Below are 55,717 nucleotides of genomic sequence, written 5' to 3'. Positions count from 1 at the left end.
CGCCAGCTTGCTGCGGATGGCGTTGTGCAGGATGCGCTCTTCCTCGGACGAGTGCGTGTCGATCAGCGACAGGTCCTTCTCGCAGCGCTGGCCCAGGTGCATCAGCAGCGTGGCGTCGCCGCCGTCGTCCAGGATCATGTTGGGGCCTTCGCCCTCGCTGCCCTTGGCGCCGAAGTCGAAGATGCGGTGCGTGTAGTCCCAGTACTCCTCCAGCGACTCGCCCTTCTTGGCGAACACCGGCGTGCCGCCGGCGGCGATGGCGGCGGCCGCGTGGTCCTGGGTGGAGAAGATGTTGCACGAGGCCCAGCGCACCTGGGCGCCCAGCGCCTGCAGCGTCTCGATCAGCACCGCCGTCTGGATCGTCATGTGCAGCGAGCCGGTGATGCGCGCGCCCTTCAGGGGCTGGGCCTTGGCGAATTCCTGGCGGATCGCCATCAGGCCGGGCATCTCGGTCTCGGCGATGCGGATTTCCTTGCGGCCCCAGCCGGCGAGCGAGATGTCGGTGATCGCGCAGTCGGCGGGCGCGGCGGTCTTGAGAACGGCGTTCATGGTGGCTCCGGAACGTGATGGTGGAGAGCCCACCTTCCGGAGGACTCACCGCACGGAAAGGTGGGTGAGCGTCGTTGCATGGAATCCGAGCCTCGCGTCCATGGCGGACGCTGCAACGCTCCTCGGTTGGGCCGGATTTTACCGGAAGGGCTGGCAGGCGCGCGTCGCCCCCCACGGATCGGCTGCAAAGGGTTAAATACGCCCCATGTCCGCCACCGGCCTGCCCTCCCCGCCCATCGAGCCGATGCTGGCCAAGATCGCCGAAGTGCTGCCCGACGGGCCGGGCTTCCTGTTCGAGCCCAAGTGGGACGGCTTCCGCGCGCTGGTGTTCCGCGGCGCCGAGCAGACCTACCTGCAGAGCCGCGACCTGCGCCCCCTGAACCGCTACTTCCCCGAGCTGGAGAAGGCGCTGCACGAGGAGTTGCCCAAGGGCTGCGTGCTGGACGGCGAGATCGTGGTGGCCACGCCCGGCGGCCTGGACTTCGACGCGCTGCAGATGCGCCTGCATCCGGCCGCCTCGCGTGTGGCCCGGCTGGCGAAGGAGACGCCCGCCAGCTTCGTCGCCTTCGACCTGCTGGCCGCCGGCGGCAAATCCACCATGGAGTTGCCGCAGTCCGAGCGACGGGCCCGGCTGGAGCGCCTGCTGGGCAAGGCCAGGCCGCCGCTGCACCTGACGCCGGTCACCCGCGACCGGGCGCAGGCCGAGGAATGGCTGGAGAAGTTCGAAGGGGCCGGCCTCGACGGCGTGATCGCCAAGCTGGAGTCGGCGAGCTACCAGCCGGGCAAGCGGGCGATGCTGAAGATCAAGCACGTGCGCAGCGCCGATTGCGTGGTGGCCGGCTTCCGCTGGTACAAGGACCGCGACGACGCGATCGGCTCGCTGCTGCTGGGGCTGTACGACGAGCACGGCGTGCTGCAGCACGTGGGCGTGACTTCGTCCTTCACCATGGGGATGCGCCAGGAACTGCTGGAGGCGCTGGCGCCGCTGCGCAAGGACGCGCTGGAGGACCACCCCTGGCGCGAGTGGGCCGGCGCGGGGGTCGGCGACGCGCAGCGCATGCCCGGCGCGCAGAGCCGCTGGAGCGGCGGCAAGGACCTGAGCTGGGAGCCGCTGCGGCCGCAGCGCGTGTGCGAGGTCAAGTACGACCACCTGCAGGGCAACCGCTTCCGGCATGCCGCGGTGTTCCTGCGCTGGCGCGACGACAAGCCGGCGCAGGAGTGCCGCTTCGACCAGCTGGAGGTGACGACGCCGTTCGAGCTGGCGAAGGTGTTCCGGGCCAGGGAGGCGGCGCAGCACTGAATGGCGCCGTGGAGGTCAGGCCCTGGGCTTGGCCTCCTTCGGCACCTTGGGCTTGCCGTCCTGCGGCGGGCCGTCGTCCTCGGGCCGCAGGCGCGCCGGCACGTGCTCCAGGTTGATCCGCACCCGGTACCACAGCGAGGAACTTCCGCGCATGCGGTCCACAAGCACGTCGGCGGGCTCCAGGTGCTGCGCCACCTTCGGGTGCTTCGCCTTCCAGTCCTCCGCCGCCGCGATCGCCTCGGTCTCGCGGTCCGCCCGCGCGACCTCGATCAGCGGCTTCCTCGAGGGCGGCGCCCGTCGCGGCTCGCCGGCCGCCTTGCGGTAGTGCGGCGGCCAGGGGGCGTCGCCCTGCCCGTCGGCCTCCTGCCGGCGCGACAGCTCCAGCAGCGGCTCCAGCGAGCAGGGCCAGCGGTCGATCTCCGCGTGCGGATCGCCGATCTTCCGCAGGCGCTGCGGCATGGTGCGCAGCGTGAAGTCGGCCGGATCGCAGTCGTCCAGTTCCTGCCAGCTCACCGGCGCGGACACGCGGCCATCCGGCTTCGGCCGTACCGAGTACGCCGAGGTCACGGTGCGGTCCTTGGCGTTCTGGTTGTAGTCGACGAACACGCCGCGGCGCTCCTCCTTCCACCACCGGCTCGAGGCGAGGGTCGGGGCGCGGCGTTCGACCTCGCGCGCCAGCGCCAGCGCGGCGCGCCGCACCTCGTCGAAGCCCCACTCCGGCGGGATGCGCACCAGCACGTGGATGCCGCGCGAGCCCGAGGTCTTGGGCCAGCCCTTCAGCCCCAGGTCCGTCAGCACCGCGTGCACCACGCGCGCGACCTCCCGGATCTGCGGCCAGCCGACGCCGGGCACCGGATCGAGGTCGACGCGAAGCTCATCGGGGTGGTCCAGGTCGCCGGCGCGGACGGGATGCGGGTGCAGTTCCAGGCACGCCAGGTTGGCCATCCAGGCCAGGTCGGCGGGATGGCGCGGCACGATCTCCTCGGCACTGCGGCCGGACGGGAAACGGATCTCCGCCACCTCCAGCCAGTCCGGCCGCTTCGCCGGGGCCCGCTTCTGGAAGAAGAACTCGCCGTGGATGCCGTTCGGATAGCGCACGAGGATGCAGGGCCGGCCGCCGGCGCCGCGCAAGGCGCCCTCGGCCACGGCAAGGTAGTACTGGACGAGGTCCAGCTTGCTGATTCCCGCCTCGGGGATCAGCAGCTTGCCGCTGTTGGTGATCACGAGCTCGCGGCCGTCGATCTCCAGCGGGGTTTCCATGCGGGCCCCGGCCATGCAGCCACCGTACCCCCGCGCCGCGGCGGGCCGCGTCGGACGCCACCTTATGGCGCCACCGGCGGCGGGATGCGGGGGGCGAACGCAGCCCCGTGCCGGCGTGGCATCGGCCGGGCAGGCAAAATACGGGGTTTGCCGGGCCGGCACCACCGCCCTGCCCGGCCGTCCCGGAGTTTCCCCCTGTGTCCGCCTCGCCCCTCAGCGCCGAAGTCCGGCGCCGCCGCACCTTCGCCATCATTTCGCACCCCGACGCGGGCAAGACCACGCTGACGGAAAAGCTGCTGCTGTTCTCCGGCGCGATCCAGATCGCCGGTGCGGTGAAGGGCCGCAAGGCCTCGCGCCACGCGACCTCCGACTGGATGGAGATCGAGAAGCAGCGCGGCATCTCGGTGGCCTCGTCGGTGATGCAGATGCTGTACCGCGACCACGTGGTCAACCTGCTCGACACGCCCGGCCACAAGGACTTCTCCGAGGACACCTACCGGGTGCTGACCGCCGTGGACGCGGCCCTGATGGTGATCGACGCGGCCAACGGCGTGGAAGCCCAGACCAGGCGCCTGATCGAGGTCTGCCGCCAGCGCGACACGCCCATCATCACCTTCGTCAACAAGATGGACCGCGAGGTGCGCGAGCCGCTCGACATCCTCGACGAGGTCGAGCGCGAGCTGGGCATGCCCTGCGTGCCCATGACCTGGCCGGTCGGCAAGGGCAAGACCTTCGGCGGCATCATGAACCTGCGCAGGCAGGCCATGACCGTGTTCGAGTCCGGCAGCGAGCGCCGCCCGCAGGATTTCGACACCATCCCGCTGGCCGACGCCGGCGAGTTGCAGCGCCGTTTCGGCGCCGAATACGACCAGGCCGCCGAGAGCATGGAGCTGGCCGCGGGCGCCTCGCCCGAGTGGGACCACGCGGCCTTCCTGGCCGCGAAGCAGACGCCGGTGTTCTTCGGCTCCGCCGTCAACAACTTCGGCGTGATGGAAGTGCTGGACGCGCTGGTGGACCTGGCTCCCGCGCCGCAACCGCGCACCAGCAACGCGGTCGTCAACCGGCAGCCGGTGGAACGCATCGTGGCGCCGGACGACGCCGCCTTCTCCGGTGTGGTGTTCAAGGTGCAGGCCAACATGGACCCCTCGCACCGCGACCGCATCGCCTTCGTGCGCATGGCCTCGGGCAAGTACACGCCCGGCATGAAGCTGAAGGTGCAGCGCACCGCCAAGGAGCTGCGGCCGACCTCGGTGGTCACCTTCCTCTCGCAGCGGCGCGAGGCGGTCGACGAAGCCTATGCGGGCGACATCATCGGCTTCACGACCCACGGCGGCGTGCAGCTGGGCGACACCATCACCGACGGCTCGGTGAACCTGCAGTACACCGGCCTGCCCTTCTTCGCACCGGAACTGTTCCAGGTCGTGGTGCTGAAGAACCCCCTGCGCACCAAGCAGCTGCAGCAGGGGCTGGCGCAGCTCGGGGAGGAAGGCGCGATCCAGGTGTTCCGGCCGCAGATCGGCGGGCCGATGCTGCTGGGCGCCGTCGGCCAGCTGCAGTTCGAGGTCGTGCAGCACCGGCTCGCGACCGAATACGACTGCGACGTGCGGCTGGAAGGCTGCCCGTACACGGGCGCGCGCTGGATCACCGCGGACACGCCCGCCGAGCTCAAGGCTTTTACCGATGCTTACCCGCAGCGGCTCGCGCTGGACGCGGCCGATGCCCTGGCCTTCCTGTGCACCTCGCCCTATGACGTCCGGCTGGCGCAGGAGCGCTTCCCGAAGATCCATTTCCACCTCCTGCGGGAGCACGCGGGGTTGGCTTTACAGAAGGCGGACTGAGGCGGCGCAACAATTTACGGCCGGGCCGTGGCAATAATCGTCCGTCGAACGCGATCCGCACACACACCATGAAAAAGCTGCTCCCGTTCCGTTCGCTCGCCGCGGTTGCCGCGTGCGCGCTGGTGCTTGCCGCCTGCGGCGGCGGAGGCGGCGGCGGCAGTGCCGCGGACCCGGGGCCGGCGCCCGGCCCCGGCACCGGCATCCCGTCGACCACGCCGCTCGGAGCCTCGGTGCAGTACGAGGAGATCCCGGGCGTGCCGGCGAGCTGCACGCTCGAGCGGCAGAAGAAGTTCACGCGCGCCTACCTCGACGAGGTCTACCTCTGGTACAACGAGATCGTCGACGTGGACCCCGACCGGTTCACCGGGCCCACCGTGCGGGCGGCCGTCGCCGCGTACTTCGACGCGCTGCGGGTCCGCACGCCGGACCTCAACGGCCAGCCCAAGGACCGCTTCAGCGCCGTGCTGCCGGCCTCGCAGGTGCTCGACGTGCGGTCCGCTGCCGACGCGTCGCTGTCGCTGGCCCCCGACGTGCGCGCCAATCACACCGACTTCGTGCCGGTGGTCAAGGTGGTGACCAGCCCGGGCGGGCGTCGCGCCGGCTACATCCAGTTCAACGACCATGACTTCGGCGCCCAGGACGACCTGATCGCCGCCTTCCGCCAGGTCCGGGCGGGCGACGTGCAGGACCTGGTGCTGGACCTGCGCTTCAACTCGGGCGGCTTCCTGTACATCGCGCAGACCGCCGCGTCGATGGTCACCGGCCCCTCCGCCGAGGGCAAGGTGTTCGAGCGGCTGCAGTACAACGACAAGCGCGCCCAGGAAAGCGCCGACAGCACCCTGGTGTTCTCCAGCCGGCTGCAGACAGCGGAGACCCAGAACCCGGTCGGCACGCCGCTGCCGCAGCTGAACCTGCCGCGCGTCTTCATCCTGACCTCGGGCAGCACCTGCTCGGCCAGCGAGTCCATCATCAACAGCCTGCGCGGGATCGACGTGCAGGTGATCCGAGTCGGCGATACGACCTGCGGCAAGCCCTATGGCTTCCGCCAGAAGAACAACTGCGGCCTCGCCTACTTTCCGATCGAGTTCAAGGGCACCAACGCCAAGGGCTTCGGCGACTACACCACGGGCATCGAAGCGACCTGCCAGGTGCGCGACGACGTGACCGTCGCCGCCGGCGACAGCGGCGACCCGCTGCTCCAGGGCGCGCTGGCCTTCATGGACACTGGCGCCTGCCCGGCCGGCACCGCCACGGGCGTGCAGAGCAGCGCACGGCCCATCGTGGCCGGCAGCGCGCAGCCGACGCGGCCTTCCTGGGCCGGGCGCCTGCTGCTGCCGCGGGCGCCGCGTTGACGCCACGCGCTTGCATGCAGCCCCTGCGCGCGTGGCCGGCGGCCGCGCGCCGCGGCATCCTCGGGCTGCTCACCGACATCGACGACACCCTGACCACCGACGGCGCGATCACGGCGGACGCGCTGGAGGCCCTGTACGCGCTGGCGGCCGCGGGCGTGCACGTGATCGCCATCACCGGCCGGCCGGTGGGCTGGAGCGAGCCTTTCGCGCTGGGGTGGCCCCTGGCCGGCATCGTGGCGGAGAACGGGTCGGTGGCGCTGACGCGCGGCGGCGACGGCCGCCTGCACAAGCGCTACGTGCAGGACGAGGTGGTGCGGCGCGCCAACCACGCCCGCATGCAGCAGGTGGCGCAGCGCATCGTGCGGGAGGTCCCCGGCGCGACCGTGTCGCGCGACAGCGGAGGCCGCGAAACCGACATCGCGATCGACCACAGCGAGTTCATGCAGCTTCCGCCGGAGCGGATCGCCGAGGTGGTGCGGATCATGCGCGCCGAAGGCATGAACGCCACGGTGAGCTCGATCCACGTCAACGGCTGGTACGGCAGCCACCACAAGCTCTCCGGCGCGCGCTGGGCCGTGCGGGAACTGCTGGGGCGCGAGCTGGATGCGGAAGCGCACCGCTGGGTGTACGTGGGCGACTCGACCAACGACGTCCTGATGTTCGAGCACTTCCCGCACAGCGTGGGGGTGGCGAACATCCGCCGCTTCGAGGCGGAGCTGGCCTTCAAGCCCGCGTACGTCACCGAGGGCGAGCGCGGCGCGGGCTTCGCCGAGGTCGCCCGCGCGATTCTCGAAGCGCGCTAGCTGACGCGCGCGGAGGAAGCGCACCCCTTCCCCCGCGCCGCGTCGCCGCGTCAGCTCACTTGAACACGATGTCGATGGCGACCGTGCCGCCCAGCGAGGGCAGCGTCGAGAAGGCGCGGATGTGCGTCGGCGGGACCTGCCAGACGGTGGCGCCGGCCTTCGGGTTGAGGTTGCCGGCCACGCCGACCTTGTCGAGCCCCCAGGCGCCCAGGCCGTCCACCGGCGAAGTGCCGATCACGCAGTTCGGATTCGTCGCGGTGCCGTTGCACGGCGCGGACGCGCCGACCAGCAGGCCGTTCTCGTAGACGACCGTGATGGTCTGGCCCTGGATCACGTTGTCGGTGCCGTCGACGGTCCACCGGTTCTTGTTCTGCACGAACTGGTGCTTGCCGAAGGTGATGACCTCGTTCGCCGCCACCGTCACGATGCCCGTCGCCGTGTTGGCCGAGAGCGCGCCGGCCGCGTCCTTCACCTGGAAGGTGAAGGAGAAGCCGCCCGTGGCCACCGGCGTGTAGCCGATGACGCCATTGAGGGGCGTCGGGCGCGAGCCGAGCTGCGGAGGCCAGGTGACGATCACCGCGTCCCGCACGTCGAGGTTGCCGTCGGGGTCGGTGGCGTTGGCGATCAGGTTCGCCAGGTTCAACTTGCTCGCCACGGCGCCCACGATCACGTTGCCGGCGACGGGCGCATCGTTCACCGGCGTGACCGTGATCGAGACCTGCGACTGGTTCGAAACCTTGCCGTTGACGCTCACCGTGTAGGCGATGCTGTCGGTGCCGTTGGCGTTCGCGTTCGGCGTGTAGCTCAGGATCCCCGTGGGGCTGACCGTGGCCGTACCCAGGCGGGCCGGCTGCGCCGTCACGACCACGCTGGCCAGGTTGTTCGTCACCACGTTGCGCAGCGTCGTGACCTGGCCATTCAGCAGGATCGTGTCGTTGGCCAGCAGGTCCACGGTCACCCCCTGGCCCGCGGGGCAGGCGCCGGCCGCGGTGGCCGTGCAGTCCTCGTTCAGCGTGATGGAATCGGCGCTGGCCGTGGGCACGCCCAGCAGCACCGTCGTGCCCGCGCCGGTGTCGGTGTCGCGCCGCCCCGTGCCGCCCTTGGTCGAGACGACCTGCACGACGCTCGGCGGGGCCTGCAGGCCCGTGACCGTCGCGGCGTTGCCGGCCAGATCCAGCCCGGTGCCCGCCCCGACGCCGGCGGACGTGCCGGGCGTGCCCGTCGCCGGGCCGTAGCCGGCCAGCGAGAGGGCCGCGGTCGGGTCGCTGGAAGCCGCGGTGACGCTCAGGGTCCCGTTGTTCACCCCATTGAAGGCGGCCGTGGCCACGGTGACTTCGTCCGTCAGCCTGCGCAGGTAGTAGACGGGCTGGACCTGGCCGGCCGCGTTCTTGGCGGTGGTGTCCACGATGCAGACGTGGCTGGGCGGCTGCCCGCCCGGCTGGCTCTGGCCCCAGTAGTCGTTGCCGGTCACGAGCATGTCGTGCGCGGGAACGGCCGGGGCCGTGAACGGGCCGTCGTTGATCGTGACGGCGCCGCTCACGGGGTCGACGGTGATCGCGCCGCCGCAGGGCTGGTCGTAGAACGCCAGGATCGGCTTCACCGGCGGGCTCTGCGGCTGGGTGGGGACGCGGGCCTGGACGGTCGCCGACGCGGTGGTGAAGACATCCAGCGCGGTGACCGCGCCGTTGGAATCGGCCTTGTAGACGGCGCGTCCGGCGCCCACGTTGCCTTCGAGCGAGCCATCCTTCAGGCGCCCGCCCAGGCTGAAGTTGGTCTCGCCATCGAGCGTGTAGAACACCTGGTTCGTGTCCAGGGTGCTCACCTCCACGCGGAAGGTATTGTGGTTGCGCACGCTCGTCGTGCCGTCCGTGTTGCGGGCGATGAAGTCCGGCAGCGGGCTGCCGGTGACCGCGCCGACACGCCCCGGGTCGGCGAGGTATTTCTTGCCCGTCCCCGGGTCGACGGTGGGCGCGGCGCCCTGGGCCACCGCGAGGTCGAAGAAGGGGTCCGTGCCCGCGGGCGCGAATTTCAGGTCGGGCATGGCCGGCACTTCGGCGCCGCCGGCCTGCGCGGAAGGCAGCAGGTAGGGGCCGAGGTTGGCGGCCAGCGCGCACTCGAAATTGCCCTGGCAGCCGGCCCCGACGTCCAGCGTCTCGAAGATGCGGTCGCCGGCGACCTGGTTTTCGTAGGTGGTGTCCGAGAAGGGCGTGACCACGCGGTAGTGGCCGTCGAACGGCAGGTTCGAGGTCTGGACGCGCAGGCGCCCGAAGGTGATCTGGTCACCCGGGATCGCGGGCCCGTTGGCGAACGCCGCTTCCACCGCCACGCGCAGGCGGGCCCGGAAGCCGTTGCCGGCATCGACCATCGTGTTGTCGGCCACGTAATAGAAGTGCTCGTCGAAGAAGTTGCCCGGGAACGCCTCCGGGATGACCGCGTCGCCGGGCAGCAGCACGCACCATCCGCCATCGAGTTCGGCCTGCGTCTGCGGATCGCAGAACTCGAAGGTGATGCCCGTCCTGTCCTGGTACCAGGAGGCAAAGCCACCGACGGTGGGGGCGTTGTTGACGGGGCCGACACGTTCGAGGGCAGCGTGAAGGGGTGCAGTGATGGTGGCCAACAGGGCCGCAGCGGCGATCAGGTGACGCCTTTGCTTCATGGTGGAGACTCCTCGGTGAAGATGAAACTTCTGGTCTCGCCGCACGGCGTTTCGCCACACGACTTACCACCATTTGCATATTTCAAGCCAGCACTAACTTAAGCCGCTCCAAGACTGTCACCATGGTCACAAAAAGCTTCCATTCTGGCTTGGGACAAAGAGTCGCCACGGATGGGTTAGGGCGACCATCCTCCCGCCTCTGCATGGGGCGTGCAGGGGAAATTTGCCCGTCGCCGGGGAAAAACCACACCCTCGAATACCCACTTACGGTGGAAGCAAAAGATGGAGGTCTTCCCGCGTGGAATCGCCGAGATAACGCTATAGGGGAAGTTTGATGCGTCCGCACGGCGCGAGCACGTTGCGAGCCGCGGTCAGGAGAAGGAAAAAGAAAAGCCCGTATGGCGGCGGGCTTCAAGCACGGGAACTGCATCTCCAGGAGCCTGACCAGGAACCCAGAGGAGAGATGCGGTTCGATCCCATGTCCTGTCGAATCGGGGTTGCAGTCACTCCTTTTCCGGCGCGGCCGGCGAGCAACCGCTTGGGTTCCACTCTAGGGGTCTTGGTGTTAAGAGCGCGTTAAGGCACGATGCACTCCTGCACGGAGGAGCGTTCCATGCGCGTTCTCGTCATCGAAGACAACCCGGACATCGTGGCGAACCTGCACCAGTACCTGGAGCCGCTCGGGTACGAACTGGACTCCGCGCGCACGGGCAAGGCGGGCCTGGGATTCCTTCGGGATTACCCGTACGACGTCATCGTGCTGGACCTGATGCTGCCCGGCATGGACGGACTGCAGGTGTGCCAGGAACTGCGCACGTCCCTGCGCCTCAGGACCCCGCTGCTGATGCTCACGGCGCGCGACACCATTCCCGACAAGGTCGCGGGATTCGAAGCCGGCGCCGACGACTACCTCGTCAAGCCCTTCTCCCTGGTGGAACTCGACGTGCGCCTGAAGGCGCTGGCCCGCCGGGGCCCGTCCCTCGCCGCCGACGCCGTGCTGCGGTTCGGCGAACTGGAGCTCGATCCGGGCACGCACGAGGCGCGCCGCGCGGGGCAGTTGCTGCGCCTGACGCCCACGGGCTACCTGCTTCTCTTCGCCTTGCTGCGCTCGGCGCCCGAAGTCGTGACCCGCGAACAGCTCGAACACGAAGTCTGGCGGGACGACCGCCCCGACAGCGATGCGCTGCGGACGCACATCCACGCGTTGCGGCAGGTCCTGGACAAGCCCTTCGCTTCCCCCATGCTGCGCACCCTTCCCGGCGTGGGCTTCCGGCTGGTGGCCACGCATGAAGCGTAGGTGGTCGCTGCGGCGCCGCATCGTAGGCGCCTATGTGCTGCTGGCCCTGTTCCTGGGGACCTGCTTCAGCGCGATCGCCCTCGAGGCGCTGGAGATCATCGAGGACAAGTTCATGTACCAGCGACTGCAGGATGCGGCCGACAAGCTGATCGAGGACCACCTGAAGGGCCGGGAACACGCCATCCCCGGCTACCCGGTGGTCCTGGAAGGAGCGCAGTTGGCACCGGTTTTCCGCAACCTGGCGCCGGGGGTGCACGAAGTGCGGGTCGGCGGGCGGGACGTGCACGTGCTCATCCGGGACCGCGAAGGCCATCGATTCGCGGTCCTGGACGACCAGAGCCAGTTCGAACTCATCGAAAACCACGTGTCGATCGCGCTCGCTCTCGCGTTCCTCCTGTGCCTCACGCTGGCCGCCCTGTCCGGCCTGAGCACCGCGAGCCGCGTCATCGCGCCCGTCACGCGACTCGCGAACGCGGTGGAACGCGAGTCCCTGCGGGCGGATTCACCGCTCCTGGCGGCGGACGATGAAGTGGGCCTGCTGGCGCGGGCCTTCTTCGAGCACGAACAGAGGCTGAAGCTCTTTCTCGAACGCGAACAACTCTTCACGGGCGACGTCAGCCACGAGCTGCGTACCCCGCTGATGGTGATGCTCGGCGCCGCCGAGGTGCTGGAGGCGCGCCTTGCTTCGCAGCCGGAGCTGTTGGAGATCGCGGAGCGGATCCGGCGCACCGCCGCCGAGACTTCCGCGCGCGTCGCCGCCCTGCTGCTGCTCGCCCGGGCGCCGGACCAGATGGACGCACCGCTCACCGACGTCGCGCAGATCGTGCAGGCCGAAGCGGAACGCTGCCGCCCCCTCCTCAGCGGCAAGCCCGTCACGCTGGCCGTTTCGGGGGAGCACGCGGGCGTGCTCGTGCGGGCGCGTCCCGAACTCGTCGCCACCGCGGTGGGCAACCTGATCCGCAACGCGTGCCAGTTCACCGAGCGGGGCGACGTGCGGGTGCAGGTGCACCCCTCGGCGCTGGTCGTCGAGGACACGGGCCCCGGGCTGCCGCGGGAGATCGCGACCCGGATCTTCGAACGGCACGAGCACGGGCCGGTGGGTTCGATCCAGGGCACGGGGCTCGGGCTGGCCATCGTCAGGCGGGTCGCCGAACACCTCGGATGGACGGTGGAGCTCCTGAGCAGCGCGGAGGGCGGCAGCCGCTTCGTCCTGCACCTGCCGGTGGCGAACGCCTGAAGGGGCGGATCCAGCCCACGGTCGGCTGCGGCGGCGTCCGCGTCTCCCCCCCGCAGCGCGCCAGCGCCCCCCTCAGGCTTCCTCCCGCACCTCCATGTGCTCGCGGCAGGCGCTGGCGAAGGCGTGCAGCGTGCGTTCGTAGAAGGGGTGCTTCTCGTGGCGCCACTCGGGGTGCCACTGCACGCCGTAGGCGAAGGCCGGCGCGCCGGTGACGCGCACGCCCTCGACCAGGCCGTCGGGTGCGCGCGCCTCGGCCACCACGCCTTCGCCCAGCCGCTTGATGCCCTGCCCGTGCAGCGAGTTGACGCACGCCCGCGTCCCGCCCGCCCAATGCGCGAACCGGCTGCCCGGTTCCAGCAGCACGTCGTGGCGCTCGGCGAACTGCACTTCCAGCGGCGCGTCCGGCGGTTCGCGGTGGTCCAGCAGGCCGGGCTGTTCGTGCACGGCCTGGTGCAGGCTGCCGCCGAGGGCCACGTTCATTTCCTGCAGCCCCCGGCAGACGCCGAACAGCGGCACGCCGCGCTCCAGCGCCTCGCGCACCAGGCGCATCGTCAGCTTGTCGCGGCGCGGGTCGAGGAGGTCGGTGGCCAGGGCGGTCGCGCCGAAGTGCGTGGCCTCCACGTTGGAGGGCGAGCCGGTCAGCAGCACGCCGTGGACGAAGTCCAGCAGGCAGGGCACGTCCTCGGCCTCGGCCATCGGGAACAGGACCGGCTGCAGGCCGAGCGCCGTCACGGCGAGCGCGTAGCGGTCCGCGAGCACGCTGTAGCCGCCCGGATCGTTGAGGTCCAGGTGGCGATGGCACGCGGGCAGCCAGATCAGGGGTTTGTGCGGCGACTTGGGCATGGCGGGCGTTCGCTCGCCGCCATGGTGCCAAGGCGCGGCAAGGCGGCGAGCGCCGCGCCGCCGACAACGCGCGTCGGACTGAGCCGACGCCCGTGCCACCGGGTCACTGCGGCTTCGCCAGCCCCAGTTTTTCGATCAGCTGCTTCTCGCGCGCGAAGGTCTCCTGCGCGAAGCGGGTGTACTGCGCGGCATCCATGTAGATCGGCAGCATGTCGTAGCGGCCCAGGGCCTGCACGTAGCTGGGATCCTCCATGGCCTTGCGGAAGGCGTCGTGCAGCTTCTTCACCACCTCGGGCGGCGTGCCGCGCGGCGCGCCGATGCCGAAGGGCGAGTTCTGCACGATGTCGAGGCCCAGCTCCTTCAGCGTCGGCGCATCGGGGAACTTCTCGAGGCGCTTCTCGCCCCAGGTGTTCAGCACGCGCAGCTTGCCGGCCTGCACCAGCGGCGCAAAGCCGGTCGAATCGGCCGCGGCCATGAGGTGCCCGCCGGTGATGGCCTGGGTCAGCTCGGCGCTGCCCTTGTAGGGCACGTGATTGAGCTGGATGCCCAGCTTCTGCGCGATCAGTTCGGTGGTGAGGTGCGGGCTGGTCAGCGTGCCGGTCGAGCCGTAGCTCAGCTTGCCCGGATTGGCCTTGGCGTACGCGACGAAGTCGTTCCAGTTCTTGATCGGGCTGTCGACCGGCACCACGATGCCGAACGCATAGCCGGTCAGGTTGATGATGTAGCTGATGTCCTTGACCGGGTCCCAGCTGATCTTCGTGGTGTACGGCAGGCGGAACACGCCGAGCGGAATCTGCGCGAGCGTGTAGCCGTCGGCCGCGGCCGACTGCAGCTGCTGCGCGGGCAGGGTGCCGCCGGCGCCGGGCTTGTTCTCGATGATGACGGGCTGGCCCAGCACCTTGCCCGCGTTCTCGGCGAGCTGGCGCATGGTGATGTCGGTGGGCCCGCCCGCGGGGAAGGCGACCAGCAACTTGATCGGCCGGGCCGGAAAGCCGGCCTGGGCGTGGGCGCCCAGGCTGGCCGCGGCGAGGCTGGCGGCGGCGAGTTGGACGAGATGACGACGGCGCATCGGGTCTCCTGAAGCTGAGGAAAAGGCAGACGCGTATTGGAACCGACGCGGACGGAAGTTCGCGGCCGCTCGCGGCGCGCGAGTAACCTTCGTGACATTCAGCTACGTCCTCCTTGCTGCCAGCCTGGGGTACCGCTTCCAGGCCGGCCCTGCGCGACGCTCAGCAACCCGCCGGCTTGGACTCGTTCTGCATCGGGACCGAGCCGGTGATGGTGAGCGTCTGCGTCGTTCCCTGCGTCGAGTTCAACACCGCGTGGTCGAAGACGATCGCGTTGCCGGCGCGGTCCAGCGTCGCCTTGCCGTTGACCCGGAACTCCCGGAAGTCGATCACGACGAAGCTCGCGTGGACGGTGTCCGTGCCCGGCAGGTACAGGATCTCGCCCGCCATGGACGCGTTCGTCCGGGGCTCGGTGAGCCCTTCGAACTGGAAGCGGCAGGTCTCCGGGAACTCGCCCAGCGGAAAGAACCGGAACACGTGCGTGGCGCGCACGTTGCTGCTCGCATAAGTACCGACCAGCCGCGCGTCGCTGGCCGCGTTCACCGTCACCGATCCCGCGCGGCCGCTGGGGAAGGGACGGTCGTCCACGAACTCCTCGTCGCCGCCGCCGTCGTCGACGAACGTGACGCCGATGCCGCCTCCACAGGCGGACAGGCAGGCAGTCAACAAGGTGGGAAGAAGCGGACGGACCAGGCCCTTCATGGCACTACCTCCTGGAAGCCAGTGAAGAAGACGCGGCCCGCGCGCATGCGGATTGCTTGATCGGGACAAGCTTGCGCGCGCAGGCCCGCGCTTCACACACTTGAGCTTACAACCGAGTGCAGTGGCGCGTCGCGCGCAGGAGACGTCTTTACCCACTTTCCATTGACGCGCGCAACGGTCGAGTTGGACACTGGAGGGACTCGGGAATACCCGAGTGCCTTACACAAGAGTCATCCAAGGGAAACAATGAAACGCATCGCTATCGCGGCCGCCGCCGCTCTGCTCGTGCTCGGCACCGCCCAGGCGCAAACCCGCGCCACCTCTCCGCTGTACGGGGAACTGGGGTACTCGTTCATGACGGTGAAGGGCTTTGGCTTCAGCGCCGACCCGCAGGCCCTGCGCGGCATCATCGGCTACAACTTCCACCCGTATCTCGCCGCGGAAGGCATGCTGGCCTTCAACACGTCTTCCGACAACGACCAGAAGGTGAAGAACTCCTTCGGCGTGTTCCTGAAGCCCAAGTACGACTTCGGCAATCTCGAAGCCTACGGCCGCCTGGGCTGGGCCCGCACCGAACTGAGCGGCCCCATCGACGGCCAGGACAACGACTTCGCCTACGGCGTGGGCCTGAACTACAGCTTCAACCCGCGCACCTACGTGGGCCTGGACTGGATGCGCCTCGCCGACAAGGACGGCGTCAAGGTCGACGGCGTGACGATCAGCATCGGCTACCGCTTCTGATCGAAGGGTCGTCCCCAAGGAAAGGGCCCGCCGCACGGCGGGCCCTTTTTTTTCACTCTAGGCCCGCGCCAGCACCGGCGCCAGCACCTTGCCGGTGTGCGTGCCCCGGGCCACCACTTCCTCCGGCGGCGCCGCCGCCACCACCTTGCCGCCGGCCGAACCGCCGTCCGGCCCGAGGTCGATGATCCAGTCGGCCTCCGCGATCACGTCGAGGTCGTGCTCGATCACGACGACGCTGTGGCCGCCGTCCACCAGCCGGTGCAGCACGCGGATCAGCTTCTCCACGTCGGCCATGTGCAGGCCGACCGTGGGTTCGTCGAGCACGTAGAGCGTGTGCGGCGCCTTCTGCCCGCGCCGCGTGACGTCGTCGCGCACCTTGGACAGCTCCGTCACCAGCTTGATGCGCTGCGCCTCGCCGCCGGACAAGGTGGGTGAAGGCTGGCCCAGCGTGAGGTAGCCGAGGCCCACGTCGCGCAGCAACTGCAGCGGATGGCTGATGTTGGGCATGGCGGCGAAGAACTCCACCGCCTCGTCCACCTCCATCTGCAGCACCTCGCCGATGTTCTTGCCGCGCCACGTGACGGCGAGCGTCTCCGGATTGAAGCGCGCCCCGCGGCAGGCTTCGCAGGGGACCTTCACGTCCGGCAGGAAGCTCATGCCGATGGTGCGCAGGCCCTGGCCTTCGCACAGCGGGCAGCGGCCCTCGCCGGTGTTGAAGGAGAATCGGCCCGGGCCGTAGCCGCGGGCGCGCGCCTCCAGCGTGTCGGCGAACAGCTTGCGGATCGTGTCCCAGAAGCCGATGTAGGTCGCGGGGCAGGAACGCGGCGTCTTGCCGATCGGGGTCTGGTCCACCTCCAGCACGCGGTCGACGGACTGGTAGCCGTCCAGCGACTTGCAACCGATCCACTTCGGGCGCTTGCCGGCATCGTCGGCGTCGCGGCCCGCCTTGGTGGAACGCTGCTGCACGGCGGCCTGCACGTTCTGCAGCAGCACGTCGCGCGCGAGGGTGGACTTGCCGGAGCCGGAGACGCCGGTGACGACCACGAGCCGCTTGAGCGGCACGTCGACGTCGACATCGTCGAGGTTGTGGAGGTCGGCGCCTTTCAGCTTGAGATAGGACGTAGGTGCGGAGGCGCCCCCAGCCCCGCCCTCGCCCAAAGGGGGAGGCAGCACCGATGCCATCTGCGCGAGCAGGGAGCGGGGCTTCTTGCCCTTGATCTTCACGGCGGGCGATTCGGCCACCGGGATCGCGCCGCCGCCCGAGTCCTCGCCGTTCACCAGCCGCCGCGGCTTCAGCGGGTGCTTCATCGCGTGCAGCAGGTAGCGGCCGGTGAGCGAGTCCGCGGACTGCGTGACTTCCTCCGTCGTGCCCTGCGCGATCACGCGGCCGCCGCGCTTGCCGGCGCCGGGGCCGATGTCGATGATGTGGTCGGCGCGCCGGATCGTGTCCTCGTCGTGCTCCACGACCACCAGCGTGTTGCCCTTGTCGCCCAGCTTGTGCAGGGCGTCCAGCAGGATCTGGTTGTCGCGCGCGTGCAGGCCGATGGTCGGCTCGTCGAGCACGTAGCACACGCCCTGCAGGTTGGAGCCGAGTTGCGCCGCGAGCCGGATGCGTTGCGCCTCGCCGCCGGAGAGGGTCGGCGCGCCGCGGTCCAGCGTGAGGTAGTTGAGGCCCACCTCCTCCAGGAACTCCAGGCGCGACCGGATCTCCGGGATCAGGTCGCGCGCGATGCCCTGCTCGCGCGCGCTCAGCACGTCGCGCACCTGCAGGCTCTGGACCCACTGGCGCACCTCGCGCACCGACAGCGCGGCGATGCCGGAGATGGCGGTGCCGTCGAAGCGGACCGCGCGGGCCTGCGCGTTGAGGCGCGAGCCTTGGCAAGCGGGGCAGGCTTCGTCGGAGACGTCCTCCACTTCCGCCTCGGCGAAGGTCTGCTCGCGCCCCTTGTCGCCTTCGGCGGTGAGCAGCGTGTCGTCGAAGGCCTTGCGCTGCTCGCGCGTGAGCTTCACGCCGGTGCCGACGCAGTCGGGGCACCAGCCGTGCTTGCTGTTGTAGGAGAACAGGCGCGGGTCCAGTTCCGGGTAGCTGGTGTTGCACACCGGGCAGGCGCGCAGCGTCGAGAACACCTCCACCTTGCCGATGCCCGCGTGCGTGGCCATGCCCTGGCTGAAGGCGGTGCGCAGGCCGTCGAGCGGTGCCAGCAGGTGCACGACGCCCTTGCCGTGTTCGAGCGCCAGCGCGAGCTTCTCGCGCAGCAGGTCCTCGTTGGCGGGCGTGACGTCGAAGTCGCACACCGGCAACTCGATGGTGTGTTCCTTGAAGCGGTCGATGCGCGGGAAGCCCGTGGTCGGCAGGAAGTTGCCGTCGACGCGCAGATGCGTGTAGCCGCGCGGCCGCGCCCAGTCGGCCAGCTCGGTGTAGACGCCCTTGCGGTTGATCACCAGCGGCGCCAGCAGGCCCACGTGCTGGCCGCGGTAGCGCTTCAGGATCTGCGCCACGATGCTGTCCGGCGTCTGCGGGCGCACCTCGGCGCCGTCGTGCACGCAGTGCTGCACGCCCAGCTTCACGTACAGCAGGCGCAGGAAGTGCCACACCTCCGTCGTCGTGCCGACGGTGGACTTGCGGCCCCCGCGCGACAGCCGCTGCTCGATCGCCACCGTCGGCGGAATCCCGTACACCGCATCCACCTCGGGCCGCCCCGCCGGCTGCACGATGGAGCGCGCATACGCATTGAGCGACTCGAGGTAACGCCGCTGGCCCTCGTTGAACAGGATGTCGAACGCGAGCGTCGACTTGCCCGAGCCCGACACGCCCGTGATCACGCTGAACTTGTTGTGCGGGATGTCGACGCTGAGGTTCTGGAGGTTGTGCTCCTTGGCGTTGACGATCTGGATCGCGTCGCTTCGGCGTTCCACGAAATTGGGGTCAGATTCCAATTTGCCGGCAACATCATGGGCCTTGCCAGCAGCGCGCGGGGAAATTGGAATCTGACCCCAATTTCGCTGCGCCGGCTCCTCGACGCCGAGGGTGCCGTCGTACTCGCGCAAGGCCTTGGCCGTGTGCGAGCTCGGGTGCTGCTTCACTTCTTCCGGCGGGCCTTCCGCCACGAGCAGGCCGCCGCCGTCCCCGCCCTCGGGGCCGAGGTCGACCAACCAGTCGGCCGCGCGGATCACGTCGAGGTTGTGCTCGATCACGATCAGCGAGTTGCCGCCTTCGAGCAGCTTGCGCAGGGCGCGCATCAGCTTCGCGATGTCGTCGAAATGCAGGCCCGTGGTGGGCTCGTCGAAGAGGAACAGCGTGCCCTTGGTGGCGATGCCCTGGCGCGACTGCGTCGACGAGCGCGCCGCCTGGGCCAGGAAGCCCGCGAGCTTGAGGCGCTGCGATTCGCCGCCCGACAGCGTGGGCACCGGCTGCCCCAGCTTCACGTACTCCAGGCCAACGTCCACGATCGGCTGCAGCGCGCGGATCACCTCGCGGTCGCCGGAGAACAGCGCGGCCGCTTCGCTCACGGTCAGTTCCAGCACGTCGGCGACGTTCAGCACGCGCGGATCCTTCGCACCCGCGGCCTGCCGCTCGATCGCCACCTCCAGGATCTCGGGCCGGTAGCGCTTGCCGTCGCAATCGGGGCAGCGCAGGTACACGTCCGACAGGAACTGCATCTCGACGTGCTCGTAGCCGGAGCCGCCGCAGGTGGGGCAGCGCCCGTCGCCCGAGTTGAAGCTGAATTTCGCCGCGGTGTAGCCCCGCTGCTTCGCCAGGGGCGAGGTCGCGAAGATCTCGCGGACCGCATCCCAGGCGCCGACGTAGCTCACCGGGTTGGAACGCGCCGTCTTGCCGATGGGCGACTGGTCCACGAACACCACGTCCCCCAGGTGATCGGCCCCCAGCACGCGATCGTGCAGGCCGGGCGTCTCGGTCGCGCGGCCGAAGTGCCGCAGCAACGCCGGCGCCAGGATGTCCTGCACCAGCGTCGACTTGCCGGAACCCGACACGCCGGTCACCACGACCAGTCTCTGCAGCGGGAACTCCACCGCCAGGTTCTTCAGGTTGTGCTGGCGCGCGCCTTCCAGCACGAGGCGCGGCGTCGCATCGGTCACCGCGCGCTTGAAGCCCATGCCGACGTGCTTGCGCGCGCCGAGATAGGCGCCGGTCAGCGTGTCGGCCTTGCGCAGCGCCTGCACGGAACCGTCGAACACGATGTAGCCGCCCTTCTCGCCGGGTCCGGGCCCCATGTCGATGATGCGGTCGGCCGCGAGCATCACGGCCGGATCGTGCTCCACCACCACCAGCGTGTTGCCGGCGTCGCGCAGCCGCTGCATGGCCTGCGTGATGCGGCTCATGTCGCGCGGATGCAGGCCGATGCTGGGCTCGTCGAGCACGAACAGCGTGTTGACCAGCGAGGTGCCCAGCGCCGTGGTCAGGTTGATGCGCTGCACCTCGCCGCCCGACAGCGTGCGACTCTGGCGATCGAGCGTGAGGTAGCCGATGCCCACGTCCACCAGGTAGCGCAGGCGGGTGTTGATCTCCTCGAACAGCAGCTTGAGCGCCTGCAGTTCGCCGGCGCCCGCGTGGGCCTCGGCCTCGGGCTCGACGCGGTCGAAGAAGCGCCGCAGGCGCTCGATCGGCATCAGCATCAGGTCGTGCACCGAGAGGCCGGGCAGCGCCTCGAGCTGCTCGCGCGTCCAGTCCACGCCCACCGGCAGGAAGCGCCGGGAGGGCTCCAGCACGGCGTCCGCGTCGGCCTTGCTGCCCAGGCGCCACAGCAGCGGCTCGGTCTTCAGGCGCGCGCCGCCGCAGGCGTCGCAGGGCGTGTAGCTGCGGTACTTCGACAAGAGCACGCGGATGTGCATCTTGTAGGCCTTGCTCTCGAGGTACTCGAAGAAGCGCTTCACCCCGTACCACTGCTTGTTCCAGTTGCCCTCGCGGTAGTTGGGCGCGCCGTGCACCACCCAGTGCTTCTGCTCCGGCGTGAGCTTGTACCAGGGCGTGTCGCGCGGGACGCCGGCGGATTCGGCGTGGCGCAGCATGTCGTCCTGGCACTCGGACCAGGCGGGGGTCTGGAAGGTCTTGACGGCGCCCGCGCGCAGGGTGAGCTTGTCGTTGGGGATCACCAGGCCGTAGTCGACGCCGATCACGCGGCCGAAGCCGCGGCAGGTCTCGCACGCCCCCACCGGCGAGTTGAACGAGAACATCGACGGCACCGGGTCGGTGTAGCGGATGTCGGAGTCCGGGCAGTGCAGGCCGGTGGAGAACTTCCAGACCTCCTTCTCCTCCGCGTCGCCGGCGTACACCCACACCCGCCCGCTACCGCGCTTCAGCGCGACCTCGATCGCCTCGATCGCGCGCACCTTCTCCACCCCCTGGATGCGGAAGCGGTCGGCCACCACGTCGAGGATCTTGCGCGGGCCGGTGGGGGTGGCCACCTCGCGCTCCGCCTGCACGCGGGTGAAGCCGCTGGCGGCGAGCCACTGCGCCACTTCCTCGGCGCTGGTGCCGCCGGGCAGTTCCACCGGGAAGGTCACGACCAGGCGCGGATCCGAGGTCCGCGTGCGCTCCATCAGCTGCTCGTAGATGGTCTCGGGCGTGTCGTGCCGCACCTGCAGGGCCGTCTTGCGGTCGAACAGCTGCGCGGCGCGCGCGAACAGCAGCTTCAAGTGGTCGTTCAGCTCCGTCATCGTGCCCACGGTGGAGCGCGAGGAGCGCACGGGATTGGTCTGGTCGATCGCGATCGCGGGCGGCACGCCCTCCACCCGGTCGACCGCGGGCTTGTCCATGCGCTCGAGGAACTGGCGCGCGTAGGCCGAGAAGGTCTCGACGTAGCGCCGCTGCCCCTCGGCGTAGAGGGTGTCGAACACGAGGCTGGACTTGCCGGATCCGCTGGGCCCGGTGACGACGGTCAGTTCACCGGTGCGGAGGTCGAGGTCGAGGTTCTTCAGGTTGTGTTGTCTGGCGCCGCGGATGCGGATCGATCCCTGGGACATGGAGGCCTTCTGGCAAGCAAGGCGGAAGATTGTAGGGACCCGCTACGGTCGGGTTGGGGGAAGGGTCTTGCCGTTTTGTCCTACTTTCGTTGTCAGCAAATTCCTATTGCGCACTTCGGCTTCTACGCTATGGTGCGCCGTCTCCCTAATCCTTCCCACACCATGGATGCGTGGAAGCAGTGGTCCCCGAGCTGCCCGGTCGACTGGCAGATGCGCCCGCCCGAAGCCGGGGTGGAGGCCGTCCGGCGTGAGTTGCTGGCGGCGCTCGACGATTGCCACGGCACGGATTGCGACCGCCTGCGTTGGCGCCTGCACACGGCGGAACGCGCGCAGGAGCTATGGCTGTTGCGCGACCAGATCCTGGAGGCGGTCGCGCACCAGCATTGCCTGGCGCTGGCGCGGGAACGCATAGACGGCCTGCTCGCCGCGTTCGGCACGGCAGCAACAGGCGGCCTGGGCGAACGGGTGCAGGCACCCGGTTCCTTTTCCTGACTGACTTTCCTCAAGTCCCTGTAAACCCTACGGTTTACACTTGGTCACAGCTGGCGCTCCAAGCGCGAGCGGGAGAAGGAAAGTGAAGCGGTTCATCGTTGCGGCCGTTGCCGCCCTGGCCCCCGTGTGGGCCCTGTCCCAGATCCTCGTCGGCCAGACGGCCGGCTTCAGCGGCACCTCCGCCGCCGGCGTGAAGGAGATCACGGAAGGGGCCAGGCTCTGGATCGACGCCGTCAACGCCAAGGGGGGCGTGCACGGCCAGAAGATCGAACTGATCTCCATGGACGACAAGTTCGACCCGGCCCTGGCGGCCACCAACGCCCGCGCGCTGGTCGTCGACAAGAACGTCGTCGCGTTGTTCCTGAACCGGGGCACGCCGCACACCGAGGCCATCCTGCCGCTGCTGGAGCAGAGCGGCGTCCCGCTGATCGCGCCCTCGACCGGGGCGATGGTGTTGCACCAGCCCGTGAAGAAGCAGGTCTTCAACGTCCGCGCGCCGTACCACCGCGAGGCGGAAAAGGCCGTGACGCACCTGCGCGCGCTGGGCATCGACCGCATCGCGGTCGTGTATGCCGACGACTCGTTCGGGCAGGACGGGCTGGAAGGCGCGAGCAAGGGCTTCTACCGTGCCGGCATCTCCCCGACGGTGGCGATCAAGGCGGACCGCCTCAAGCCGGACTGCAAGGCGATCGTGCAGGAGGTCGGCAAGTCGGGCGCGCAGGCCGTGGTGTGGATCGCCTCCGGCACCGCGGTCGTCGAGGGCATCAAGACGCTGCGCACCTCGCTGCCGGGGATCCAGGTGGTGACGCTGTCGAACAATGCGTCCGCGGGCTTCATCAAGGGCCTGGGCGAAGCCGGCCCGGGCGTGATGGTCACGCAGGTGTTCCCGTCCGAGCGCGCGGTCGCCTACGCCATGGTGCGCGACGTGACGGCGCTGGCGAAGGAAAAGAAGCTGGAACTGAGCCCCGCCATGCTGGAGGGCTACGCCGGTGCCAAGGTGCTGGTGGAAGCCCTGCGCCGCGCCGGCCCGAACCCGACGCGCGCGAAGGTGCTGACCGCCCTGGAAGGCCTGCAGAAGTTCGACCTCGGCGGCCTGGAGATCAGCTTCGGCCCGGACGACCACACCGGAATGGAATATTCCGAGCTGTCGATCATCGGGTCGGACGGGAAGTTCAAGCGCTAGCGGGCGCCGAACGCGAAAGGAACGCGACGCGATCCTTTCGCGTTGTCCCGATCAGTTCTTTTCCGCCGGCTTGTCCCCCGCCGGCGCCGGCGCGTGCACTTCCACGCCGTGCTTCTCGCCGCCCATGTCGACGTTGCCGCCCGCCTTGAAGATGACGAACAGGGCGAGGGCGGCGAAGGCGACGAAACCGATGGCCAGCTTGATCATGGCGAGCTCCTGAAGGGGTGGTTGCAGTTGGCTTGGCAAAAGGCCCTCGCCCGGGCGAGGACCTTTCACGCAGCAGGCTGCGCGCTCAGTCGTGGGCGTAGATGTCCACGTCCTTGGTTTCCTTCACGAACAGCGTGCCGATGACGCAGGTCACCGCGGCGATCACGATGGGGTACCAGAGGCCGTTGTACATGTTGCCGGTCTGCGCCACGATGGCGAAGGCGGTCGTGGGCAGCAGGCCGCCGAACCAGCCGTTGCCGATGTGGTACGGCAGGCTCATCGAGGTGTAGCGGATGCGGGTCGGGAACAGTTCCACCAGCATCGCGGCGATCGGGCCGTACACCATCGTCACCAGGATCACCAGGTACACGAGGATGGCGATCACCATGGGCGTGTTGACCTTGGCCGGATCGGCCTTGCCCGGGTAGCCCGCCGCCTTCAGGGCCTCGTTCACCTCCTTCTTGAAGGCAGCGATCCTCTTCGTGCTGTCGTCGTCGAACTTCCCGTTCGCCACCACCCCGGTGGGCGCGACGATCGACTTCTCACCGATCGTGATGGTGGCCGGCTTGCCCGCCTCGCCACTGGCGTTGTCGTAGCTCACCGACTGCTGCGCCAGGAAGCGCTTGGCGATGTCGCAGGAGCTGTAGAAGTCGATTTCGCGGGCGATCGGGCTGCCCTGGAACGAGCAGTGGCGCGAGTCCGCATGCACCACCACCTTGGCGCTGGCCTGGGCCGCGGCGAGGTCGGGGTTGGCCGCCTTGGTCAGCGCGCCGAACACGGGGAAGTAGGTCAGCGCGGCCAGCAGGCAGCCCGCCATGATGATCGGCTTGCGGCCGATCCTGTCGGACAGCGCGCCGAACACGATGAAGAACGGCGTGCCGATCACGAGCGCCGCGGCGATCATGAGGTTCGCGGTGGCGTTGTCCACCTTCAGCGCCTGCGTCAGGAAGAACAGCGCGTAGAACTGGCCCGAGTACCACACCACGGCCTGGCCGGCGGTCAGGCCGATCAGCGCCAGGATCACGATCTTCAGGTTGCGCCACTGGCCGAAGGATTCCTTCAGCGGCGCCTTGGAGGTCTTGCCCTCGGCCTTCATGCGCCGGAAGGCAGGCGATTCGTTCATCGACAGGCGGATCCACACCGAGATGCCGAGCAGCAGCACGGACAGCACGAAGGGGATGCGCCAGCCCCACTCGGCAAAGGCGGCTTCGCCGATCACGGTGCGGGTGCCCAGGATCACGATCAGCGACAGGAACAGGCCCAGCGTGGCGGTGGTCTGGATCCACGCGGTGTAGGCGCCGCGCTTGCCGTGCGGCGCATGCTCGGCGACGTAGGTCGCCGCGCCGCCGTACTCGCCGCCGAGCGCGAGGCCCTGCAGCATGCGCAGTGCGATCAGGATCACGGGGGCCGCGACGCCTACGGTGGCGTACGAAGGCAGCAGGCCGACGATGAAGGTCGACATGCCCATGATCAGGATCGTGACCAGGAAGGTGTACTTGCGCCCGATCATGTCGCCGAGGCGGCCGAACACGATCGCGCCGAAGGGCCGCACCAGGAAGCCGGCGGCGAAGGCCAGCAGCGCGAAGATGAACGCCGCGCTCGGGTCGAGGCCGGAGAAGAACTGCTTCGCGATGATCGCGGCGAGCGACCCGTACAGGTAGAAGTCGTACCACTCGAACACGGTGCCGAGGGAAGAGGCGAAGATCACCTTCTTCTCTTCCGCCGTCATCGGGCGGGCGGCGGTGGCGGGAAGCACTGCGGCCATCGCGTTGTCTCCAGGGTCGTTGTATGACGCGACGGATTCTTCCCGCGCGCTCTGACCCTGTTCTGACGCGAAACTTATGCGGCTCTGACCAATTAGGGGCAAACCCGCAGCGCTGCTTTCATGATGCGAAGATGCTCCGGGTTAACGCCTAGGGCGTTTCCCACGCAGCCGCTACGAGCGCGTCTTGCCCGTCGGCAGCGCGGCCGCCTGCTCCCACGCGCCGCCCGTGAACCACGCATTGCCCTCGAGGTATTGGCGCAGCACGGGCAGCGCATCGAAGCCCCAAAACAGGCGCCCGTCGACCTCGAAGCTCGGCACGCCGAACACGCCGCGCGCGATCGCCGCGTCGGTGTTGGCCTTGAGCTCGGCCTTCACGTCCGCGCCGGCGGGATCGCGCTGCGGCTGCAGCGTCGCGCGCAGCGCCTCTTGCCGCTGCGCATCCGCCGCGTCGGCGCCGCCGCGCCACACGTGGCGGAACACGCTCTGCGCGATGTAGCGGTTCACGAGCCCTTCCTGCCCGCAGGCGAGCGCGAGCCGCAGCAGGCCGAGCGGATTGAAGGGATGCGCCGCCGGCAGCTCCAGCGGGATGCCGTGCGAATGCGCCAGCCACTGCACCTGGCGGTAGGTCCAGTCGCGCTTGGGCGCGATCTCCGCGGGACCGAGCTGCCCATGGTGCTTCAGCAGGCCGGCGAACAGCACCGGCCGGTAGTCGAGCCGGTAGCTCAGGCCCTTCAGTGCCTCCGGCAGCTGCTCGAAGGCGAGGTAGGCATATGGCGAGATGAAGTCGAAGTGGCAGGTGATGTGCTTCATGGTTCCGTCCCGGCCCGCTGCAGCAGGTCGTTCCAGATCGCGAACTTCTCCTCCTCGGAGGCGCTGCTCCAGCGCGCGATCTCGTCCAGCGTGCGATAGCAGCCTTCGCACGTGCCGGTGGCCGCGTCCATGCGGCACACCGAGATGCAGGGCGAAGGCACGAAGTCGGCCAGTGCGATGCCCGCCGCCTTCTCCAGCAGGAACTGCTTCGGCCCGCTGCTCATCCCGCCGGCGCCTGCACCACGTCCGCCACGGGCGCGCCGGTCAGCTTCTCCAGGTCCTGCGGCCGCAGCCTGAAGACGCCGTGCGGATGCCCCGCCGCGGCCCAGATCTCCTCGAAGCGGAACAGCTCGCGGTCGATCAGCGTCACGGGCGGCTGCGCGTGCGCGATGGGCGACACGCCGCCGATGGAGAAGCCGGTCTTCGCCTTGACGAACTCGGCGTCGGCGCGGCCGGTCCTGCCGACGATCGCATCCACCTTCTTCTCGTCCACGCGGCGGTCGCCGGAGGCGATCACCAGCACCGCCGCGTCGTCGGACTTGCGCCGGAAGATGATGCTCTTGGCGATCTGCCCGACGTGGATGCCGAGCGCATCGGCCGCCTGCTGCGCCGTGCGCGCGGCGTCGTCCAGCATGACCGGCGAATGGGGATGGCCCGCGTCCTGCAGGGCGCGGGCCACGCGCTGCACGCCTTCGGGGAGGGATTGAAGTTCAGCTCCGCACATGCGTCACCCGCTCCGCTTGTTCAGCACCGCCGTCGCCACCCGCGAATTCGGCTTGCGGCCCAGGAAGTCGCTGATGAACTTGCCGGCGTCCACCAGCTTGTCGAGGTCGATGCCGGTCTCGATCCCGAGCCCGTGCAGCATGAACACCACGTCCTCCGTGGCCACGTTGCCGGTCGCACCCTTCGCGTAAGGACAGCCGCCGAGGCCGGCGACCGAGGCGTCGTACTGCCAGATCCCCATCTGCAGGCAGGCCAGCGTGTTCGCCAGCGCCTGCCCGTAGGTGTCGTGGAAGTGGCCCGAGACCGCATCGAGCTCGAAGTGCTTCAGCGCCGCCTCCATGGCGCGCTGCACCTTGCGCGGCGTGCCGACGCCGATCGTGTCGGCCACGCCCAGGTGCTGCGCCCCGATCTGCCGGGCCAGGCGCGCGAACATCTCGACGCGCTCCGGCGCGATCTCGCCTTCGTAGGGGCAGCCGACGGCCGTCGACATCACCGCGCGCACGTGGATGCCCTTCGCGCGCGCCGCCTCCACCACCGGGGCGAAGCGCTCGATGCTCTCCGCGATCGAGCAGTTGATGTTGCGCTGGCTGAAGGCCTCGCTGGCGGCGCCGAAGATCACCACCTCGTCGGGCTTGCCCTGCAGCGCCGCCTCGAAGCCCTTCATGTTGGGCGTCAGCACCGAATAGCGCACGCCGGGCTGGCGCGCGAGGCCCGCCATCACCTCGGCGGCGTCGGCCATCTGCGGCACCCACTTGGGCGACACGTGGCTGGTCACCTCGATGTCGCGCAGGCCCGCGTCCTGCAGCCGGTGCACCAGCGCGATCTTGACCGCGGCGGGCACCGGTTCCTTCTCGTTCTGCAGGCCGTCGCGCGGGCCGACGTCGACGAGCTTCACCTTGCTCGGGAGTTGCATGCTCTCAGTATCCTCTCTGGAGTTCGACCACGCCGGCGATGGGTTCTCCCCGTTCGAAGGCGGCGATCTTGCGCGCGATCTGCGCGATGCTCTCGTCGCGCAGCGTGCGCGCCGAAGTGTGCGGCGTGACCGTGACTTTCGGATGGCGCCAGAACGGATGCTCCGCCGGCAGCGGCTCGGTGCGGAACACGTCGAGCGCGGCGCCGGCCAGGTGGCCGTTGTCCAGCAAGGCGAGCAGGTCCTCGTCGACCAGGTGCGCCCCGCGCGCCACGTTGATCACGTAGCCTCCCGGCAGCAAGCGGCCGAGCGTCGCGCGGTCCATGATGTTTTCCGTGTCCGGGGTGAGCGGCAGCAGGTTCACCAGCACGCGCGTCCCGGCGAGGAATTCGTCGAACTCGCCCGCGCCCGCGAAACACCGGACGCCCTCCACCTGCTTGCGCCCGCGGCTCCAGCCGCGCACCGGGAATTCGAATCCGGCGACCGCCTGCGCGACCCGCTGCCCCAGCACCCCGAGCCCCATCACGCCGACCGGGAAGTCGGCCCGGGCGCGGGGGCGGCGGAAACTCCAGCGGGCCTGCGCTGCGTCCTGGTCGTAACCGTCGAGTTCGCGGAAATGGCGGACCAGGGCATGGCAGACGAATTCGGCCATCTGCACCGACATGCCGGCGTCGTCCAGCCGCACCAGCACGGCTTCGGGCGGCAGGCGCAGCTTCAGCAGGGCGTCGACGCCGGCCCCGGTGTTGAAGATGCCCTTCAGGCGCGGCTGCTCGTCGAACAGCTGCTGCGGCGGCGCCCAGACGACCGCATGGTCGGCCTGCGGCGCGCCGGGCCGCCACTCTTCCACGACGGCGCCAGGCAGGGCGGCGGCGAGCCCCGCGATCCAGGGGGCGGACTTCATCTCGGTACAGCAGAGGGCGATGCGCATCTTTCCTATTGTGCGGGACGTCCCCGTTGACGCTTGCGCGCGGGCGGTGCCAAGCTGCGCCGGCTGTTCACGAACAAGGAGACACCATGGTCCTGCGTTCCCTCCTGCGCGCCGCCTGCCTCGGCGCCGCGCTGCTCGGCGCCGCCTGCCAGGCCGTCGCCGCCGACTTCCCCGCGCCGAAGCAGGGCACCTGGGTGGTCCGCGACTTCCGCTTCCACACCGGCGAGGTCCTGCCCGAGCTGAAGCTGCACTACCAGACCGTCGGCGACCCGGGCGGCGAGCCGGTGCTGGTGCTGCACGGCACGACCGGTTCCTCGGCCAGCATGCTCACGCCCGCCTTCGGCGGCGAGCTGTACGGGCCCGGGCAGCCGCTCGACGCCACGAAGTACTTCATCATCCTGCCGGACGCGATCGGCACCGGCGGCTCCAGCAAGCCCTCCGACGGGCTGCGCATGAAGTTCCCCAGGTACAACTACGACGACATGGTGGACGCCCAGTACCGGCTGCTGCGCGAGCACCTGCGCGTGCCGCACCTGCGGCTGGTGATCGGCAACTCCATGGGCGGCATGCAGACCTGGATGTGGGCGCAGAAGTACCCCGGCATGATGGACGTGGCGGTGCCGATGGCCTCGCTGCCCACGCCGATGTCGGGCCGCAACTGGACGCTGCGCCGGCTGCTCACGGAGTCGATCCGCCGCGACCCCGCCTGGAACAACGGCAACTACACGACGCAGCCGCCCGGCTTCCAGCTCGCCTCGATCTTCTTCGCCACCGCCACCAACGGCGGCAACCATTCCTACATGAAGGCCGGCCCGACGCGCGAGAAGGCCGACGATGCGCTGGAGGCGCGGCTGAAAGCGTTCAAGGGCGATGCCAACGACCACCTGCTGCAGTGGGAGTCGTCCGCCGACTACAACCCCTCGGTGGGACTGGAGAAGATCACCGCCACGCTGCTGGCGATCAATTCGGCCGACGACGAGCGCAACCCGGTCGAACTGGGCATCCTGGAACGCGAGCTCAAGCGGGTGAAGAACGGCCGGGGGTACGTCATTCCGGCGAGCGAGCAGACGCTGGGGCATGGGACGACCGGGAATGCGAGGTTCTGGAAGCAGGAGCTGGAGGGCGTGTTGAGGACGGCGCCGCGGATCGCCTCGCCGCAGTAGCTTCGTCATCCCCGCGCAGGCGGGGATGACGTGTTTCGCGGGGAGCCGGCGGCGAGGGCTACTGCGCCGCCAGCTTCAGCAGTTCCGCGCCCTCCTTCACCTGGTCCCCTGGCGCGTACAGCAGTTCCGCCACCACGCCGTCCACCGGCGCCGCGATGGTGTGCTCCATCTTCATCGCCTCCAGCACCGCCAGCGCCTGGCCCTTGCGCACCGTGTCGCCCGCCTTGACCGCGAACGAGATCACCTTGCCCGGCATCGGCGCGGTGAGGCGCCCGCCTTCCGCCGCGGCGTCGCCGGCGTGCGCCAGCAGGTCCAGCGACACGATCTGTGCCGCGCCGGCCTCGGTGAAGACGTGGTCGGTCTCGCCCTGCGTGTAGGTCCACGCGCGCATCGGGCGCCCGCCGTACTCCACGTCGATCGCCTCGCCGCCGGCGCGGAACGCCAGGGACTCGGACGGTCCGCCGGCGATGGCCAGCCGCTGCGCGCCGTCGTGCAGCGTGGTCAGCACCGCGTTGCGGCGCTCGCCCGCGAACTCGAAGGCGAAGCGCCGCGTGCCCACGCCATGCGAGCGCCAGCCGTCGCGCTTGCTGAACGGATCGTCCCCGGCCAGCGCCTGCTCGTCGAGCAAGGTGCGGGCGACGGCCGCCGCCGCGGCCAGTTCCAGGCCGAGCGGCTGCTGCCCGAACAGCACCCCCGCCTCGCGCTGGATCAGCGCCGTGTCCAGGTCCGCCTGGGCGAACGAGCGGCTCCGCACCACGTACCGCAGGAACTGCACGTTGGTGCTCAGGCCCACGATGTGCGTTCCGGCCAGCGCCTCGTCCAGCCGCGCCAGCGCTTCCTCGCGGGTGGCGCCGTGCACGATCAGCTTGGCGATCATCGAATCGTAGAAGGGCGGGATCGCATCGCCCTCGCGCACGCCGTCGTCGATGCGCACCGGCCCCCTCTCGAAGGCCGCGGCCTGCGGCTTGCGGTACACGTGCAGCGTGCCGGTGGCCGGCAGGAAGTTGTTGTCCGGGTTCTCGGCGCAGATCCGCGCCTCGATCGCGTGGCCGTGGATGCGCAGGTCTTCCTGCTTCAGGGGCAGCGGCTCGCCGGCGGCCACGCGCAGCTGCCACTCCACGAGGTCCAGCCCCGTGATGGCTTCGGTGACCGGATGCTCCACCTGCAGCCGCGTGTTCATCTCCATGAAGAAGAAGTTCATTTCGGCGTTGCGCTGCTCCACGATGAACTCCACCGTGCCCGCGCCGACGTACTTCACCGCGCGCGCCGCGGCCACCGCTGCCTCGCCCATGCGGCGGCGCAGGGCCTCCGTCATCCCCGGGGCCGGCGCTTCCTCCAGCACCTTCTGGTGGCGCCGCTGCACCGAGCAGTCGCGCTCGAACAGCCAGACGTAGTTGCCCTGCGTGTCGCCGAAGACCTGGATCTCGATGTGGCGCGGCCGGGTCACGTACTTCTCGACCAGCACCGCCTCGTCGCCGAAGCTGTTGCGCGCCTCGCGCTGGCAGGAAGCGAGCGCCGCGGCGAAGTCTTCCCCTTTCTCCACCGCCCGCATGCCCTTGCCGCCGCCGCCGGCGCTGGCCTTGATCAGCACCGGGTAGCCGATGCGGTCGGCCTCGCGCTGCAGGAGCTCCGGGTCCTGGTCGGACCCGTGGTAGCCAGGCACCAGCGGCACGCCGGCCCTTTCCATCAGCTGCTTCGATTCCGCCTTGAGGCCCATGGCCTGGATCGCCGACGCCGGCGGCCCGATGAAGACCAGGCCGGCTTCGGCGCAGGCGGCGGCGAAACCTTCGTTCTCGCTGAGGAAGCCGTAGCCCGGATGGACCGCCTGGGCACCGGTCGCCTTCGCGGCCTCGATGATGCGTTCCCAGCGCAGGTAGCTGTCCTTGGGCGCGTCGCCGCCGATGTGCACTGCCTCGTCGCAGGCCCGGACGTGCTTGGCATCGGCATCCGCGTCGGAGTACACGGCCACCGTGCGGATGGCCATGCGGCGCGCGGTCGCCGCCACCCGGCAGGCGATCTCGCCGCGGTTCGCAATCAGGATCTTCTTGAACATTCCTAAGCCAACTCCCGCGGCAATGGCCGCCCCTTGAACAAATCACGCAGCCCGCGCCCCGCCCTGTGCAGGAACTTCACCACCACCACCAGCAGGATCACCGCCAGCACGATGCTGACCAACAGCACGACGGCGAAGATCACCGGGTGCGTGGCCGACAGCCACAGCATGAACACCACCAACCCGTCCTCCATGAAGGACGCGGCGATGTTCGAGAAGGGCTCGGGCGAGGTGTTGATCGCCGCGCGCGTGGTCATCTTGGTCGCGTGGCTGGTGGCCGCGAGGCTGCCGCCCAGGAGGGCCGCGATCCAGCCCATGGCCTGGCTGTCCGCGCCGAGGGCGCCGGCCGCCAGCGCCGCGCCCGCCGGGATCCGGATGACCGTGTGCACCGCATCCCAGACCGAGTCCACGTACGGGATCTTGTCGGCGAAGAACTCGGCGAACAGCATGAAGCCGCTCGCGATCAGCACGCCCGGATGCTGCAGCACGAGCAGTCCGGAAGGCAGGTGGATCCACCCCATCCAGCCGGCGAAGCCGGCGAGGAACACCGTGGCGTAGAGGCGAAAGCCGCTCGCCCACCCCAGCGCTGCCGCCAGGGCGAGCAGTTGCGTCGTGTCCGGCGCGAGTTGACCGAGCCAGTCCATCATGGCCTCAGGGCAGCCAGTTCGGCTTGCGCTTGCCGAGGAAGGACTGGATGCCCTCGCGGCCCTCTTCGCTGGCGCGGATGTCGGCGATGCCCTCCACCGTGCGCCGGACCAGGCCGGCCGTGATCTCGTGGCCGGCCACGTCGTGCAGCAGCTTCTTGCAGGCCTTCACCGCCTGCGGCCCGGCCTGCACCAGCGCCTGCGCGATCTCCGCCACCCGGGCGTCGAGCGCGTCGGCCTTCACCACCTCGTGCACGAAGCCGATGCGCAGGGCCTCGGCGGCGCCGAAGCGTTCCGCGGTCAGGAAGTAGCGGTGCGCCGCGCGCGGGCCCATGGCCCGGATCACGTAGGGGCTGATGGTGGCCGGGATCAGGCCCAGCTTCACCTCGCTGAGGCAGAAGTTCGCCGTGTCCACCGCCACCGCCATGTCGCACGCGGCCACGAGCCCGGTGCCGCCCGCGTAGGTGTCGCCGTGGACCCGAGCGATCGTCGGCTTGGGGCAGCGCCAGATCACCTCCAGCAGTCGCGCGAGCGCCGACGCATCCTCGATGTTCTCCTCGCGCGTGTAGTCGGCCATGCGCTTCATCCAGTTCAGGTCCGCGCCGGCGCAGAACGCCGGCCCGTTGCCGGCCAGCACCACGCAGCGCACCTCGTCGCGCTTGCCGATCTCGAGGAAGACCGCGGTGAGTTCGGCGATCACTTCGTCGTTGAACGCGTTGCGCACCTCCGGCCGGTTGATCGTGACGGTGGAGATGCCGCGTTCGTAGCCCAGTTGCAGGTGGTTCATGGTGCTTGCCTCACATGCGGAACAGCCCGAACTTCGGCTCCCCGATCGGCGCGTTCAGCGCCGCCGACAGGCCCAGCGCAAGCACGCGGCGGGTGTCGGCCGGGTCGATCACGCCGTCGTCCCACAGGCGGGCGCTGGCGTAGTAGGGGTGGGACTGGCGGTTGAACTGGTCGAGGATGGGCTGGCGGAAGGCCGCTTCCTCCTCCGCGCTCCAGGCGCCGCCGCGCGACTCGATGCCGTCGCGCCGCACCGTGGCCAGCACGCTGGCGGCCTGCTCCGCGCCCATCACGCAGGTGCGCGCGGTCGGCCAGGTCCACAGGAAGCGCGGCGAGTAGGCGCGGCCGCACATGCCGTAGTTGCCGGCCCCGTAGCTGCCGCCGATGATCACCGTGAACTTGGGTACGGAGGCGGTGGCCACCGCCGTCACCATCTTGGCGCCGTGGCGCGCGATGCCCTCGTTCTCGTAGCGGCGCCCCACCATGAAGCCGGTGATGTTCTGCAGGAACAGGATCGGCGTGCGCCGGTGGCAGCACAGCTCGATGAAGTGCGCTCCCTTCTGCGCCGACTCCGAGAACATGATGCCGTTGTTGGCCAGGATGCCGATCGGCATGCCCTCGATGGACGCGAAGCCGCACACCAGCGTGGTGCCGAAGCGCGACTTGAACTCGTGGAACTCCGAGCCGTCGACGAGCCGGGCGATGATCTCGCGCACGTCGAAGGGCTTGCGGTTGTCCGTGGGGATGATCCCGTACAGCTCGCTGGCGTCGTAGCGCGGCGGCTCGGGCCGGCGCAGCGGCACCGGCCACTCCTTGGGCCGGTTCAGCGTCGCCACGGCGCGGCGCGCCAGCGCCAGCGCGTGCTCGTCGTTCTGCGCCAGGTGGTCGGCCACGCCGGACAGGCGCGTGTGCACGTCGCCGCCGCCGAGGTCCTCGGCGCTCACCACCTCGCCGGTGGCCGCCTTCACCAGCGGCGGGCCGCCCAGGAAGATCGTGCCCTGCTCCTTCACGATGATGGTCTCGTCGCTCATGGCGGGCACGTAGGCGCCGCCGGCGGTGCAGGAGCCCATCACCACCGCGATCTGCGGGATGCCCTGCGCGCTCAGGTTGGCCTGGTTGTAGAAGATGCGGCCGAAGTGCTCGCGGTCGGGGAACACGTCGTCCTGGTTCGGCAGGTTGGCGCCGCCGGAGTCCACCAGGTAGATGCAGGGCAGGCGGTTCTGGCCGGCGATCTCCTGCGCGCGCAGGTGCTTCTTCACCGTCAGCGGGTAGTAGGTGCCGCCCTTGACCGTGGCGTCGTTGCAGACGATCACGCAGTCGACCCCGCTCACGCGGCCGATGCCCGTGATGATGCCGGCGCTGGGCGCGTCCATGGTGCCGTCCTTGGCCAGGTACATGCCGTGGGCGGCGATGGGGCCGATCTCGAGGAAGGGCGTGCCGGGGTCCAGCAGCGCCTGCACGCGCTCCCGCGGCGGCAGCTTGCCGCGGGCGGAATGCTTCTGGCGCGCGATCTCGCCGCCGCCGGCAGCATGCAGCGCGACCTGCGCGTTCAGGTCGTCCACCAGGGCCTGCATCGCGGCCGCATTGGCCTGGAAGTCGGCGGATCTCGGGTTCAGCTGGGATTCGATGACGGGCATGTGGAAGTGCGGGGGTGGAACGCTCCGGCGCACGATAGCGCCAACCGGCGGAGCTTAGGCAATCGCCCCTTCCCCGCGTTGCCGCGCAGGTTGCAAATCCTGCCAGCGCACTACACTCCAGCCATGCCGTCCCCCAGCCTGCGCCGAGCTCCCGCCGCCGCCACCCCCATCGCGTTCGCCCAGGCGATCGCGGCGGCCTGCCGGCTGCGCGGCGGCAGCCCCGACCGGGCCCTGAAGCTGGCACAGATCACGCCAGCCCAGCTGCACAAGGCCGAAAGCCGGATGACCGCCCGCCAGATGGAGACGCTGTCCGCCGCCGCCATGGAGGAGCTCGACGACGAGGGCCTGGCCGCCTTCGAGCGGCCCCTGCCCTGGGGCAGCTACGGCATGCTGGCGCGCGCCTCGCTCAGCGCGCCCGACCTCGGCGTCGCGCTCAAGCGCTGGTGCCGCCACCACGGCCTGCTCACCGGTGACGTGCGCCTTTCGCTCGCGGTCCACGGCGCCACGGCGTCCATCGCGATCGAGGAGCGCCGGGCGATCCCGCGCGAAGTGCGCGAGCTCAGCCTCGCCTTCCTGCTGCGCAACGTGCACGGCCTCGCCTGCTGGTACATCGACTCGCGTATCCCGCTGCTGGAGGCGCGCTTCCCTTTCGCGCAGCCGCCGCATGCGGACGCCTATCCGCACATGTTCCCGGCGCGCCTGGCGTTCGGCGCCGCGCAGGCGGAGATCCGCTTCGACGCCCGGTACCTGAAGCTGCCGCTGCGGCGCGACGAGAAGGCACTGGCGCAGATGCTGCAGCGGGCGCTGTCGATCACGGTGCTGCAGTACCGGCGCGACCGCCTGCTGGTGCCGCAGGTCCGGCAGGCGCTCGCCGCGCACCCGGAGCGCTCGCACAGCGCCGAAGCGCTGGCGGAGCTGCTGCACGTCTCCGCCCGCACGCTGCACCGGCAACTGAAGGAGGAAGGCGCGAGCCTGCAGCAGCTGAAGGACGAAGTCCGGCTGGAGCGGGCCAAGGACCTTCTCTACCGCACCACGAGGCCGGTCAAGCAGGTGGCCGCCGCAGTGGGTTTCCGCAACGAGAAGAGCTTCGCCCGCGCCTTCCGGCAATGGGCCGGCGTGTCGCCGGGCGAGTTTCGCGATTCGCCAACGGCCTGACCACCGGCCGTCGTCGCCGGACGACCGTTCACCCTCGGTCTAGGGACATCCCTAGCGCGCGCCGGCGCGTGCTGCCGATACGGTCGCTGCAAGCCGAGTGTCAAGACCGGCGCTTCAAGGGAGACCTCCACATGACTGCATTCGTGCCGGCGCGCATGCGCCGCGCCCTGGCCGTGCTCGCCGCACTGGCCCCGTGCCTCTGCTCCGCGGACATCGTGCTCGGACATTCCGGGGACCTGTCCGGGACTTCGGCGGCGCTGACGCGTGACTACCTGCGCGGGATGAACGCCTACTTCGACGAGCTGAACCGCAAGGGGGGCATCCGCGGCGAAAAGATCCGGCTGGTGAGCCTGGACGACGGCTTCAACCCCGAGAAGACCGCGGAGAACACCCGGGCCCTGATCGAGCAGGACGCGCTCGCGCTGGTCGGCTACCGCGGCACGGCCAACGTGCAGAAGATCGTGCCGATCCTCCAGGCGGCCGGCATCGCGGAAATCGGCAACACCAGCGGCGCGAAGTCCCTGCGCGATCCCTATGTGGACGGCCTGTTCCACCTGCGTGCCAGCACGACCGACGAGATCGAGGCGGCGATCAACCACGCCTGGACCACCGGCATCACGCGCATCGCCGCCGCCTACCAGGACGACGCCTTCGGCAAGGAAGGCCTGGACGCGCTGCACGCGGCCCTGAAGAAGCGCGGCGCCGAGCCGGTGGCGCTGGCACCCGTGCCGCGCGGCACGGTCGACGTGGCCAAGGCCGTCGAAGCCGTCGCCGCCGCCGCGCCGCAGGCCGTCCTGTATATCGGCCAGTCCAAGCCCGCCGCCGCACTGGTCAAGGGGCTGTACGCCAAGGGCCTGCATCCGCAGGTCTTCGTGCTGAGCGTGGCTTCGGGACTGCACGCCGACCTCGGCGCCGAAGCCTCCGGCGTGGTGGTGAGCCAGGTCGTGCCCTACCCCTTCACGGAGCTGGGCAACCCGATCGTGCGCGAGTACCAGAAGACCGTCGGCGCGCTGCCGGACGGCCGGTTCAGCTACAACAGCATGGAGGGCTTCCTCAACGCCAAGCTGGTGGCGACCGCCCTGCAGAAGACCGCCCCGCCGCTCACGCGCGCGCGCCTGATCGCGACGCTGAAGGGCTTCGCCAACGAGGACCTCGGCGGATTCGCGGTCAGCTACGGCCGCCAGAGCAACCTGGGATCGCGCTACGTGGCGCTCACGATGATCCGCAAGGACGGGACCTTCGCGCGCTGAGGGAACTCACGCCGCCCTGAATTCGAACGATTCGAAGCGCTGCGCGAACAGCGCCAGGTCGCCGCGCCAGGGGGCGGGGTGCGGCAGCGTGCCGCCGCGGCACTGCTGCAGGCACCAGCGCTTCACGCCCAGGGTGGACAGCTCCTCGGTCAGCGTGTGCAGTTCCTCCAGGGGAAACAGCTCCGGCGACCACGTCGTGCGGCACTCGTGGGCCACGCGGCTCACGAGCACCTGCAGCAGCGAATCGAGCACGCGCGAGGCGCTGTCGCGCGACGCGGTCAGCGCGTCCAGCCGGTGCCAGGGCGCCTTGACGTCCAGGCCGATCCAGTCCACCAGCGGCAGCACCTCGCGCAGCCGCTGCGGGTACATGCCGCTGGTATGGAGGGCGACCTCGAAGCCGAGCGCGCGCACTTCCGCCATCGCGGCCGGCAGCGCGGCCTGCAGCAAAGGCTCGCCGCCGGAGAAGACGACGCCATCGAGGAGCCCGCGGCGGCCGCGCAGGAAGGCGATCACTTCCTCCCACGCCAGTTGCGGCTCGACCCGCGCATCGAGCAGCTCGGGGTTCTGGCAATAGCTGCAGCGCCAGGGGCAGCCCTGGCAGAACACCACGGCCGCGAGGCGGCCGGGGAAGTCGATGCTGGTCCAGCGCTGCAGCCCGCCCACGCGCAGCCGGGCGGCCTCGGTCCGCTCAGGCACGCTCGACGAAGAAGCGCCGTTCCTGGTGCTCGCCCTTCTTGCCGGTGTTGAAGCTCGCCACCGGCCGGTGGTAGCCCATGACGCGGGTCCAGACCTCGCAGGGCTGGCGTTCCTCGTCGGAGAGGGTGACGTCGTCGCAGGCCACGAAGTCCTGCTGGCTGGTGGGGGGAACGCTCATGCTCACTCCTTTCCGGGATGACAAGGGAATCAGGCCGCCATCGCGAGGACGGCGCGCTTGCGCGCCAGCCGCTCCTCGTCGCACTTCGGGCAGAACGGGTGCTCGCCGGCCAGGTAGCCGTGCGTGGGGCAGATCGAGAAGGTCGGCGTGACCGTGATGTAGGGCAGCCGGAAGCGCGTCAGGGCGCGCTGCACCAGCATGCGGCAGGCCTCGGCGCTCGAAAGCCGCTCGCCCATGTACAGGTGCAGCACGGTCCCGCCGGTGTACTTGGACTGCAGGGTCTCCTGCCGCTGCATCGCCTCGAAGGGATCGTCGGTAAAGCCCACCGGCAGCTGCGAGGAGTTGGTGTAGTAGGGCTGCGTATCGGTGCCGGCCTGCAGGATGTCGGGCCAGCGCTTGCGGTCCTCGCGCGCGAAGCGGTAGGTCGTGCCCTCGGCCGGCGTGGCTTCCAGGTTGTAGAGATGCCCGGTCTCCTCCTGGAAGGCGACGATGCGCGCACGCACGTGATCGAGCAGGCGCAGCGCGAAGGACTCGCCCCATCCGCTCGTGATGTCGTGTTCGCCGCCGCTGAAGTTGCGGATCATCTCGTTGATGCCGTTCACGCCCAGCGTCGAGAAGTGGTTGCGCAGCGTGCCGAGGTAGCGCTTGGTGTAGGGGAACAGGCCCTGGTCCATCAACCGCTGGATCAGCTTGCGCTTGGTTTCCAGGCTCTGCTTGCCCAGTTCCAGCAGGCGGTCCAGCGCCTGCAGCAGCCCGGCTTCGTCGCCGCGGTGCAGGTGGCCGAGGCGGGCGCAATTGACCGTCACCACCCCCAGGCTGCCGGTCTGCTCCGCGCTGCCGAACAGGCCGTTGCCCCGCTTCAGCAGCTCGCGCACGTCCAGCTGCAGGCGGCAGCACATGGAGCGCACCATGTTCGGCTCGAGCTCGGAGTTGAGGAAGTTCTGGAAGTAGGGCAGCCCGTAGCGCGCCGTCATCTCGAACAGGCGCGTCGCGTTCTCCGACTCCCAGGGGAAGTCCTTCGTGATGTTGTAGGTGGGGATCGGGAAGGTGAACACCCGGCCCTTGGCGTCGCCTTCCGTCATCACCTCGATGAAGGCGCGGTTGATCATGTCCATCTCGGCGCCGAGCTCGCCGTAGGTGAAGGGCATCTCCCTGCCGCCGATCACCGGCACCTGCTCGCGCAGGTCTTCCGGGCAGGTCCAGTCGAAGGTGAGGTTGGTGAACGGCGTCTGCGTGCCCCAGCGCGAGGGCACGTTGAGGTTGTGCACCAGTTCCTGGATGCACTGCCGCACCTGCGCGTAGCTCATGCCGTCCTTGCGGACGAAGGGCGCCATGTAGGTGTCGAAGGAGGAGAAGGCCTGCGCGCCCGCCCACTCGTTCTGCAGCGTGCCGAGGAAGTTGACCACCTGGCCGACCGCGGAGGACATGTGCTGCGGCGGCGCCGCCTCGACCTTGCCCGGCACGCCGTTGAGGCCTTCGTGCAGCAGGGTGCGCAGCGACCAGCCGGCGCAGTAGCCGGACAGCATGTCGAGGTCGTGGATGTGGATGTCGCCGCTGCGGTGCGCCTCGCCGATCTCCGGCGTGTAGACGTGCGACAGCCAGTAGTTGGCCGTGACCTTGCCGGCCACGTTGAGGATCAGCCCGCCGAGGGAGTAGCCCTGGTTGGCGTTGGCGTTGACGCGCCAGTCGCTGCGCGAGAGGTACTCGCTCATGGAGGCGTGCACGTCCACCAGGGTCTGGCGGCCCTTGCGCATGGCCGCGTGCTGTTCGCGGTAGACGATGTAGGCGCGGGCGGTCTTCAGGTGGTTGGCGGCGATCAGCGTCTGTTCCACCACGTCCTGGATCTGTTCGATGTGCGGGGCCTGGCCGTGGAAGCGGAACATCAGGACCTTGCGCACCTGCGCGGACAGCAGCGCCGCCTCGTCGGCGTCGAACTCGCCGGTGGCGCCGCCGGCCCGCGCCAGCGCGTTCTCGATCTTCCTGGCGTCGAAGGGCGCGCGTTCGCCGCTGCGCTTGACGACTTCCCGCGGCGCGGGCTGCAGGGGTGCGTTCATTGGACCTCCTCCGTATGGGACACTAGATATAGGGTGCGCATCATGGTCGGGACACTACATCTGGTGTTTGACCTGGAGCAAAACTTGCGCGCCGCGGGGTCCGTCGGGGGTTTCCACCTGCAGGCAGGGCTGTCGCCGGCCGACGCCGAACAGCCACGACCACGGCAGCGTCTCCCCATGCGGGCGCGGGGTGACGCAGCGCTCCTACACCCGCCGCGTTGCTCGGAAGCGATGCTCTGGCTGAGTCTGAAAAAGGGAGAACACACCATGAACATCTCCAGGAAACCCCTGTTCGCAGCCCTGCTCGCCGCCGTGGCCTTCGGCCCGGCGCTGGCCGACGGCGGCCATGGCCATGGGCGCGGCCACGATGGCGACCGGCACGGCCGCGGCCACGACGAAGTGCGCGTGATCGAGCAGCGCGTGGTAATCGCCGAGCCGCGCCACGTGGTGCGCCACGCCTGCCCGCCGGGGCTGGTCCGCAGCCACGAGCACTGCATCCCGCGCGGCCACGCGCGGCACGTCGTGGTCGGCCAGGCGCTGCCGCCCGGCGCCGTCTTCGTCGTGCCCCAGCGGGTGCGCTCCACGCTGCCGCCTCCGCCCGCGGGCTATCGTTACGCGGTGGTCGACAACCAGGTCGTCCTGGTCTCGAACCACAACCTGGTGGTCGACATTCTCCGCACCCTCGTAGGCTAGTGTCCTGTCCCACAAATATCTAGGCTCGCATTGCACGGCCCGTGCGCGTGCGGCATAGTCGCGCGCATGGGCGAGCCCGATCCCCACCCGCATCCGCACGAGCACAGCGAGCTCGACGCGACCGAGCTGCGCGTGCGCGCGCTGCAGACCATCCTGCTGGAAAAGGGCTACGTCGAAGCCGGCGCCCTGGACGCGATCGTCGAGAGCTACCAGACCCGCATCGGGCCGCGCAACGGCGCCCGGGTGGTGGCGAAGGCCTGGTCCGACCCGGACTATTTCGACTGGCTGCTGCGCGATGCCACCGCCGCGGTCGCCTCGCTCGGCTACACCGGCCGGCAGGGCGAACACCTGGTGGCGCTTGCCAGCACGGACCAGGTGCACCACATCGTCGTGTGCACCCTGTGCAGCTGCTATCCGTGGCCGGTGCTGGGCCTGCCGCCGGTCTGGTACAAGAGCGCGCCCTATCGCTCGCGCGCCGTGCGCGACCCGCGCGGCGTGCTGGCGGAGTTCGGCGTGGCCCTGCCGCCCGAGCGGGAGATCCGCGTGTGGGACTCCACGGCCGAAGTGCGCTACCTGGTGATTCCGCAGCGGCCGCCGGGCACCGAAGGCATGAGCGAGGAGCAGCTCGCGGCGCTGGTCACGCGCGATTCGATGATAGGCACGGGGCTGCCGAACGCGCCTTAGCAGCCTGGGCGGCAGAGAAACGGGCCTGCGCCGGGACTCCCAAATCAATTGCCGACGGTGATGCCGCCGGGCGTGGTGCCCGACGTGCCGGTCGTCGGGGTCAAGGGCGTGCCGGTGGTCGTCGTCGTGGTGGTGGGCGTGCTGGGCGACACGGACCCGGTGACGGGCGTGGGGGTCCCGAAATTCGGGTTGTCGCCTTCCAGGCACACCTCCGGGCTGCCGAAGCACGTGCCCGGATTCCCGCCCCCGCCGCCGCAGGCCGAAAGGGCGGTGACAACGGCCACGGCGGCCGCGCGCAGCATCTGACGCTTCTTCATCTGCAGACCTCCCGCGTCTCGCCGCACTTTATCCCCGCCGGACGGCGGCGCGCAAGGGCCGCTGGCGCGGGAACGCCACGGCGTGCCATCATGGCCGCATGACCGCATCCGTCCCCTACGCCTCCCAGGCCGACCTGGGCGGCCGCGCCGGCTTCGGCCCCGTGCAGCCGGAAGACGAAGAGACGCGCTTCCACGCCGGCTGGGAGCCCGAGGCGCTGGCCCTCGTGCTCGCGATGGGCGCCACCGGCAGCTGGAACCTCGACATGACCCGCGCGGCGCGGGAGACCCTGCCCGACTACCTGCGCCTCTCGTACTACCAGGTCTGGCTGGCGGCGCTGGAAAAGCTGATGCTCGAGCGGCGGCAGCTGCACCCGGACGAACTCGCGGCCGGCCGCATGCTGCACCCGCCGGTGCCGCTCGCGCGCGTGCTGCACGCCGGCGAGGTCGCGGCCGCGCTGGCCGCCGGCTCGCCCACCGCGCGCCCCGGTGCGCGCAACCCGCGCTTCGCGCTCGGGGAGCGTGTGCGCACGCGGCTCCATCCCGTGCCCCACCACACCCGCCTGCCCGGCTACGCGCGCGGCAAGGTCGGCACCATCGCCAAGGTGCACGGAGCGCACGTGTTCGCGGATGCGCATGCGCAGGGCCGCGGGGAGGATCCGCAGCCGCTCTACACGGTGGTGTTCGAGGGCGCGGAATTGTGGGGCGCCGGCGCCGCGCCGGGATTGCGGGTCTCCATCGACGCCTGGGAGCCCTATCTCGAGCCTGCCTGAAGGCCGGCCTGCCCTGCTCTGCCGGGCAGAAGTAACAACGATGTCCGGCCACGCTCCCCGCCGGCCGCCGCCGCGGGCGGCACCGCGAGCGCTCACTTGGCGCTATAAACGTCTGTCGCCCGAGCCCCCGAGGACGCATGGACACTGTGCATACCGAGCTGCGCGGCAACCGCCTGCTGGCCCTGCTGGACGACGCGGCCCTGCGCGCCATCGCCCCGCTGCTGCAGCCGGTTGCGCTCGCACTGCGCGAGGACCTGTACCAGGAACAGGCCCCGATGAGGCATGCCTGGTTCCCCACCGACGGGGTGCTGTCGATGCTCGGCTCGGCCGCCGCCGAGACCGACGTGGAGGTGGCCACCATCGGCAGCGAAGGCATGCTGGGCGCCGGCCTGCTGCTCGGGGCCGAGCTCAGCTTCGGCCGCGCCTTCGTGCAGGTCGAAGGCACCGGCTGGCGCATGGAAGCGGCCGACCTGCGCTCGACCGTCGTCGCGCAGCCCCCCTTCGGCCGCGTGCTGCACCGCTATGCCAACGCGTTGCTGGTGCAGATCGCGCAGGGCGCGGCCTGCAACCGGGCCCATGCGGTGGAACAGCGCTGCGCGCGCTGGCTGCTGCAGACGCACGACCGGGTCCGGGGCGACGAATTCGAGCTCACGCAGGAATTCCTGGCACAGATGCTGGGCGAGCGCCTGGCCACCGTCAACCAGGTGGCTGCCTCGCTGCAGAAGCGCGGCCTGATCCAGTACACGCGCGGCCGCATCCAGGTGACCGACCGCGAGGGGCTGGAAGCCGCGGCCTGCCGCTGCTATGGTTTCGTGCGTACCGAGTACGGACGCATGCTCTCCCCACCCGCATGAGCCTTTCCAGCCTCCCCGGCCTGCCGCGCGACCACGGCGGCCCCGTGTTCCGCGCCCCCTGGCAGGCGCAGGCCTTCGCCATGACGCTGGCCCTGTACGAGCGGGACCTGTTCTCCTGGACCGAATGGGCGAAGGCGCTCGCGCTGCGCATCGAGGCCGCGCCGGCGCAGCCCGGCGAAGACGCCACCGATGCCTACTACCGCCAGTGGCTGGAGGCGCTGGAGCAATTGGTGGCCGAGAAGGGCGCGTCCTCGCTGGCCGAACTGCTTCGCTACCAGCAGGCCTGGGACCACGCGGCCGACCGCACGCCGCACGGGCAGCCCATCGAGCTGCGGCCGTCCGACTTTCCGCCTGCCTAGGACCCGCCCGAGGGGCGCCCCAGCGGGATCGCCGGATCGATGCGCCGCTTGTAGTGCGCGTAGTCCTTGGGCGCATCGGCCACGCCGGCCGGCCCGACCGCCTGCGGCAGCTCGGACTGGATCGCCACGTGGCTGATCGCCTCGCCGGCCTTGCGCCGCGCGCGCAGTTCCTCGGCGAAGCGCAGCGCCTCGCCCAGGGCGTCGGAGGCGAAGCTGCGTGCGCGGGCCTCGCCCGCGCCCTGCGGGTATTCCATCCAGAAGACGACGATCAAGCAAGGCTCCCCGGTTGGCGACCACCCGTCTGCACGGCCGTCGCGCGTGCAGTGTAGGCGCTTGCGGATCGCGCGCGCAGGCGCGGCGGGAAAGATCCGTTGACGCGGTGCCGGCCCGGAACTAGTGTCCCTGTCCCCACAGGAGGGCCCCATGACCGTCACGCTCCATGTCAATGGCGAGCGGCACTCCAGCCCCGCCGAGCCGGACACGCCCCTGCTCTACGTGCTGCGCAACGACCTCGGCCTCAACAGCATGAAATACGGCTGCGGCTCGGGCCACTGCGGTTCCTGCACGGTGCTCATCGACGGCCAGCCCATGCGGTCCTGCTCGGTCCCCGCCAGCGCCGCGGCGCAGCGCCGCATCGTCACGCTGGAAGCGCTCGGCACGCCGGAGCAGCCGCACCCGCTGCAGCGCGCCTTCATCGAGGAGCAGGCCGCGCAGTGCGGCTACTGCAGCGCGGGGATGATCCTCACCGCCAAGGCCCTGCTGGACCGCACGCCCGCTCCCAGCGAGGACCAGATCCGCAGCGCGATGGCCGACAACCTCTGCCGCTGCGGCACCCACACCCGCATCCTCAAGGCGATCCGGCGCGCCGCCGCCGACAAGTCGCTGTGATGGACGCCGCCGTCTCGCGCCGCGCCCTGCTGCAGGGCGGCTCGCTGCTCGTGCTGTTCGCGCTCGGCGGCCTGCACGCGCAGGCGCCGGCGCCCCTGCCCGGCAGCCTCAACACCAACCGACGCCTCGACGCCTGGCTGCGCATCCGCCCGAACGGCACCGTCACCATGTTCACGGGCAAGGTGGAACTGGGCCAGGGCATCCTCACGGCGCTGACGCAGATCGTGGCCGACGAACTCGACGTCGCCCCCGAGCGGCTGGAGGTGGTTTCGGGCGACACCGCCCGCACGCCCAACGAAGGCATGACGGCCGGCAGCCTGTCGCTGCAGGACAGCGGCACGGCCTTGCGCCTGGCCTGCGCCGAAGCGCGCGAGCTGCTGCTGCAGTCCGCCGCCGCGCGCCTCGGCGTGCCGGCCGCCGAACTGGTGGTCGCCGATGGCGCGATCACGAAGCCCGGGTCCGCCCTGCGCACGAGCTATTGGGAAGTGGCCGGCGACACGCTGCAGCGCGAGGCCACGGCCAGGGTCGCGCCGAAGCCGGCGCGGCAGCACCGCCTGATCGGCCAGAGCGTCCGGCGCCGCGACATCCCGGCCAAGGTCAGCGGCGCGCCGGCCTACGTGCAGGACCTGCGCCTGCCCGGCATGGTGCACGCGCGGGTGGTGCGGCCGGCGATGCCGCGTGCCAGGCTGCTGGAAGCCGACGTCGCCACGGCGCGGGCCATGCCGGGCGTGGTGGCGGTGGTGCGCGAAGGCAGCTTCCTCGCCGTCGCGGCGGAGCGCGAGGAGCAGGCGGTCGCCGCCTGGCGCGCGCTGCATGCCAACGCCCGCTGGGAAGCGGCCGGCCCCCTGCCGCCGCGCGGCCCGGCGTTGTTCGCCTACCTGAAGACCGCGCGGGCCCAGACGGGCGTCGTCAGCGAAAAGACCGCGGCCGCCGCGCTGCCCGCCGCCGCCACGACGGTCAACGCCGAATACACGCGCCCCTACCAGGCCCATGCGTCGATCGGCCCCTCCTGCGCCGTCGCGCAGTGGGAAGAAGGCAGGCTGCAGGTCTGGACCCACTCGCAGGGCGTGTTCCCGCTGCGCGGCGATCTCGCCAAGACGCTGCGCATTGCGCCGGCGAACATCACGGTGATGCACCGCGAAGGCTCGGGCTGCTACGGCCACAACGGCGCCGACGACGTGGCGCTCGACGCCGCGCTGGTGGCGCGCGCCCTGCCCGGCATCCCGGTGCGGCTGCAGTGGATGCGCGAGGACGAATTCGCCTTCGAGCCCCTGGGCTCGCCGATGGTGATGCAGCTGAGGGCCGCCCTCGACGGCGGCCGCATCGTCGACTGGCAGCACGAGCTGTGGAGCTACACGCACAGCACGCGGCCCGGCGATCCGGAAGGCAGCAACCTGCTGGCCGCCTGGCAGCTGCCCGACCCGCTGCTGCCGGGGCCCTCGCGCAACCTGCCGCAGCCGTCCGGCGGCGGCGACCGCAATGCGGTGCCCCTGTACGCCTTCCCGCGCCAGCGCATCACCAACCACCTGCTGCTGGACCAGCCGATCCGCACTTCGGCGCTGCGCACGCTGGGCGCCTACGCCAACGTGTTCGCGGCCGAATCCTTCATGGACGAACTGGCCGGCGCGGCGGGCGCCGATCCCCTCGCCTTCCGCCTCGCGCACCTGGAAGATCCCCGCGCGCGCGCCGTGATCGAGCAGGTCGCCGCGCTGGCCGGCTGGCAGCCGGGGCCGGCGCTGGACACGCGCGACGCGCGCCGGCCGGTCGCCGCCGGGCCGCTGCGCGGACGCGGCATCGGCTTCTCGCGCTACAAGAACCTCGCGGTCTACTGCGCCGTGGTCGCCGAGGTGCTGGTCGACCCGCGCAGCGGCGAAGTGCGGGTGACGCAGGCCTGGGCCGCGGCCGATGCCGGGCTGGTGGTCAACCCCGACGGCTTCCGCAACCAGATCGAGGGCGGCATGGTGCAATCCACGAGCTGGACGCTGCACGAAGCCTATCCCTACGACGAGCGCCAACTGGGCGCGCGCAACTGGCCCGACTACCCGATCCTGCGCTTCCCCGAGGTGCCGCGGGTCGAGGTGAAGCTGGTCGACCGGCCCGAGGAGCGGCCGCTGGGCGTCGGCGAAGGCTCGCAGGGGCCGATGGTGGCGGCGATCGCGAATGCCTTCGCGCAGGCGACCGGGCGCCGCCTGCGCGACCTGCCCTTCACGCCGGAGCGCGTGAAGGCGCGGCTGGCCTGATCCGCGCACTTCCGAGGAAGAACCATGACAACGATCCGCGCCTGCGCGGCCCTCGCGGCCGCGACCTGCTGCGCCGGCGCCGTGCAGGCGCAGCACGGCGCCGAGTCGCGCAACCTGGAGCTGGTGGGCCAGCACGCGCTGCAGGCCCGCAGCGCCTACCAGCCCACGATCCAGAACCAGGACGGCCGCTGGATCCTCTACGTCGGCCACCACGGCGGCAGCGCGCAGGACCCGAAGCCGATGAACCCGCTCGCCGGCCGCGCGGAGTTCAACGGCACCTCGATCCTCGACGTCACCGATCCGGCGAACCCGCGCCTGCTGGCCCACGTCCCCGGCGAGGAAGGCCTCGACGAGGCCGGCGGCGCGCAGATGGTGCGCGTGTGCCCGGGGCGCGGCCTGCCCAAGGCCGATCCCGCGAAGTTCTACATGCTGCGCACCTTCGGCAACTCGGCCCACGAGGTGTGGGACGTGACGAATCCCTCCGCGCCGGTGCGCCTGGCGCAGCTCGGCGGCCTGAAGGGCACGCACAAGAACTTCTGGGAATGCGACGGCGGCATCGCCTACCTCGTCTCGGGGCTCGAAGGCTGGCGCACGCGCCGCATGACCCAGGTGTACGACCTGTCCGATCCGGCGCGGCCCACGTTCGTGCGCAACTTCGGCCTGCCGGGGCAGCAGCCCGGTTCCACCGGCGAGCCGCCGCAGGAACTGCACGGCGCGATCTCCACCGGGCCCGGCGGCAACCGGGTCTATTTCGGCTACGGCACCAACAAGAATGGCATCGTGCAGATCGTGGACCGCCTGAAGCTGCTGCGCGGCGCGAAGGAGCCCACGGCGGAGAACCTGCTCTCGCCGCAGGTCGCGCGCCTCGACATGGCGCCCATGACCGGCGCCCACACCGCCTTTCCCATCCTCGGCCTCCAGGTGGCCGAGTTCGCGCACGACCGTGAAGCCCGGCGCGACGTGCTGCTGGTGGTGAACGAGGCGATCGCCAACGAGTGCGCCGAGCCGCGCCAGATGGCCTGGCTGGTCGACATCAGCGTGGAGACGCGGCCGCAGTTCATCTCGAACTTCACCGTGCCGGAGGCGAGCGGCGGCTTCTGCAGCCGGGGCGGCCGATTCGGCACGCACTCGTCGAACGAGAGCTTCGCGCCGGTCTACTACCGCAAGCTGGTGTTCCTCGCCCACTTCAACGCGGGCGTGCGCGCGCTGGACATCCGCAATCCCTTCCAGCCGCGCGAGATCGGCTTCTACATCCCGGCGACCACGGCGAACACGGCGCCGCGCTGCGTGAAGGTCGACGGGCAGGACCGCTGCCGCACGGCGATCCAGACGAACAACGTGGAGGTGGACGAACGCGGCTTCGTCTACGCGGTGGACCGCGCGAACACCGGCCTGCACATCCTGCGGCTCACGCCGGAAGGGCGCTCGCTCGCGGGGATTCCCTAGGCCCTTGGGCCCGGGCTCAGGCGCCGACCCGCTCGCCCTTGGCGACGTACTCGAGGCACTTGCGCCGCACTTCCTCGATCAGCACCTTGTGCCTGGCGTGGAAGGCGACCACCTTGCCGTTCATGCGGCTCGGCGAACTCAGGCTCCACAGGGCGTGCGTGAGGTCCACCCGCGTGATCAGCAGCTCCGTCCAGGACACGCCCAGCTTGGGCAGCAGCGTGGCCTGCATCTGCATCTCGTCGAAGCGGTCGGAGAGCTCGCGGTAGAGCTCCGGGTCCCAACGGCGCTGAAGCAGTTCGCGCAGTCCGTCCTCGTAGGCGGTGAGCCGGCGCGCCAGGTCCGAAGCGATTGCTGCCTGTTCGGGAGAGTGGGAGATCATGGGCGGGCCGCGGAATGGATGGGCCAATCACTTTACAAGCCTGCCCTGCGGGACTGCAAGCCGCGTGCACCCTCCTACGGTTGAGAAGATTCCCTATAGAGGAACGGTACGGTACCGAACCGTTCCCTGTCCCGAGGCTGCGCGAAGAGGCCGGCGAGTTCCTCCATCGCCTGCCGCGCATCGCGGTAGTGCACGAAGACGCCGCCCGCGTCTTCCCACAGGTGCCGGTACATCAGCATGTCGTCCACCAGCACGTCGCCGGCGCAGCAATGGTCGCGCTTGTCGGCCGCGAGGCAGGTGATGATCCGCGTGCCGGGGAAGTGGTGCGCCGCCCAGCGCACCTTCTGCGCCGCGGCCCAGTCGCCGCGGGGCAGCCCGGTCAGGATGGCGGGATGCAGGTGCCGCACGGCGGCGAACAGCTGCTTCGCGCCGGGCATGAGGGGCAGGTGGTAGAAGAAGTCCGGCGCCTGCGCGAGCTGCGCCCACAAGCGCTCCCGGCCGTGGTGCGCCTCGAACACGCGGTGCGGCACGCCCAGCACCTGTTCCGCGCCGCGGTCGAAGTCCGCCAGCACGCCATCGCAATCCAGGTAAAGCTGTCGCTCGAGCATGGGACCGCATTTTGCCCAACCGTGGCGGCACCGCCCGGGGCCCGGCGTCCAGCGGTCGTCGCGGCTGCCCCGGCGGCGGGCCGGTTTCAGGCCGCGGCCGCCGCGCGGACGCGCCGCACCCACGCGCTCGAACGCAGCAGCGCCGTCGCCACCCAGGCCAGCAGCGCCAGGCCGAAGAACACGCTGCCCAGCGGGGCCAGCAGGTGCAGCTGCAGCGCCGCGTCCATGTTGTGGGTGGCGGCCGAATACATGCCCAGCGGGAACACCATGCTCCAGTCCAGCGCATCCGCGCGCAGGGGATCGCGCCGCAGCAGGTAGCGCCAGGCGGTGAGCGCCACCAGCAGCGGGAGCCACCACGTTCCGGTGGCCCAGTAGAGGATCGTGAAGCCCTTGAGGAAGGGCAGCAGCGCCTCCAGCAACGGGGCCTGCGCGGCGTTGGCCACCAGTTGCGCGCCGGCCAGGGTGGAAATCGCCATCGCGCCCATGTTGATCCAGTACGGTGGCGCGAGGTCGGCCGGCGCGAAGCGGAAGAACAGCGTGCGCTGGAAGATCAGCGCGATGATCCACGTGTACAGCATGCCGCCGAACAGCCACAGGCCCAGCGCGAGGAAATTCAGCTGCAGCCGCCAGGGCTGCCCGACGTGCGACGAGAGCAGCGCTGCCGTCACCGCCACCGACTGGCACGCCACCACGGCGAGCAGCCAAGCGCCGCCGATGCCGCGCTCCAGCGGCTGCTTGTCCTCGCTGGTGATCACCGCGGCGAACACGCCGTAGGTCAGCACGGTCCACAGCACCAGCGCCAGCAGCGCGAGCACCGCCGCCCACGCGAATCCCCCGTCGAGCACCAGCAGGCCGCTCGCGAGCACGCCGGTCCCCGCGACCGCCGTGAAGAAGGCGGGGGCGCGCTGCAGGCTCGCCAGGTCCTGCGCCACGTCGCCGCGATGGCGCGCGAGCCGCCACAGCGACAGCAGCGAGAGCAGGACCCACGCGAGCACGGCGCACTCGAACAGCAGCATCGCCAGGGTGTCCAGTCCCTGCTGGCGCGCGGCCACCGCCAGGATGCCGGTGGCCATGACGAGCGCGAAGGAGGGCGACGGATTCCCCTGCGCGGGACGGAAGACGAAACTCATCGACACAAATCTAACGGCGTTCGTGTGAAGGGCACCATCGTGCCTCCATTTTGCGAAAGAGGTAGCCCGTCGCAGCCACCACCGGACCTCGCGACGACCGGGGGTCGTTCCTAGCATCGGGGCCCATGGGACATCGCGACACCGTAGCCGACATGAGCCGCCTCCGCCTGCCGGTGGCCTGGGACGAGGCCGCACCGGCCGCAGCAGCGCAGGTCCCCACCGGAGACGACGGCGCGCCGGCGCGTCCGCTGTGGAAGCGCTTCGGCTGGCTGGGCGCGCTGGCGCTGGCCGGCGCGGGGGCGGCCGCCTGGCAGTTCGCCGGCGGCGAGCCACCCGCGCGCTTCACCACCGCGGTCGCCGAGATCGCCACCATCGAGGACATCGTGTCGGCCACCGGCACGGTGCAGCCGCTCGAATACGTGGACGTGGGCACGCAGGTGACCGGGCAGCTGCGCACCTTGCGCGTCGCCGTCGGCGACGTGGTGAAGAAGGGCGACCTGGTGGCCGAGATCGATCCCACCGTGTTCGAGTCCAAGGTGGCCACCGGCCGCGCCCAGCTGCAGAACCTGCACGCGCAGCTGCGCGAACGCGAGGCGCAGGCGCAGCTGGCGGACCTGCTGCGCGACCGCAACCGCAAGCTGCGCGCCGCCGACGCCGTGAGCGAGGAGCTCACGCAGCAGACCGACGCCGCCGCCGTCCAGGCGCGGGCGCAGGTCGACGCGGTGCGGGCGCAGATCCAGCAGGCGCTGTCCTCGCTCTCCGGCGACGAGGCCAACCTGCGCTACACGCGCATCTACGCGCCCATGAGCGGCACCATCGTCTCGCTCAACGCGCGCCAGGGCCAGACCCTGGTGTCCAACCAGCAGGCGCCGGTCATCCTGCGCATCGCGGACCTCAGCACCATGACCGTCTGGGCGCAGGTCTCGGAAGCCGACGTGCCGCGCGTGAACGTCGGCATGCCCGTGTACTTCAACACCCTGGGCCTGCCGGACCGCCGCTGGAAGGGCCAGGTGCGCCAGGTGATGCCCACGCCGGAGACGGTCAACAACGTGGTCCTCTACAACGTGCTGTTCGACGTGACCAACCCCGATGGCGCATTGAAGCCGCAAATGAGCACGCAGGTGTTCTTCCGTGTGGCAAGCGCCGAGAACGCCGTCGCGATCCCCGTGGCCGCGCTGCAGACGGCCGTCAAGCCGCTGAAGGAGCGCCCGCGCGGCAAGCAGGACAGGCAGGACGGACAGGAGACGGCCGCGGCGAAGGAGCCGCGGCCCGACAAGGCCTACCTCGTGCGCGTCGTCAACGACGGCGGCCAGGTCGAGGAGCGCACGGTCACCGTGGGCCTGCAGACCCGCCTGCAGGCGCAGGTGACCAGCGGCCTGGTGGTGGGCGAGGAAGTCGTCGTCGACAACGCAGCGGCCAGGGCGAAGGCCGGCAAGGCGAAGAAGGCGGCGGACTGAGGCATGGCCCCAGCCCTGATCGAGCTGCGCGACATCGTCAAGTCGTATCCCTCCGGCGGCACGCCGGTGCGGGTGCTGCACGGCATCACGCTGGCCATCCGCGAAGGCGAGTTCGTCGCCATCGTGGGCCAGTCCGGCTCCGGCAAGAGCACGCTGATGAACATCCTCGGCTGCCTCGACAAGCCGAGTTCGGGCGAGTACCTGTTCGCCGGCCGCGACGTGGCGCGGCTGGACGCCGACGCGCTGGCGGCCCTGCGCCGCGGCACCTTCGGCTTCATCTTCCAGCGCTACAACCTGATCGGCAACGAGACCGCGGCGGAGAACGTGGAGATCCCGGCCGTGTACGCCGGCATGGCCCGCCGCGAGCGCAGCGCGCGCGCCCGCGCGCTGCTGGAGCGGCTGGGCCTGCGCGACCGCGTGGACTACCGGCCGACCCAGCTCTCCGGCGGCCAGCAGCAGCGGGTGTCGATCGCGCGGGCGCTCATGAACGGCGGCCGCGTGATCCTGGCCGACGAGCCCACCGGTGCGCTCGACACGAAGAGCGGCCGCGAGGTGATGGCGCAGCTGCACGAGCTGCACCGGGCCGGCCACACGATCATCCTCATCACGCACGACCACACGGTGGCCTCGGAGGCGGAGCGCGTCATCCAGCTAAGGGACGGCGAGGTGGTGGACGACCGCCGCACCGCCCCCGCGCGGGCCCCTGCCCCGGCGCCGCAGCCCGCCGCGCCGTCCGCGACGCGCACCAGCCTGCTGCCCGACGTGATCGAGGCGGTGAAGATGGCCCTGCGCTCGCTGCGCACCAACCTGTTCCGCACCGTGCTCACGCTGCTGGGCATCATCATCGGCGTCGGGGCCGTGATCGCCATGCTCGCCCTGGGCGACGGCAGCAAGGCGCAGGTGCTCTCGCGCATCGAGGCCATGGGCACCGACCTGCTGGTGGTGCGGCCCGGCGCGCGCAACGTGCGCACCCGCGACGAGAGCGCCGCGCTGGTCGCCGAGGATGCCGAGGCCATCGGCGAGCTGCCCAACGTGCGCGAATCGGTCGGCGAACATGCACGCGGGGTCACGGTGCGCTACGGCGAGAACGACTACGTGACCCTGGGCACGGGCGCCACGGCGAACTACGCGCGGGCCCGGAACTGGTCCACCGCGCGCGGCACCTTCTTCTCCGACGCCGACGTGCGCGGCGTGGCGCCGGTCGCGGTGCTGGGCAAGACGGTGGTGGACAACCTGTTCCGCCGGGGCGAGAACCCGGTCGGCCGCTACGTCCTGATCAACAACATCCCCTTCCAGGTGATCGGCGTGCTGGCGCCCAAGGGCGCGAACTCCTCCGGCACCGACATGGACGACACCATCCTGATGCCCCTGTCGACCGCGCGCATGCGCCTGTTCGGGCGCAACTACGTGCGCGTGATCACCGTGCAGGTGGCCGACATGGAGCAGGTGGAGGAGACCGAGGCGGCGATCGCCGCGCTGCTGACGGAACGCCACCGCAAGGTGGACTTCCAGATCCGCAACAACGCCTCGCTGATGGAAACGGCCAGCGAGACGCAGAACACCATGACCATGCTGCTCGGCTCCATCGCCGCGATCTCGCTGCTGGTGGGCGGCATCGGCGTGATGAACATCATGCTGGTGTCGGTGACCGAGCGCATCCGCGAGATCGGGATCCGCATGGCGACCGGCGCCCGCATGCTGCACATCCTGCTGCAGTTCATGACGGAGGCCCTGGTGGTGTGCTCGGTCGGCGGCGCGATCGGCGTGGCGGGCGGGCTCGCCGCGGCCTGGGTCGCGGGCCGCCTCGGCTCGCCGGTCGTCTTCTCGCTGCCCCCCGTCGCCATGGCCTTCGGCAGCGCCTTCCTGATCGGGCTGCTGTTCGGGTTCCTGCCGGCGCGCCGCGCCGCGCGCATGGACCCCGTCACCGCCCTCGCCACGGAGTAAGGGATGATGCCGCCCCGCTGGTCCCGCCGCGCGCTGTCCCTCCTGTGCGCCCTCGCCGCCGCCGGTTGCGCGACGCAGGCCGACCGCTACGAGCGGCCTCCCGTGCCGGCACCCTCGCGCTGGCTCGCGCCCGCGTCCGATGCGGCCTGGCCCGACAGCCGCTGGTGGTCGGCCTTCGGCAGCCCCGAACTGGATGCCCTGATCGCGCAGGCGCAACTGGCCAACCACGACCTGCGCATGGCCGCGGCCCGGGTCGAGCAGGCCCGCGCCAATGCGAGGCTGGCCTCCGCCCTGCAGTCGCCCGTCCTAGGATTCGCCCTCAGCGGGGAGCGCCACAAGGACGTCGGCGAGTCGGCCGTCAACGACTACACCGCCGGCTTCTCGGCCGCCTACGAGGTGGACCTGTGGGGCCGGCAGCGCGACATCGCCGCTTCCGGCGCCGCCCAGTTGCTGGCCAGCGAGTTCGACCGGGAAACGATCCGCCTGCAGCTCACCGCCGACGTCGCCAACGCCTGGTTCAACATCCTGTCGCTCAACGACCGCCTGCAGGTGGCGCAGGAGAACCTCGCCCTGGCGAGGCGCCTCCTCGACCTGCTGGCCGTGCAGCAGCAGGCCGGCCGCACGACCTCCCTGGAGCTGGAACGCCAGCGCTCGCTGGTGGCCACCACCGAATCGGCCATCCCGGCGCTGCTGCAGCAACGCGCGGTGGCCCGGGGCGTGCTCGCGGTGCTGCTCGGCCAGCCGCCGGAGCAGGCCCCCGATCCGCGGGGTTCCCTGCGCGCGCTGCAGCTGCCCCCTACCCATGGCGGGGTGCCGGCGCTGCTGGTGGAGCGGCGGCCCGACATCCGCCGCGCCGAAGCGAGCCTGGTCGCCGCGAACGCCGACGTGGGCGCGGCCCGCGGCGCCCTGCTGCCCACCCTGACGCTGCGCGCCGTGGCCGGCGCGGGCGGCGGCACCGTGGCCAACCTGCTCGGCTCGGGCGGCGGCGGCTTCTACACGCTGGCGGCGACGCTGGCGGCCACCCTCTTCGATGGCGGCGCGCTGCGCAGCCGGGTCGAGCTCGCGCAGGCCCAGAAGGTGGAGCGGGCCGAGCTGTATCTGCAGACCGTGGTGACGTCCTTCCGGGAGGTCGAGGAGGCGCTGGCCGGCCTCGAACAGTTCGCGCGTCAGGAACAACTGCTGCTGGCCGCCGCCGGTTCGGCGCGCGAAGCCAACCGCCTCACCGACGTCCGCTGGCGCGCGGGGGCCGAAAGCTACGTCAATGTGCTCGACGCCCAGCGCACGCTGCTCGCCGCGGAAGCGGCGATCGACCAGCCGCGGCTCGCGCGCTTCACGTCGGCCACGGCCCTCTACCGCGCCCTCGGGGGCGGCTGGGAGGGCCAGCCGGTCCAGGGCGTCGCACGGGCGGACGCGCGCTGAGCCGCGCCCGTCCCGCGACGCGAGCCATTCGTCCATGAAGAACCAAGGTGCCAGCAATTCGCGCAAGCAGGGGGGCCTCCGCGGTCACCTGCGGCCGTCGCGAAAACGGGCGCGCTCTCCTAGCATCGAAGCATGAAGATCCATTTCCTCCTGGACCAGCGGGTGCAGCCCGAGCCCAACGCCACCTTCGTGGCGGCGATGGCGCTGCTGGCCGACCAGGGTTTCACCGTGAGCCGGGGCATCCCGGAGACGGCGCTGCTGTGCCCGGACC

The 55,717-nt window shown here is 70.3% G+C and carries 50 protein-coding genes and 1 riboswitch (2 of these 51 only partly in view); of the genes, 24 read left to right on the top strand and 26 right to left on the bottom strand.

What is annotated here, in order from left to right:
- Positions 1-549 carry the 5' end (the start) of an adenosylhomocysteinase gene (gene ahcY / locus JJ685_RS17405; protein WP_201675588.1) on the bottom strand. 888 nt of this gene lie to the left of the window's left edge, so the window shows 549 of its 1,437 coding nt (coding positions 1-549); its start codon is at positions 547-549; the stop codon falls past the left edge of the window.
- A gap of 59 nt (positions 550-608) precedes the next feature.
- Positions 609-679, bottom strand: a riboswitch (S-adenosyl-L-homocysteine riboswitch).
- A gap of 75 nt (positions 680-754) precedes the next feature.
- Between ahcY and JJ685_RS17400 the strand changes: the two genes are divergently transcribed.
- Positions 755-1,849: an ATP-dependent DNA ligase gene (locus tag JJ685_RS17400; RefSeq protein ID WP_201675587.1), complete on the top strand. Its 1,095-nt coding sequence runs from the start codon at positions 755-757 to the stop codon at positions 1,847-1,849.
- A 15-nt stretch (positions 1,850-1,864) separates the two neighbouring features.
- Here JJ685_RS17400 and JJ685_RS17395 read toward each other — a convergent pair whose 3' ends face one another.
- Positions 1,865-3,124: a DNA polymerase domain-containing protein gene (locus tag JJ685_RS17395; protein WP_201675586.1), complete on the bottom strand. Its 1,260-nt coding sequence runs from the start codon at positions 3,122-3,124 to the stop codon at positions 1,865-1,867.
- A gap of 182 nt (positions 3,125-3,306) precedes the next feature.
- Here JJ685_RS17395 and JJ685_RS17390 point away from each other — a divergent pair, with 182 nt between their 5' ends.
- The 3 genes from JJ685_RS17390 to JJ685_RS17380 all read left to right on the top strand — a co-directional run bounded on the left by JJ685_RS17390 (position 3,307) and on the right by JJ685_RS17380 (position 7,102).
- On the top strand, positions 3,307-4,947 hold the full coding sequence (locus JJ685_RS17390; protein ID WP_201675585.1) for a peptide chain release factor 3: 1,641 nt from the start codon (positions 3,307-3,309) through the stop codon (positions 4,945-4,947).
- 68 nt (positions 4,948-5,015) lie between these two features.
- Positions 5,016-6,299: a S41 family peptidase gene (locus JJ685_RS17385; RefSeq protein ID WP_201675584.1), complete on the top strand. Its 1,284-nt coding sequence runs from the start codon at positions 5,016-5,018 to the stop codon at positions 6,297-6,299.
- 14 nt (positions 6,300-6,313) lie between these two features.
- The gene (locus JJ685_RS17380; protein WP_201675583.1) at positions 6,314-7,102 is read left to right on the top strand and encodes an HAD-IIB family hydrolase; all 789 of its coding nucleotides are present in this window, start codon (positions 6,314-6,316) and stop codon (positions 7,100-7,102) included.
- 55 nt (positions 7,103-7,157) lie between these two features.
- On the opposite strand, the gene JJ685_RS17375 is transcribed toward JJ685_RS17380, so the two are convergent.
- Positions 7,158-9,758 (bottom strand): Ig-like domain-containing protein, encoded by a 2,601-nt coding sequence (locus JJ685_RS17375; RefSeq protein WP_201675582.1) that lies wholly within the window; start codon positions 9,756-9,758, stop codon positions 7,158-7,160.
- Positions 9,759-10,371: 613 nt separating this feature from the next.
- Between JJ685_RS17375 and JJ685_RS17370 the strand changes: the two genes are divergently transcribed.
- Positions 10,372-11,055: a response regulator transcription factor gene (locus JJ685_RS17370; protein WP_201675581.1), complete on the top strand. Its 684-nt coding sequence runs from the start codon at positions 10,372-10,374 to the stop codon at positions 11,053-11,055.
- A complete protein-coding gene (locus JJ685_RS17365; protein ID WP_201675580.1) occupies positions 11,045-12,292 on the top strand; it encodes a sensor histidine kinase in 1,248 nt (415 codons plus the stop codon). Before JJ685_RS17370 ends, JJ685_RS17365 begins: the two co-directional genes overlap by 11 nt.
- Before the next feature lie 72 nt (positions 12,293-12,364).
- On the opposite strand, the gene JJ685_RS17360 is transcribed toward JJ685_RS17365, so the two are convergent.
- The 3 genes from JJ685_RS17360 to JJ685_RS17350 form a co-directional block, all read right to left on the bottom strand.
- Positions 12,365-13,135: a gamma-glutamyl-gamma-aminobutyrate hydrolase family protein gene (locus JJ685_RS17360; protein ID WP_201675579.1), complete on the bottom strand. Its 771-nt coding sequence runs from the start codon at positions 13,133-13,135 to the stop codon at positions 12,365-12,367.
- A 103-nt stretch (positions 13,136-13,238) separates the two neighbouring features.
- Entirely contained in the window at positions 13,239-14,204 is a 966-nt protein-coding gene (locus JJ685_RS17355; protein ID WP_201675578.1) for a tripartite tricarboxylate transporter substrate binding protein, read from the bottom strand.
- A gap of 160 nt (positions 14,205-14,364) precedes the next feature.
- Positions 14,365-14,904: a hypothetical protein gene (locus JJ685_RS17350; protein ID WP_201675577.1), complete on the bottom strand. Its 540-nt coding sequence runs from the start codon at positions 14,902-14,904 to the stop codon at positions 14,365-14,367.
- Positions 14,905-15,150: 246 nt separating this feature from the next.
- On the opposite strand from JJ685_RS17350, the gene JJ685_RS17345 reads away from it, so the two are divergent.
- Complete coding sequence (locus JJ685_RS17345; protein WP_201675576.1) at positions 15,151-15,645, top strand: outer membrane beta-barrel protein; 495 nt, start codon at positions 15,151-15,153, stop codon at positions 15,643-15,645.
- A gap of 57 nt (positions 15,646-15,702) precedes the next feature.
- On the opposite strand, the gene uvrA is transcribed toward JJ685_RS17345, so the two are convergent.
- The gene (uvrA, locus tag JJ685_RS17340; protein WP_201675575.1) at positions 15,703-21,627 is read right to left on the bottom strand and encodes an excinuclease ABC subunit UvrA; all 5,925 of its coding nucleotides are present in this window, start codon (positions 21,625-21,627) and stop codon (positions 15,703-15,705) included.
- A 162-nt stretch (positions 21,628-21,789) separates the two neighbouring features.
- Here uvrA and JJ685_RS17335 point away from each other — a divergent pair, with 162 nt between their 5' ends.
- Both JJ685_RS17335 and JJ685_RS17330 read left to right on the top strand, forming a co-directional pair.
- On the top strand, positions 21,790-22,119 hold the full coding sequence (locus JJ685_RS17335; protein WP_201675574.1) for a hypothetical protein: 330 nt from the start codon (positions 21,790-21,792) through the stop codon (positions 22,117-22,119).
- An 82-nt stretch (positions 22,120-22,201) separates the two neighbouring features.
- Positions 22,202-23,302 carry an ABC transporter substrate-binding protein gene (locus JJ685_RS17330; RefSeq protein ID WP_201675573.1) on the top strand — a complete coding sequence of 367 codons (1,101 nt, stop codon included), beginning with the start codon at positions 22,202-22,204 and terminating at the stop codon, positions 23,300-23,302.
- A 51-nt stretch (positions 23,303-23,353) separates the two neighbouring features.
- Here JJ685_RS17330 and JJ685_RS17325 read toward each other — a convergent pair whose 3' ends face one another.
- From JJ685_RS17325 to JJ685_RS17295, 7 genes are all read right to left on the bottom strand, one after another.
- Complete coding sequence (locus JJ685_RS17325) at positions 23,354-23,509, bottom strand: hypothetical protein (protein ID WP_201675572.1); 156 nt, start codon at positions 23,507-23,509, stop codon at positions 23,354-23,356.
- Between the two features lie 85 nt (positions 23,510-23,594).
- Complete coding sequence (locus tag JJ685_RS17320; protein ID WP_201675571.1) at positions 23,595-25,274, bottom strand: MFS transporter; 1,680 nt, start codon at positions 25,272-25,274, stop codon at positions 23,595-23,597.
- Positions 25,275-25,445: 171 nt separating this feature from the next.
- Positions 25,446-26,084 (bottom strand): 2-hydroxychromene-2-carboxylate isomerase, encoded by a 639-nt coding sequence (locus tag JJ685_RS17315; protein WP_201675570.1) that lies wholly within the window; start codon positions 26,082-26,084, stop codon positions 25,446-25,448.
- Positions 26,081-26,308 (bottom strand): DUF1289 domain-containing protein, encoded by a 228-nt coding sequence (locus tag JJ685_RS17310; RefSeq protein WP_201675569.1) that lies wholly within the window; start codon positions 26,306-26,308, stop codon positions 26,081-26,083. The genes JJ685_RS17315 and JJ685_RS17310 overlap by 4 nt, the downstream gene beginning before the upstream one ends.
- Entirely contained in the window at positions 26,305-26,808 is a 504-nt protein-coding gene (locus JJ685_RS17305) for a YbaK/EbsC family protein (RefSeq protein WP_201675568.1), read from the bottom strand. The genes JJ685_RS17310 and JJ685_RS17305 overlap by 4 nt, the downstream gene beginning before the upstream one ends.
- A gap of 3 nt (positions 26,809-26,811) precedes the next feature.
- A complete protein-coding gene (locus JJ685_RS17300) occupies positions 26,812-27,720 on the bottom strand; it encodes a hydroxymethylglutaryl-CoA lyase (protein ID WP_201675567.1) in 909 nt (302 codons plus the stop codon).
- A 4-nt stretch (positions 27,721-27,724) separates the two neighbouring features.
- Positions 27,725-28,645, bottom strand: a complete 921-nt coding sequence (locus tag JJ685_RS17295; RefSeq protein WP_201675566.1) for a 2-hydroxyacid dehydrogenase — start codon at positions 28,643-28,645, stop codon at positions 27,725-27,727.
- Between the two features lie 86 nt (positions 28,646-28,731).
- Between JJ685_RS17295 and JJ685_RS17290 the strand changes: the two genes are divergently transcribed.
- Positions 28,732-29,808, top strand: coding sequence for an alpha/beta fold hydrolase (locus JJ685_RS17290; protein ID WP_201675565.1), 1,077 nt, complete (start codon positions 28,732-28,734; stop codon positions 29,806-29,808).
- A 58-nt stretch (positions 29,809-29,866) separates the two neighbouring features.
- Here JJ685_RS17290 and JJ685_RS17285 read toward each other — a convergent pair whose 3' ends face one another.
- Genes JJ685_RS17285 through JJ685_RS17270 form a run of 4 tightly spaced genes read right to left on the bottom strand, consistent with a single transcriptional unit; the run spans position 29,867 to position 34,925 of the window.
- Positions 29,867-31,861, bottom strand: coding sequence for an acetyl-CoA carboxylase biotin carboxylase subunit (locus JJ685_RS17285; protein ID WP_201675564.1), 1,995 nt, complete (start codon positions 31,859-31,861; stop codon positions 29,867-29,869).
- Between the two features lie 2 nt (positions 31,862-31,863).
- Complete coding sequence (locus JJ685_RS17280; protein ID WP_201675563.1) at positions 31,864-32,508, bottom strand: DUF4126 domain-containing protein; 645 nt, start codon at positions 32,506-32,508, stop codon at positions 31,864-31,866.
- Positions 32,509-32,512: 4 nt separating this feature from the next.
- Positions 32,513-33,292, bottom strand: a complete 780-nt coding sequence (locus JJ685_RS17275) for an enoyl-CoA hydratase/isomerase family protein (protein ID WP_201675562.1) — start codon at positions 33,290-33,292, stop codon at positions 32,513-32,515.
- A 10-nt stretch (positions 33,293-33,302) separates the two neighbouring features.
- The gene (locus JJ685_RS17270) at positions 33,303-34,925 is read right to left on the bottom strand and encodes a carboxyl transferase domain-containing protein (protein WP_201675561.1); all 1,623 of its coding nucleotides are present in this window, start codon (positions 34,923-34,925) and stop codon (positions 33,303-33,305) included.
- A gap of 123 nt (positions 34,926-35,048) precedes the next feature.
- Here JJ685_RS17270 and JJ685_RS17265 point away from each other — a divergent pair, with 123 nt between their 5' ends.
- Positions 35,049-36,080 (top strand): AraC family transcriptional regulator, encoded by a 1,032-nt coding sequence (locus JJ685_RS17265; protein ID WP_201675560.1) that lies wholly within the window; start codon positions 35,049-35,051, stop codon positions 36,078-36,080.
- Positions 36,081-36,211: 131 nt separating this feature from the next.
- Positions 36,212-37,330: an ABC transporter substrate-binding protein gene (locus tag JJ685_RS17260; protein ID WP_201675559.1), complete on the top strand. Its 1,119-nt coding sequence runs from the start codon at positions 36,212-36,214 to the stop codon at positions 37,328-37,330.
- A 6-nt stretch (positions 37,331-37,336) separates the two neighbouring features.
- On the opposite strand, the gene JJ685_RS17255 is transcribed toward JJ685_RS17260, so the two are convergent.
- From JJ685_RS17255 to JJ685_RS17245, 3 genes are read right to left on the bottom strand one after another with little or no spacing between them, the layout of a single operon-like run.
- Entirely contained in the window at positions 37,337-38,026 is a 690-nt protein-coding gene (locus tag JJ685_RS17255) for an anaerobic ribonucleoside-triphosphate reductase activating protein (protein WP_330901795.1), read from the bottom strand.
- Complete coding sequence (gene nrdD, locus JJ685_RS17250; protein WP_201675558.1) at positions 38,019-38,204, bottom strand: anaerobic ribonucleoside-triphosphate reductase; 186 nt, start codon at positions 38,202-38,204, stop codon at positions 38,019-38,021. Before nrdD ends, JJ685_RS17255 begins: the two co-directional genes overlap by 8 nt.
- A 29-nt stretch (positions 38,205-38,233) precedes the next feature.
- Positions 38,234-40,258: a ribonucleoside triphosphate reductase gene (locus JJ685_RS17245; protein ID WP_201675557.1), complete on the bottom strand. Its 2,025-nt coding sequence runs from the start codon at positions 40,256-40,258 to the stop codon at positions 38,234-38,236.
- Between the two features lie 267 nt (positions 40,259-40,525).
- On the opposite strand from JJ685_RS17245, the gene JJ685_RS17240 reads away from it, so the two are divergent.
- Both JJ685_RS17240 and nthA read left to right on the top strand, forming a co-directional pair.
- Positions 40,526-40,951, top strand: coding sequence for an RcnB family protein (locus tag JJ685_RS17240; protein WP_201675556.1), 426 nt, complete (start codon positions 40,526-40,528; stop codon positions 40,949-40,951).
- A gap of 66 nt (positions 40,952-41,017) precedes the next feature.
- Positions 41,018-41,635 carry a nitrile hydratase subunit alpha gene (gene nthA / locus JJ685_RS17235; RefSeq protein WP_201675555.1) on the top strand — a complete coding sequence of 206 codons (618 nt, stop codon included), beginning with the start codon at positions 41,018-41,020 and terminating at the stop codon, positions 41,633-41,635.
- 44 nt (positions 41,636-41,679) lie between these two features.
- On the opposite strand, the gene JJ685_RS17230 is transcribed toward nthA, so the two are convergent.
- On the bottom strand, positions 41,680-41,952 hold the full coding sequence (locus tag JJ685_RS17230) for a hypothetical protein (RefSeq protein WP_201675554.1): 273 nt from the start codon (positions 41,950-41,952) through the stop codon (positions 41,680-41,682).
- A gap of 98 nt (positions 41,953-42,050) precedes the next feature.
- Here JJ685_RS17230 and nthB point away from each other — a divergent pair, with 98 nt between their 5' ends.
- The 3 genes from nthB (at position 42,051) to JJ685_RS17215 (ending at position 43,935) form a co-directional block, all read left to right on the top strand.
- Positions 42,051-42,722, top strand: a complete 672-nt coding sequence (nthB, locus tag JJ685_RS17225; RefSeq protein ID WP_201675553.1) for a nitrile hydratase subunit beta — start codon at positions 42,051-42,053, stop codon at positions 42,720-42,722.
- Between the two features lie 137 nt (positions 42,723-42,859).
- A complete protein-coding gene (locus JJ685_RS17220) occupies positions 42,860-43,576 on the top strand; it encodes a Crp/Fnr family transcriptional regulator (protein ID WP_201675552.1) in 717 nt (238 codons plus the stop codon).
- Positions 43,573-43,935, top strand: coding sequence for a nitrile hydratase accessory protein (locus tag JJ685_RS17215; protein WP_201675551.1), 363 nt, complete (start codon positions 43,573-43,575; stop codon positions 43,933-43,935). Before JJ685_RS17220 ends, JJ685_RS17215 begins: the two co-directional genes overlap by 4 nt.
- On the opposite strand, the gene JJ685_RS17210 is transcribed toward JJ685_RS17215, so the two are convergent.
- Positions 43,932-44,207 carry a hypothetical protein gene (locus tag JJ685_RS17210; protein ID WP_330901794.1) on the bottom strand — a complete coding sequence of 92 codons (276 nt, stop codon included), beginning with the start codon at positions 44,205-44,207 and terminating at the stop codon, positions 43,932-43,934. The genes JJ685_RS17215 and JJ685_RS17210 overlap by 4 nt on opposite strands.
- A gap of 151 nt (positions 44,208-44,358) precedes the next feature.
- On the opposite strand from JJ685_RS17210, the gene JJ685_RS17205 reads away from it, so the two are divergent.
- From JJ685_RS17205 to JJ685_RS17195, 3 genes are read left to right on the top strand one after another with little or no spacing between them, the layout of a single operon-like run.
- On the top strand, positions 44,359-44,823 hold the full coding sequence (locus tag JJ685_RS17205) for a (2Fe-2S)-binding protein (protein WP_201675550.1): 465 nt from the start codon (positions 44,359-44,361) through the stop codon (positions 44,821-44,823).
- Entirely contained in the window at positions 44,823-47,063 is a 2,241-nt protein-coding gene (locus JJ685_RS17200) for a xanthine dehydrogenase family protein molybdopterin-binding subunit (protein ID WP_201675549.1), read from the top strand. Before JJ685_RS17205 ends, JJ685_RS17200 begins: the two co-directional genes overlap by 1 nt.
- A gap of 24 nt (positions 47,064-47,087) precedes the next feature.
- Positions 47,088-48,509, top strand: a complete 1,422-nt coding sequence (locus tag JJ685_RS17195; protein WP_201675548.1) for an LVIVD repeat-containing protein — start codon at positions 47,088-47,090, stop codon at positions 48,507-48,509.
- A gap of 16 nt (positions 48,510-48,525) precedes the next feature.
- On the opposite strand, the gene JJ685_RS17190 is transcribed toward JJ685_RS17195, so the two are convergent.
- From JJ685_RS17190 to JJ685_RS17180, 3 genes are all read right to left on the bottom strand, one after another.
- Positions 48,526-48,888 carry a hypothetical protein gene (locus JJ685_RS17190; RefSeq protein ID WP_201675547.1) on the bottom strand — a complete coding sequence of 121 codons (363 nt, stop codon included), beginning with the start codon at positions 48,886-48,888 and terminating at the stop codon, positions 48,526-48,528.
- A gap of 74 nt (positions 48,889-48,962) precedes the next feature.
- Positions 48,963-49,496, bottom strand: coding sequence for a 5' nucleotidase, NT5C type (locus JJ685_RS17185; RefSeq protein ID WP_201675546.1), 534 nt, complete (start codon positions 49,494-49,496; stop codon positions 48,963-48,965).
- Between the two features lie 86 nt (positions 49,497-49,582).
- A complete protein-coding gene (locus tag JJ685_RS17180; protein ID WP_201675545.1) occupies positions 49,583-50,626 on the bottom strand; it encodes a tellurite resistance/C4-dicarboxylate transporter family protein in 1,044 nt (347 codons plus the stop codon).
- A gap of 152 nt (positions 50,627-50,778) precedes the next feature.
- On the opposite strand from JJ685_RS17180, the gene JJ685_RS17175 reads away from it, so the two are divergent.
- The 4 genes from JJ685_RS17175 to JJ685_RS17160 form a co-directional block, all read left to right on the top strand.
- Entirely contained in the window at positions 50,779-52,083 is a 1,305-nt protein-coding gene (locus tag JJ685_RS17175) for an efflux RND transporter periplasmic adaptor subunit (RefSeq protein WP_201675544.1), read from the top strand.
- A gap of 3 nt (positions 52,084-52,086) precedes the next feature.
- Entirely contained in the window at positions 52,087-54,027 is a 1,941-nt protein-coding gene (locus JJ685_RS17170; RefSeq protein WP_201675543.1) for a MacB family efflux pump subunit, read from the top strand.
- A gap of 3 nt (positions 54,028-54,030) precedes the next feature.
- Positions 54,031-55,446 (top strand): efflux transporter outer membrane subunit, encoded by a 1,416-nt coding sequence (locus tag JJ685_RS17165; RefSeq protein ID WP_201675542.1) that lies wholly within the window; start codon positions 54,031-54,033, stop codon positions 55,444-55,446.
- A 132-nt stretch (positions 55,447-55,578) separates the two neighbouring features.
- On the top strand, positions 55,579-55,717 hold the beginning of the coding sequence (locus JJ685_RS17160) for an ATP-grasp domain-containing protein (protein WP_201675541.1). The gene runs 722 nt beyond the window's last position; the window shows 139 of its 861 coding nt (coding positions 1-139); it begins with the start codon at positions 55,579-55,581; its stop codon lies off the right edge, out of view.

Origin of the sequence: Ramlibacter monticola, assembly GCF_016722785.1 — a bacterium.
GTDB lineage: Bacteria > Pseudomonadota > Gammaproteobacteria > Burkholderiales > Burkholderiaceae_C > Ramlibacter > Ramlibacter monticola.
This window is presented reverse-complemented; position numbering and strand designations above follow the sequence as displayed.

Coding starts and splice junctions, on each gene's coding strand:
- JJ685_RS17400 (WP_201675587.1), top strand. CDS start 755: ATGTCCGCCACCGGCCTGCCCTCCCCGCCCATCGAGCCGATGCTGGCC.
- JJ685_RS17395 (WP_201675586.1), bottom strand. CDS start 3,124: ATGGCCGGGGCCCGCATGGAAACCCCGCTGGAGATCGACGGCCGCGAG.
- JJ685_RS17385 (WP_201675584.1), top strand. CDS start 5,016: ATGAAAAAGCTGCTCCCGTTCCGTTCGCTCGCCGCGGTTGCCGCGTGC.
- JJ685_RS17380 (WP_201675583.1), top strand. CDS start 6,314: ATGCAGCCCCTGCGCGCGTGGCCGGCGGCCGCGCGCCGCGGCATCCTC.
- JJ685_RS17375 (WP_201675582.1), bottom strand. CDS start 9,758: ATGAAGCAAAGGCGTCACCTGATCGCCGCTGCGGCCCTGTTGGCCACC.
- JJ685_RS17370 (WP_201675581.1), top strand. CDS start 10,372: ATGCGCGTTCTCGTCATCGAAGACAACCCGGACATCGTGGCGAACCTG.
- JJ685_RS17365 (WP_201675580.1), top strand. CDS start 11,045: ATGAAGCGTAGGTGGTCGCTGCGGCGCCGCATCGTAGGCGCCTATGTG.
- JJ685_RS17360 (WP_201675579.1), bottom strand. CDS start 13,135: ATGCCCAAGTCGCCGCACAAACCCCTGATCTGGCTGCCCGCGTGCCAT.
- JJ685_RS17355 (WP_201675578.1), bottom strand. CDS start 14,204: ATGCGCCGTCGTCATCTCGTCCAACTCGCCGCCGCCAGCCTCGCCGCG.
- JJ685_RS17350 (WP_201675577.1), bottom strand. CDS start 14,904: ATGAAGGGCCTGGTCCGTCCGCTTCTTCCCACCTTGTTGACTGCCTGC.
- JJ685_RS17345 (WP_201675576.1), top strand. CDS start 15,151: ATGAAACGCATCGCTATCGCGGCCGCCGCCGCTCTGCTCGTGCTCGGC.
- uvrA (WP_201675575.1), bottom strand. CDS start 21,627: ATGTCCCAGGGATCGATCCGCATCCGCGGCGCCAGACAACACAACCTG.
- JJ685_RS17335 (WP_201675574.1), top strand. CDS start 21,790: ATGGATGCGTGGAAGCAGTGGTCCCCGAGCTGCCCGGTCGACTGGCAG.
- JJ685_RS17325 (WP_201675572.1), bottom strand. CDS start 23,509: ATGATCAAGCTGGCCATCGGTTTCGTCGCCTTCGCCGCCCTCGCCCTG.
- JJ685_RS17320 (WP_201675571.1), bottom strand. CDS start 25,274: ATGGCCGCAGTGCTTCCCGCCACCGCCGCCCGCCCGATGACGGCGGAA.
- JJ685_RS17315 (WP_201675570.1), bottom strand. CDS start 26,084: ATGAAGCACATCACCTGCCACTTCGACTTCATCTCGCCATATGCCTAC.
- JJ685_RS17310 (WP_201675569.1), bottom strand. CDS start 26,308: ATGAGCAGCGGGCCGAAGCAGTTCCTGCTGGAGAAGGCGGCGGGCATC.
- JJ685_RS17305 (WP_201675568.1), bottom strand. CDS start 26,808: ATGTGCGGAGCTGAACTTCAATCCCTCCCCGAAGGCGTGCAGCGCGTG.
- JJ685_RS17300 (WP_201675567.1), bottom strand. CDS start 27,720: ATGCAACTCCCGAGCAAGGTGAAGCTCGTCGACGTCGGCCCGCGCGAC.
- JJ685_RS17295 (WP_201675566.1), bottom strand. CDS start 28,645: ATGCGCATCGCCCTCTGCTGTACCGAGATGAAGTCCGCCCCCTGGATC.
- JJ685_RS17290 (WP_201675565.1), top strand. CDS start 28,732: ATGGTCCTGCGTTCCCTCCTGCGCGCCGCCTGCCTCGGCGCCGCGCTG.
- JJ685_RS17285 (WP_201675564.1), bottom strand. CDS start 31,861: ATGTTCAAGAAGATCCTGATTGCGAACCGCGGCGAGATCGCCTGCCGG.
- JJ685_RS17280 (WP_201675563.1), bottom strand. CDS start 32,508: ATGATGGACTGGCTCGGTCAACTCGCGCCGGACACGACGCAACTGCTC.
- JJ685_RS17275 (WP_201675562.1), bottom strand. CDS start 33,292: ATGAACCACCTGCAACTGGGCTACGAACGCGGCATCTCCACCGTCACG.
- JJ685_RS17270 (WP_201675561.1), bottom strand. CDS start 34,925: ATGCCCGTCATCGAATCCCAGCTGAACCCGAGATCCGCCGACTTCCAG.
- JJ685_RS17265 (WP_201675560.1), top strand. CDS start 35,049: ATGCCGTCCCCCAGCCTGCGCCGAGCTCCCGCCGCCGCCACCCCCATC.
- JJ685_RS17260 (WP_201675559.1), top strand. CDS start 36,212: ATGACTGCATTCGTGCCGGCGCGCATGCGCCGCGCCCTGGCCGTGCTC.
- nrdD (WP_201675558.1), bottom strand. CDS start 38,204: ATGAGCGTTCCCCCCACCAGCCAGCAGGACTTCGTGGCCTGCGACGAC.
- JJ685_RS17245 (WP_201675557.1), bottom strand. CDS start 40,258: ATGAACGCACCCCTGCAGCCCGCGCCGCGGGAAGTCGTCAAGCGCAGC.
- JJ685_RS17240 (WP_201675556.1), top strand. CDS start 40,526: ATGAACATCTCCAGGAAACCCCTGTTCGCAGCCCTGCTCGCCGCCGTG.
- nthA (WP_201675555.1), top strand. CDS start 41,018: ATGGGCGAGCCCGATCCCCACCCGCATCCGCACGAGCACAGCGAGCTC.
- JJ685_RS17230 (WP_201675554.1), bottom strand. CDS start 41,952: ATGAAGAAGCGTCAGATGCTGCGCGCGGCCGCCGTGGCCGTTGTCACC.
- nthB (WP_201675553.1), top strand. CDS start 42,051: ATGACCGCATCCGTCCCCTACGCCTCCCAGGCCGACCTGGGCGGCCGC.
- JJ685_RS17220 (WP_201675552.1), top strand. CDS start 42,860: ATGGACACTGTGCATACCGAGCTGCGCGGCAACCGCCTGCTGGCCCTG.
- JJ685_RS17215 (WP_201675551.1), top strand. CDS start 43,573: ATGAGCCTTTCCAGCCTCCCCGGCCTGCCGCGCGACCACGGCGGCCCC.
- JJ685_RS17205 (WP_201675550.1), top strand. CDS start 44,359: ATGACCGTCACGCTCCATGTCAATGGCGAGCGGCACTCCAGCCCCGCC.
- JJ685_RS17200 (WP_201675549.1), top strand. CDS start 44,823: ATGGACGCCGCCGTCTCGCGCCGCGCCCTGCTGCAGGGCGGCTCGCTG.
- JJ685_RS17195 (WP_201675548.1), top strand. CDS start 47,088: ATGACAACGATCCGCGCCTGCGCGGCCCTCGCGGCCGCGACCTGCTGC.
- JJ685_RS17190 (WP_201675547.1), bottom strand. CDS start 48,888: ATGATCTCCCACTCTCCCGAACAGGCAGCAATCGCTTCGGACCTGGCG.
- JJ685_RS17185 (WP_201675546.1), bottom strand. CDS start 49,496: ATGCTCGAGCGACAGCTTTACCTGGATTGCGATGGCGTGCTGGCGGAC.
- JJ685_RS17180 (WP_201675545.1), bottom strand. CDS start 50,626: ATGAGTTTCGTCTTCCGTCCCGCGCAGGGGAATCCGTCGCCCTCCTTC.
- JJ685_RS17175 (WP_201675544.1), top strand. CDS start 50,779: ATGAGCCGCCTCCGCCTGCCGGTGGCCTGGGACGAGGCCGCACCGGCC.
- JJ685_RS17170 (WP_201675543.1), top strand. CDS start 52,087: ATGGCCCCAGCCCTGATCGAGCTGCGCGACATCGTCAAGTCGTATCCC.
- JJ685_RS17165 (WP_201675542.1), top strand. CDS start 54,031: ATGATGCCGCCCCGCTGGTCCCGCCGCGCGCTGTCCCTCCTGTGCGCC.